This window comes from Mucilaginibacter sp. JRF, from assembly GCF_015223065.1.
Taxonomy (GTDB): domain Bacteria; phylum Bacteroidota; class Bacteroidia; order Sphingobacteriales; family Sphingobacteriaceae; genus Mucilaginibacter.
This window is the reverse complement of sequence record NZ_JADFBY010000014.1, coordinates 1-53,192: the sequence shown is the minus strand read 5'-3', so window position 1 is coordinate 53,192 and position 53,192 is coordinate 1. Positions and strand designations below refer to the sequence as shown.

At 44.2% G+C, this 53,192-nt stretch carries 37 protein-coding genes; 23 read left to right on the top strand and 14 right to left on the bottom strand.

Going from position 1 to position 53,192, the window contains the following annotated elements:
- Positions 1-416: 416 nt before the first annotated feature.
- From IM792_RS20795 to IM792_RS20780, 4 genes are all read right to left on the bottom strand, one after another.
- Positions 417-1,970, bottom strand: a complete 1,554-nt coding sequence (locus IM792_RS20795) for a hypothetical protein (protein ID WP_194103849.1) — start codon at positions 1,968-1,970, stop codon at positions 417-419.
- Positions 1,967-3,811, bottom strand: a complete 1,845-nt coding sequence (locus tag IM792_RS20790; RefSeq protein ID WP_194103848.1) for a glycosyltransferase family 2 protein — start codon at positions 3,809-3,811, stop codon at positions 1,967-1,969. Before IM792_RS20790 ends, IM792_RS20795 begins: the two co-directional genes overlap by 4 nt.
- A gap of 62 nt (positions 3,812-3,873) precedes the next feature.
- Positions 3,874-5,955, bottom strand: coding sequence for a cellulose biosynthesis cyclic di-GMP-binding regulatory protein BcsB (locus IM792_RS20785; RefSeq protein ID WP_194103847.1), 2,082 nt, complete (start codon positions 5,953-5,955; stop codon positions 3,874-3,876).
- Positions 5,956-5,975: 20 nt separating this feature from the next.
- Complete coding sequence (locus IM792_RS20780; protein ID WP_194103846.1) at positions 5,976-7,322, bottom strand: HAMP domain-containing sensor histidine kinase; 1,347 nt, start codon at positions 7,320-7,322, stop codon at positions 5,976-5,978.
- Positions 7,323-7,902: 580 nt separating this feature from the next.
- On the opposite strand from IM792_RS20780, the gene IM792_RS20775 reads away from it, so the two are divergent.
- Entirely contained in the window at positions 7,903-8,883 is a 981-nt protein-coding gene (locus tag IM792_RS20775; protein ID WP_194103845.1) for an acyl-ACP desaturase, read from the top strand.
- Here IM792_RS20775 and IM792_RS20770 read toward each other — a convergent pair whose 3' ends face one another.
- The gene (locus IM792_RS20770) at positions 8,884-9,201 is read right to left on the bottom strand and encodes a hypothetical protein (RefSeq protein WP_194103844.1); all 318 of its coding nucleotides are present in this window, start codon (positions 9,199-9,201) and stop codon (positions 8,884-8,886) included. It abuts the gene before it with no gap.
- Positions 9,202-9,284: 83 nt separating this feature from the next.
- Here IM792_RS20770 and IM792_RS20765 point away from each other — a divergent pair, with 83 nt between their 5' ends.
- Together IM792_RS20765 and IM792_RS20760 are read left to right on the top strand one after the other, a co-directional pair.
- On the top strand, positions 9,285-10,304 hold the full coding sequence (locus IM792_RS20765) for an aldo/keto reductase (protein WP_194103843.1): 1,020 nt from the start codon (positions 9,285-9,287) through the stop codon (positions 10,302-10,304).
- Between the two features lie 301 nt (positions 10,305-10,605).
- The gene (locus tag IM792_RS20760; protein ID WP_194103842.1) at positions 10,606-11,061 is read left to right on the top strand and encodes a 3-oxoacyl-ACP synthase; all 456 of its coding nucleotides are present in this window, start codon (positions 10,606-10,608) and stop codon (positions 11,059-11,061) included.
- On the opposite strand, the gene IM792_RS20755 is transcribed toward IM792_RS20760, so the two are convergent.
- Both IM792_RS20755 and IM792_RS20750 read right to left on the bottom strand, forming a co-directional pair.
- Positions 11,055-12,992 carry a tetratricopeptide repeat-containing sensor histidine kinase gene (locus IM792_RS20755; protein WP_194103841.1) on the bottom strand — a complete coding sequence of 646 codons (1,938 nt, stop codon included), beginning with the start codon at positions 12,990-12,992 and terminating at the stop codon, positions 11,055-11,057. The genes IM792_RS20760 and IM792_RS20755 overlap by 7 nt on opposite strands.
- 135 nt (positions 12,993-13,127) lie before the next feature.
- The gene (locus tag IM792_RS20750; protein ID WP_194103840.1) at positions 13,128-13,760 is read right to left on the bottom strand and encodes a hypothetical protein; all 633 of its coding nucleotides are present in this window, start codon (positions 13,758-13,760) and stop codon (positions 13,128-13,130) included.
- Positions 13,761-14,136: 376 nt separating this feature from the next.
- On the opposite strand from IM792_RS20750, the gene IM792_RS20745 reads away from it, so the two are divergent.
- Complete coding sequence (locus IM792_RS20745; RefSeq protein WP_228085298.1) at positions 14,137-16,131, top strand: sialate O-acetylesterase; 1,995 nt, start codon at positions 14,137-14,139, stop codon at positions 16,129-16,131.
- 26 nt (positions 16,132-16,157) lie between these two features.
- On the opposite strand, the gene IM792_RS20740 is transcribed toward IM792_RS20745, so the two are convergent.
- From IM792_RS20740 to IM792_RS20730, 3 genes are read right to left on the bottom strand one after another with little or no spacing between them, the layout of a single operon-like run.
- Entirely contained in the window at positions 16,158-16,355 is a 198-nt protein-coding gene (locus IM792_RS20740) for a YqaE/Pmp3 family membrane protein (protein ID WP_194103839.1), read from the bottom strand.
- Between the two features lie 56 nt (positions 16,356-16,411).
- Positions 16,412-17,758, bottom strand: a complete 1,347-nt coding sequence (locus IM792_RS20735; protein WP_194103838.1) for a HAMP domain-containing sensor histidine kinase — start codon at positions 17,756-17,758, stop codon at positions 16,412-16,414.
- Complete coding sequence (locus IM792_RS20730; RefSeq protein WP_194103837.1) at positions 17,748-19,103, bottom strand: sigma-54 dependent transcriptional regulator; 1,356 nt, start codon at positions 19,101-19,103, stop codon at positions 17,748-17,750. Before IM792_RS20730 ends, IM792_RS20735 begins: the two co-directional genes overlap by 11 nt.
- 321 nt (positions 19,104-19,424) lie before the next feature.
- On the opposite strand from IM792_RS20730, the gene IM792_RS20725 reads away from it, so the two are divergent.
- The 16 genes from IM792_RS20725 to IM792_RS20650 all read left to right on the top strand — a co-directional run bounded on the left by IM792_RS20725 (position 19,425) and on the right by IM792_RS20650 (position 44,364).
- Positions 19,425-20,675, top strand: coding sequence for an efflux RND transporter periplasmic adaptor subunit (locus IM792_RS20725; protein WP_194103836.1), 1,251 nt, complete (start codon positions 19,425-19,427; stop codon positions 20,673-20,675).
- 66 nt (positions 20,676-20,741) lie between these two features.
- Positions 20,742-21,419, top strand: coding sequence for an ABC transporter ATP-binding protein (locus tag IM792_RS20720; RefSeq protein WP_194103835.1), 678 nt, complete (start codon positions 20,742-20,744; stop codon positions 21,417-21,419).
- Between the two features lie 46 nt (positions 21,420-21,465).
- Positions 21,466-23,820: an ABC transporter permease gene (locus IM792_RS20715; RefSeq protein ID WP_194103834.1), complete on the top strand. Its 2,355-nt coding sequence runs from the start codon at positions 21,466-21,468 to the stop codon at positions 23,818-23,820.
- 39 nt (positions 23,821-23,859) lie between these two features.
- Entirely contained in the window at positions 23,860-26,217 is a 2,358-nt protein-coding gene (locus tag IM792_RS20710) for an ABC transporter permease (protein WP_194103833.1), read from the top strand.
- A 12-nt stretch (positions 26,218-26,229) separates the two neighbouring features.
- A complete protein-coding gene (locus IM792_RS20705; protein ID WP_228085297.1) occupies positions 26,230-28,614 on the top strand; it encodes an ABC transporter permease in 2,385 nt (794 codons plus the stop codon).
- 31 nt (positions 28,615-28,645) lie between these two features.
- The gene (locus IM792_RS20700) at positions 28,646-31,036 is read left to right on the top strand and encodes an ABC transporter permease (protein WP_194103832.1); all 2,391 of its coding nucleotides are present in this window, start codon (positions 28,646-28,648) and stop codon (positions 31,034-31,036) included.
- Positions 31,037-31,069: 33 nt separating this feature from the next.
- Positions 31,070-33,478 (top strand): ABC transporter permease, encoded by a 2,409-nt coding sequence (locus IM792_RS20695; RefSeq protein WP_194103831.1) that lies wholly within the window; start codon positions 31,070-31,072, stop codon positions 33,476-33,478.
- A gap of 175 nt (positions 33,479-33,653) precedes the next feature.
- A complete protein-coding gene (locus tag IM792_RS20690; protein ID WP_194103830.1) occupies positions 33,654-36,071 on the top strand; it encodes an ABC transporter permease in 2,418 nt (805 codons plus the stop codon).
- A 12-nt stretch (positions 36,072-36,083) separates the two neighbouring features.
- The gene (locus tag IM792_RS20685; RefSeq protein WP_194103829.1) at positions 36,084-36,743 is read left to right on the top strand and encodes a hypothetical protein; all 660 of its coding nucleotides are present in this window, start codon (positions 36,084-36,086) and stop codon (positions 36,741-36,743) included.
- Positions 36,744-36,959: 216 nt separating this feature from the next.
- Positions 36,960-37,637, top strand: a complete 678-nt coding sequence (locus IM792_RS20680; protein ID WP_194103828.1) for an ABC transporter ATP-binding protein — start codon at positions 36,960-36,962, stop codon at positions 37,635-37,637.
- Positions 37,638-37,642: 5 nt separating this feature from the next.
- Positions 37,643-38,962: a TolC family protein gene (locus tag IM792_RS20675; RefSeq protein ID WP_194103827.1), complete on the top strand. Its 1,320-nt coding sequence runs from the start codon at positions 37,643-37,645 to the stop codon at positions 38,960-38,962.
- A gap of 227 nt (positions 38,963-39,189) precedes the next feature.
- Positions 39,190-39,870: a hypothetical protein gene (locus IM792_RS20670; RefSeq protein WP_194103826.1), complete on the top strand. Its 681-nt coding sequence runs from the start codon at positions 39,190-39,192 to the stop codon at positions 39,868-39,870.
- A 61-nt stretch (positions 39,871-39,931) separates the two neighbouring features.
- Positions 39,932-41,587: a DNA repair protein RecN gene (gene recN / locus IM792_RS20665; RefSeq protein WP_194103825.1), complete on the top strand. Its 1,656-nt coding sequence runs from the start codon at positions 39,932-39,934 to the stop codon at positions 41,585-41,587.
- Between the two features lie 201 nt (positions 41,588-41,788).
- Positions 41,789-42,601: an SDR family oxidoreductase gene (locus IM792_RS20660; protein WP_194103824.1), complete on the top strand. Its 813-nt coding sequence runs from the start codon at positions 41,789-41,791 to the stop codon at positions 42,599-42,601.
- Positions 42,602-42,759: 158 nt separating this feature from the next.
- Positions 42,760-43,551 (top strand): diadenylate cyclase CdaA, encoded by a 792-nt coding sequence (gene cdaA, locus IM792_RS20655; RefSeq protein WP_194103823.1) that lies wholly within the window; start codon positions 42,760-42,762, stop codon positions 43,549-43,551.
- A 12-nt stretch (positions 43,552-43,563) separates the two neighbouring features.
- Entirely contained in the window at positions 43,564-44,364 is an 801-nt protein-coding gene (locus IM792_RS20650; RefSeq protein WP_194103822.1) for a hypothetical protein, read from the top strand.
- Here IM792_RS20650 and IM792_RS20645 read toward each other — a convergent pair.
- Positions 44,354-44,707, bottom strand: coding sequence for a hypothetical protein (locus IM792_RS20645; protein WP_194103821.1), 354 nt, complete (start codon positions 44,705-44,707; stop codon positions 44,354-44,356). The two genes, IM792_RS20650 and IM792_RS20645, sit on opposite strands and share 11 nt — an antisense overlap.
- Before the next feature lie 85 nt (positions 44,708-44,792).
- Positions 44,793-47,273 (bottom strand): M1 family metallopeptidase, encoded by a 2,481-nt coding sequence (locus tag IM792_RS20640; RefSeq protein ID WP_194103820.1) that lies wholly within the window; start codon positions 47,271-47,273, stop codon positions 44,793-44,795.
- 221 nt (positions 47,274-47,494) lie between these two features.
- Here IM792_RS20640 and IM792_RS20635 point away from each other — a divergent pair, with 221 nt between their 5' ends.
- Both IM792_RS20635 and IM792_RS20630 read left to right on the top strand, forming a co-directional pair.
- Positions 47,495-48,871, top strand: coding sequence for a DUF1080 domain-containing protein (locus tag IM792_RS20635; protein WP_194103819.1), 1,377 nt, complete (start codon positions 47,495-47,497; stop codon positions 48,869-48,871).
- 75 nt (positions 48,872-48,946) lie between these two features.
- The gene (locus IM792_RS20630) at positions 48,947-50,809 is read left to right on the top strand and encodes an alkaline phosphatase (protein WP_194103818.1); all 1,863 of its coding nucleotides are present in this window, start codon (positions 48,947-48,949) and stop codon (positions 50,807-50,809) included.
- 79 nt (positions 50,810-50,888) lie between these two features.
- Here the strand turns inward: IM792_RS20630 and IM792_RS20625 are convergent, their stop codons facing one another.
- The gene (locus IM792_RS20625; protein ID WP_194103817.1) at positions 50,889-51,557 is read right to left on the bottom strand and encodes a hypothetical protein; all 669 of its coding nucleotides are present in this window, start codon (positions 51,555-51,557) and stop codon (positions 50,889-50,891) included.
- 307 nt (positions 51,558-51,864) lie between these two features.
- On the opposite strand from IM792_RS20625, the gene IM792_RS20620 reads away from it, so the two are divergent.
- Complete coding sequence (locus IM792_RS20620) at positions 51,865-52,422, top strand: hypothetical protein (RefSeq protein ID WP_194103816.1); 558 nt, start codon at positions 51,865-51,867, stop codon at positions 52,420-52,422.
- 1 nt (position 52,423) lies between these two features.
- On the opposite strand, the gene IM792_RS20615 is transcribed toward IM792_RS20620, so the two are convergent.
- Positions 52,424-53,104 (bottom strand): hypothetical protein, encoded by a 681-nt coding sequence (locus tag IM792_RS20615; protein WP_194103815.1) that lies wholly within the window; start codon positions 53,102-53,104, stop codon positions 52,424-52,426.
- Positions 53,105-53,192 lie beyond the last annotated feature (88 nt).

Genomic DNA, 53,192 nt, shown 5'->3' with positions numbered 1-53,192 from the left:
ATAAACATACATAAGAAAAGCTCCTTATAAACACTAATCACCAATCTCCGGTTACTGACCACTAACTACTAACCACTAATCATTAACTACTAATCACTGATTACTAAACTATCATTCCCTCCCTCGGGAGGGCAGGGAGGGGTTAACAAACTGGTTGTGTAATCCACCACATTAAGCGCTAATTTTCACTTCCCTTACTCCTATGCCCAATAATTTCAGGGATAGAAATAGTTAAACGACTCTTAACAAGATTGATCTTTCGGAAAGGGGCATCACTAATAATAGTATGTGGAGCAGAAGGGAATCTTTGTTTATTGTATATATCTGCAAACTAAATGCAGAACTAAAAACAATAAGCAGCAATGGGAATATTAAATTCATTTCCTAATTGCTCAATTCTATGAATGAATATGAAATTACTTGATCCTGTACAACTCCCAGTCAGGTGTTTCATATACCTTTTGTACCAACATACCCGAGTCATTACTGCGCATAAAGTTGAAGTAGGTATTATTAAGCTGTGTGTAGCCTTTGCTTCGATTGGATGGGCTTGCCACTAATATATAGCTTACATAACCGCGTGGGGCTTCAATGGCCGTTAAAAACTTATCCTGGTAAGGCATTACCAGTTTCTGAATATTATCTACAAAGGCCGCAATAGGGTAGGCCACGGCATCATCAGTCATCACCAGCGCATTATCGGGCAGGGCATTTATGTAATTGGCAATATCCTTACTTTCGTCGTAATCGTGGTTATCGATAGGCTTGCGCAGCATCGCCATAAATTTCTGCTCGTCGCTAATGGACGAACGGTTAAGGAAGTAATAACCGGTGAATATCTGTATGGCCATACCTACGCCCATAAGTATCCTTAATGTTTTCTTATTCCTGAATGATTCGAGCCTGAAAATGATGCACAGCAGCGCCAGTATTATAAATATGATATAGAACTCATGCGCTATGTATATATTGTCGTATTTCAGCCTTAAAAACTCTATAAAGGCAAATGGGGTAAGCAGTGTTAATGCCTGGTAGGTATTTTGCCTGTACATGTACAAAGCCAGCAATATCAGCGGGGCATACATGATCATCTTTAACGATAACAGCACAGCCGAATCGGGCATTTTATAAGTATTTATATTGGTAACCTCGTCAAAGTTTATTTTATCAACCAGCACGTTCCAGGTAGCGTAAGGGCTCTCAATAAAATAATTAAGATCGTTAGCGTGGGTTAAGTTCAGCAGCTTATAACAAACGATTGATGCTATAGGCAATATAAATATGATGATGTACAGTGCGAATGTTTTGCTGATCAGTTTACGCCTTAACGATGGATTGTTAAAGCTGATGAATAAGCGAAATATCGATTCCTTTTCGCTCAGGTTAAGGCTTTTCAGAGTGATTGATAATACCAGCGGGATGAAGAACAGGGTAAGCCATATAAATCGGTAATCGCAAAAAGTAAGCGTTACCAAACACATACTGGCAATAGATACGTGGTAGGTAGTGTTTGACCGGTAGAACTTCAAAATATTCAAGAAGAACAAATAGAAGAACGTTAACACCAGGTAGATACTCTTGCCCGCCGTAGCTGTATACAGTATGCCCGGGTGAAACAGGAATAATACCAATAGCAAGGCCAGGTAAAAATTATCCTTAACATCCTTTAAAAGCGTGGCAGTTATTATGTAGAAGAATATGGCTGTACCTATGGCCGATGCTATCACCGGTGCCAGCAAATAATTTAAAGATGTAAATAAAAAGGTGGCGTAAAAAGGAATAATAGGCGATGTTAAACCCATTACTTTAAGACGATTACCTAAACCCTCAAATACAATCTTCGATTTTTCGATGTAGAAAAGCGCCTCAGCATTATAGTAGCCCAGTTTATTGAAATATATACCCAGCACCAGGTAGTATATACCCAACAATACTGTTATCAATAAAAGGAAGGTTGATCTCTTTCTCATTTCACAACGTTAACCGGGCTGCTCATTTTACTTAAACCATGGTTGGTTTTTTCCCAATAAAAAGGGTTTACAATTAACTGGTACAAACCTTTGTATGCGGCAATGGAGTGCAGCATCCAGTATATAGGGTTGGCCACGGCAAAAAGTATAAGCTCGTAAAACCTGCGTTTAAATACGGCCATCATGTTCACGTAGATCATCAGGATGTTACCCACCATCAGGTTAAAGATGGACATGAACAGCACCCAATCCGGGAAAAGGGTACGGATGGTTGACAGGTCGAACAATATATAATTCAAAAATATGATGAGCAGCAGCGGGTATACCAAAAAGGTAATAGGCGTTGCACCGATGAAGAAGCTGAACCCTAAAAAGCCTTTCAAACCGATTTTGCGGTATAAAGCGATAGGATCGCGCATGTGTACCAGGTAGGTTTGCATATAGCCCTTTATCCAGCGCGAACGTTGGCGTATCCAATTAATGGGTTCGTTATTGGCTTCCTCGTAGGTGGTGGAATTCACTACCGCTATTTTGTAGCCTTTCGCATAAGCGCGTACGCCAAGGTCGGCATCTTCGGTTACGTTGAATGGGTCCCATGCGCCAAGCTCAATCAGGTTCTCCATTTTAAAGTGGTTGCTTGTACCACCTAATGGGATGGGGATATCAAGCGTATCAAGCCCCGGCAGCATGTAATCAAACCAGTACGAATACTCGAGGGTGAACATGCGTGTCAAAAAGTTCTCATTACGGTTAAAGTAATTGAGCGAGCATTGCACGCATATAAAGTGATCGGGCAGTTTGTTAAACAGGGCCACTACTTTTTTCAACTGATCGGTATCCGGAATATCCTCGGCATCATAAATAGTGAGGAATTTACCACGTGAAAAATGCAGACCATAATTACAGGCCTTCGGTTTGGTTTTAGGCATGTGGAAAGGCACCACAATAACCTCGAACGTAGCCGGAAAGTCGAGGTTACGTACCGCGTTCAGCGTTTGGTCGTCATCATCCTCAATAAGTAGTTTAATGTCCAGCTTTTCGCGTGGATAGTCAATACTTTGCAGGTTCCATATCAGCTTTTTTATCAGCCTATCCTCTTTGTAAACCGGTAGGTGTATGGTAAACACCGGCAGTTCGTCGGTAACTACATCCCGTACTTCCTGGTTGGTTACGGCCTGGTGCAGTTCAAACCTCGAACCCACAAGGGCCAGAAACAGTTTGAACGAAATAGCCATTAAAAAGAAGAAACTCAGTATTACATTAATGGTGATGGATGTGTTCTTGAAGTTGAGCACAAGCCCGATACAGATAATACCCACCAGCGAGAACAGGAATATCAGCTGTTTTGATGTAAAGGTAACCCTTGCAGAGTTGGCCGGGTCGCGGTGCATCAACTCAAACACGGCCGATTTTACATACTTTTCGCCAAGCAGGGTGTGGCTCATCCAGGTAATATCCAGATCGGATGCTATGATGATCTCGGGCTCCATGTCATACGTAAAACGTACAAAATCGATAAATAACTGATCGGATGGATCGGCCATCAGGGTGATCAGTTTACCGTCTTGCACACGCAATGGCAGTGCCACATGGTCATTAGCCAGTTTAAGTTCTATTTTGTTGAGTATCTCCCTGTCGTGCTCCTCATCACGCACTTTATTTAGCGGATAGCCGGCATTAATAAGCGAGCGCTCGTAGTTTTTGCGCGATATGTAGCCAAAGTTGAGGGCCACTTTTATGAAGGCCTGCCCCAATTGTGCCGAAAGCTTTTCAATGCTCTCGCGGTCGGCATGGGTAATAAAGCCGTCGGTAATTAATAGCTCAGCAACAGAGGTTATCATGTAGTATATGCAAAGTTTGCCCTATTGCAGCAGGGCTGCAACAGGGCGGTATGTGGAAAATGTTATTCGTTGAACAGATCCTGAGAGCTTTGTATTCTTGAGCGTACGTACAGGAACGATACCAGTATCAGTATCAAAATACCTAACAATATATACAGGTTGTAATTCTCCCAAAACTGGGCAAGGCCGCTCTTGGTATCAACATACTCCAGGTTATCGCTCGATTTATTGATGTTGAACAGGTATTTATTGGTGTTAACATCAGCTATACATACGTTGCTCGATAGGGTTGACAATTGCTCGGTTATTGAGCGCGATACTGCCAAAAATGCTTCGGCCGGGTGCTTGCCAGTGGCTGTTAATACCAGCGTAGCATTATTATTACGGCCATAGAATATCTGTGCCAAACCGTTTGATACACTGTCAGATAGTGAGTAAACCACCTTGTTATTATCTGTATTATATAAACGGAACTTTTGGTTGAACTTTATCGGCGCATCCGGAAACTCGTTCATCAACGGGTCTTCTTTTGATAGCAGGGCCACGATGTTGTAGTTCTTTAGATCAGCAGCCGGCATATCGCCTGAGTAAACAATCTCAGGGAAGTTGTTGGCGTTGATGTTGTTGTTCAGCTCATAGATGATCTCGCCCAGGGCAGCGGCAGCATGCTTGGCATAATCGCGGCTAACTACTAAACGGGTCGATCCGCTGTTGAACGCTTCAGGATATTGGTAGAAGCTCAGATCATTAGTAATAAACGGATTTTTTGATGCCAGGTATGATTTATCAACATCTATCTCGCAGAAGAAGTTGGTAAAGCTGTTTTGGCAGTTACCGCTGCTTGGATAAAACCTGAACTCGGCCTCCAATGTATTGTATTTATGGTGCTGATAACGGTTAATGGTTACCGAGGTATTCAACTTGCCCGATGCATCCAGCTTTTCGCTACTGATGAGCAAACCATTAAGGTAGATGTTGAAAAAGCCACGGTCGCCGGGGTTAAGGCTGCTATAAATACCCGAAAAATGTATCTCAACCTCTTTCGGCGTAAAGCTAAAATCGCTGTTTTTAAAGTTGTAAACAGTTTTTAGCGAACCAATACCCGACATAAATGTGCTTAAACCACCCACTTGTTTAAGCGATAGTTTTGAGCGGCTCTCGTCAATATTTTGGAAAAAGCTGTTTTGCGCGTTGTTTATTAGCAGGTAATCGCCATAAGTTGAGTTAAGCACGTTCATGTTGCCTAAAGCGGTAATCGCTTTCTCTAAACCACGGTCGTCACCACCCGAAACAAATAGTATCTCGTTAGGTACAACAGTTGTTGATACCGTTTTAACCGGAACCAGTTTGCCGCGTACATCAACCATAGTGGTCAGCGTATCGGTAAGGCTGGTTATTGATTTATGCAGATAAAACATACCCTGGCCACCTTGCGGGGTAACCTTAACCAGGCGGCGTTGTGCTTCGGGCAGGGCGTTGTAATCGCCTACCATTATATAGTTCTTTACGCTATCAGGCAGTTTACCGGCCTCGTAAACGTGTATCTCTTTGCTTTGAGTTTTTTTCAACCTGGCGTATGCCCATGCCACGGCTTTCAGATCATGCAGTGATGGGTTTGAAGGATATACAATAGCGCGTTTTGATTCAAAGCAGTTACTGATGTTTACGTTATTAAAAAAGTTTTTATTGCTTTTTACCAATGACAGGTACGAGTAGCCTTTAACCTTTATCCACATGGCCGGGTTATCCAGGTCGCGGCATTTATCGCCACTAATGGTAAGCACGGTTTTTACCTGTAACTTCAGGTACTTCTCGGGTGAAATATCATTTTTTGACAGGTTGATAACCACCTTTTGCAGTGAATCTTTATTTAGGCGCGAACTGATAACCGGCTGATCATTGATCAGGATGTTTATAAACGAGCTCTCCTTGATCAGGGCTTGCGATGGTTCAAAAAACAGCACCAGTTTGCTGCCGTTCATTTCAACCAGCGGGCTTATCCTCAAAAAATATGATGTAGCGCCGTTCATACCGTAAATGGCATTATCAGCATACCCCATTGATTTGAACGACACAACGCTTTGCGCTTTTGTGGCGGTTGACAGTACAAGAAAAAAGGCTAAGAAGGTAAATACTCTCTTCATTGGGTTGTATTGTATATTAATTAGTTAATAGCGTAAAATTCTACTCTGAAATAGTTGCCGTTATCATCGCTGCGGTAATAAATTTCACCGCCCATCTCCTGCGTCATCAGTTTGGCAATGGAAAGTCCCAGGCCAAGCCTGCTCTCCTGCACCGCGCCCACATCATTCAATGTTTTTAGCTTGTTGAACATCATATCCAACTCCTGCTGACCAATGGCAATGCCCTCGTCAATAATCTCCAACACAAATTTTTGGCGTTGCAGGCTGGTAACTATTTTAATGTTGTTATTGGTTTGCGAAAACTTAATAGCGTTTGATAGCAGGTTTTGAAACACCTGGCCGGTAAACACACGGTCGAGCCTAACGTTAAGCGGTAATTTCAGTATGTTATCTATCAGGTGTATATTTTTCATGTGGGCTGTTTCAAGCAAACCTTTAAATACGTACTGTATCTCCTGGTTGGCATCAAATATCTCCATGTTGAATTTTATCTCGGGCGATGATATCTCCTTAACATCCATTAGTTTGTTAAGCATGTACTGCATCTTCTCGGCCGATTCGGCAATGTAGCCTACAAACTCCTTTTGGTCATTGCTCAGACGGTAATCTTCCTCGCGCACCATGTTGTTACTCATCACAATGGAGCCGATAAGGTTTTTAAGGTCATGCCCGGCTATGTTGATAAAGCTGTTCTTTTGCTCGTCAAGCTTGCGCAGTTGCTCGTACTGCATATCAATAATGTTGTTCTTTTCATTGATATCCTGATACTGGCTCTTAAGCTGGTCGTTTGATTTTTTGATCAGTATTTGCGCCTGTACCTCGCGCGCAAGCACCTTGTAACGGGCATGAGGGATAATGGTTGATATGATCACGATAACGAAGAAGAACTGCCCGCCGTTATTCACCAGAAGATCAATAGTATACTCGCTGAAAGTATTGAAAAATATGGCCAAAAATAAAAAGGCGGCCAATGCCTGAATAATAGAGTTCAATGCCTCCCAAAATACCTGTAAATTAAAAAACAGGATGATAGCGGCGTATAGCAAAAAGTAAATATTCACCGCCTCAATGCTAACCAGGTTGCACAGCAATGCCGTAGTTACCGATAGTATGAACATAACCACATGCAACAGTATGCGGTAGTTATGCTTGCGTGTTTGAAAATAGTTGTACAGCATGTACACCACAAATACCGATGTAAGGCGCACAATTAAAAAACTAACCCATACATCGTTTGCGTATATAAAATCAACTATACTAAAAAGCGGGTAAAGAAATATAATGGCCCAAATAATAATATTGGTTTGATACCAGGCCTTTTTTATTACCTCTTTTGAGAATTCCTCTTTAGTGATCTTTAAAAACATTGTGCAGTAGTTGAATAATTAGGGCAAAGGTTTAGTATAAATTTTTTTAATTGTGATTTACAGGCCTTAAAGCCGGGAACTTACAGTTCCACAATCACAAAAAGTAATCCAATTGTAAGGTTATTGGCAGGGTGTTAGCGCGTTGTACGGCGATGGCTCTTGTTGCAATAATGCAGTTCATTTAACATAAAAGTGTTTACCAACTTGTGCTAAAAGTGTGTAACTGCTTAGCTTATAGTTACAAATGTGCTGTTTGATAATAGCTTGAGATATAAAAAACTAAATAAGCCGGTTTACGTTTAAATAACAGAGCCGGAAATATATTATTCATTGCGTTCAATATTTATTTGTTAACAGCATAATACCAGGTAACTTTATCGGGGTATCGAGGAGTGGCTTGTGTAATAAGTGGGGTATTTTTTCCATAATTTGCGGAAAATTTTACCTGAATGTTAACTGAACGGTGATTTATAAGCTAAAGTTAATTAAGGCTTTTTACTTAAAATGATCTTGGTCACTCGCCTCAAAAAGCTGTTATTACTAACTTAATTTAACTAACTTTGAGCCCTAATAAATAATTATGAGATATTTTGAAGAAAAAAGGAAGGAAGTAATGACGCATATCGAAAAATACATGCTCGATAAGATGCATGATTTTTTGAAGCCGATTGATACTATCTGGCAACCTGCGGACTTTTTGCCTGATTCTTCAAGAGATACTTTTTTTAGCGAGATTAAGGAATTGCAGGAAAGCGCCGAAGGCCTTTCGTACGATTTGATTGCCGTGCTTATTGGCGATACCATTACCGAGGAGGCACTTCCTACTTACGAGTCGTGGTTGACCATGGTTGAGGGCGTATCAAAAGACGAGGAAGGCGGCTGGATGAAGTGGACCCGCTACTGGACCGCCGAGGAGAACCGCCACGGTGATCTGCTTAACAAATACTTATACCTTTCAGGTCGTGTAAACATGCGCATGATGGAGGTATCAACCCAGTACCTTATTGCCGATGGCTTTGACATTGGCACCGGTGCCGACCCATACCGCAATTTTATTTACACCTCTTTCCAGGAGTTAGCTACCAACGTATCGCACCGCCGTGTGGCATCGCAAGCTAAAAAACATGGTGATACCTTGCTGTCAAAAATGTGCGGCGTTATCGCTTCGGATGAGGCACGCCATGCTAAAGCCTACAAATACTTTATCGAGAAGATATTTGAGGTAGACTCGAGCGAGGCTATGCTGGCCTTTGAGGATATGATGCGTAAAAAGATAGTTATGCCTGCGCACTTTTTACGTGAGGTAGGGCTTAAAATAGGCCAAACATTTGGTCACTTTACTGATGCCGCTCAACGTCTGGGTATTTATACCGCTGTTGATTATGTCGACATTTTGAAAGAGCTGATCGAGGACTGGCACATTGAAAGTGTTACCGACCTTAATGCCGAAGCTGAAAAAGCACGCGACTATATCATGAAACTGCCTGATCGTTTATTGCGCGTAGCCGAGCGTATGAAAAACCCTATGCTCGAGTATAAATTCAGCTGGATAAACGGTTAATTATATCTGCGGTGCGGTAGCGCCCAGGTGTTTAACAAACAGATCGTCCAAAACAGATTCAAGCGTAAGCACATTTACATCATCAACGTAATGTTCTGATTTTGCTACTTCCAGCGTAGTGCTGCCGGTAGTCGTAAGCCTGAACAAAAAGCCATCATACAGGTCGGGCTTTTGTATGGTGATGGTTTGCCCGTTGAGCAATAGGTCAAAATCAATATTCTCTTTTTTGTGTTCGCGGAATTGCCTGTTCAGGTTATCCTTTAAATATTCGTACAGCTCATCAACCAATATTGGTTTTGTGGTGTTAATAATTTTCATAACCTGCCTTTAAGGGTTAATTTTGATATTATTGATACAACCTTGTACTTGTTTATAATGTTTTACTTAAATCATCTGCTTTTATGAACTACAAATTATTAGGCCGTTCGGGCTTAAAGGTGTCTGAGCTTTGTTTGGGCACAATGGGTTTTGGTACCGAGGCCGGTTGGGGCGCCGATAAGGAAACCAGCTTTGCCATTATGGATACCTTTGCCAATGCCGGCGGCAACTTTATTGATACGGCCAATGTATACAAGCTGGGCACCAGCGAAAAAACTATAGGCGAATATGTGAGCAACCACGATCGTGATTACTTTGTACTGGCCACCAAATATACCTTGCTTGATAATAAAACCAACCCCAATGCATCGGGCAATAACCGCAAAAACATGATGCGCAGTGTTGAGGAAAGTTTGAAGCGCCTGCAAACCGATTTTATTGATGTGCTTTACCTGCACATTTGGGATAACATTACCCCGATAGACGAGGTGCTGCGTGGCCTGGATGACCTGATACGCCAGGGCAAGGTAAACTACGCCGCCATAAGCGATACCCCCGCATGGGTAGTAGCCAAAGGCAATACCCTTGCCGAACTGATGGGCTGGAGCCAGCTGATCGCCTTACAGGTAGAGTACAGCCTGCTGCAACGCACACCTGAGCGTGAATTGATACCCATGGCCAAACACTTCGGCATGACGGTTACACCCTGGGCGCCATTAGCCGGAGGCGCGTTAACAGGTAAATACCTGCGCGGCGAACAGGGACGTATAAAACCCGAAAGCAAACGCCTTGATGATAATAGTGTGATCATCACCAAAAAGGTTATTGAAATAGCCGACGAGTTAGGCGTATCGCCCGGTAATGTGGCTTTGGCGTGGACAAGGCAACAAGGCTTTTCGTCCATTCCTATTGTAGGCGCTACCAAGGTTAGCCAGTTAGAGGAAAACCTGAAGGTAACAGATGTGGTATTGACCGATGCGCATTTAAAGGCGCTTGATGGAGTGAGCGCGATACCATTAGGCTTCCCCGGCGATTTTTTTAATGAGGATGCCGTAAAAACAAACTCGTTCGGTGGGTTTTATGACAGGGTTGAGAAAAGATAGTTAACCGTTTTACCGTCAGTTTTACAGTTAAATAGTGTATCTGTAACACTGTTAAATTAGGTAACGTGTAGTTAATAAAATATCTATAAACTATATTTTTCAAAAATAAGCTGCTGAAATTCATCGTGTTAAACTGATTTTAATATGTTCGTATATTATTTCGCATTTAGGTGCGTTATAATGCTATGTAAGTTCAATTCTTACATATGTGATAAGGTTTAGGTTGAGAGTCCCCAGGCAGCGAGTGCAAGGGGGCTCTTATTTTTTTAGTATACTTGAAACCTATATTTTATCCCTTTGCATGACAGATCTGAAAGCCCAACTCCATACCCTTTGCCTCAACTACGTACAGCTAAAAATTGCCGAAGCCGGGCATGCCATTGCCGAAGCGCAGCAATCTGCCAATAATGAAACCAAAAGTAGCGCGGGCGATAAATACGAAACAGGCCGTGCCATGATGCAGCAGGAAACCGACCGCAATATGAGCCAGCTTAACGAGGCTAATAAATTAAAAGTAGTACTTAACCATTTAAGCACCGCACCTAATACAACAGGCTTTGCCGACCCGGGTAGTGTGGTGATAACCAATAACGGAATTTTTTATATATCCATAAGCGCGGGTATGCTTAATGCGGATGGGGTGCAATACATAGCCGTTTCAATAGCATCGCCAATTGGGGCTATGTTGAAGGGGAAAAAAGCGGGTGATAGTTTCGCGCTTAACGGCAAGCAATATCAAATTGAAAAAATTTATTGAGCAGGTGCATACTTAGGCAGATATACCGATACCTCGGTACCTGCCCCCGGTTCACTCTGTAACTTAAGGCGACCGTTGTTAACCTCGGTAAATTGCTTAATGAGTAACAGGCCGATACCCGCCCCTTGCTCGTGGTTAGTACCATAGCCGCTGATGCTTTTACCAACTACCTTAAATAGCTTACCCATTTTTTCGAGGCTGATGCCCACGCCGGTATCTCTGATGTGAATTACCTGGTTATCCTCATCCTCGCTATAAGTTATGGTTACCGAGCCGCCCGATGGGGTAAACTTAATGGCATTACCCACCAAATTTTGTATGATGATCTTGAGGTGATCGGCATCGGCAAAAACAGGTTTGGGGCCATCATACTTATGTAACAACTGCACGTTTTTATTACCGGCAAGGTAGCCCGATACATTGATGATCTCGTTAGCTATCTCAGTAGCGTCAAGCTCACGTGGTTGGGTAATGTTACCTTCCAGCTGACTGTTAGCCCACAGTAACAGGTTATTCACCATAGCCGATATCTGGCCTACCTGTTTATAAAAGTTATCCAGTATCTTGTCCCGTTCTTCAACGGTCAGTTCATCATCACGTATCAGGTCAATAGTTTGCATCATTGATGCGAATGGCCCCCTCAAATCATGACTGATCACCGAGAATAGCTGGTTCTTGGTATGATTTATGGCGTCGAGCTTTTCGTTCTGTCGGCTTATTTCCTCCTTTTGCCGGGCTATTGATTTATTGCGGCGTTCAAGCTTATTGTTCAGCGTAGTTTTTTGAACATTGCTGCGACTAATAATAAACGCGAATATGCTGATGCAAACAGCCATAACACCAATGGCCACCATCAGCAAATGGTTAAAGCGTGTTTTTTGGTGATGTATCTCGCTCTGTTTTTCCAGCTTTATATTCTCATCCCGCTGCTGGCGCAGATGCAGGTAGTTCAGCTTTTTCTCTTTGTTATCATTCAGCAGGCTATCATTATAAGTGCCCATTAAGGTGTTGTACTTATAGGCCTGTTCATAATCGCCTAAACTGGCGTAGGCTTTTGCCAGTATTTTTAAGGCGCGTACTTCATCCCAAAGGCTTAGCACCTCATGGGCCAGTTGTTGGCTTTTGGTAGCGTTTTGTCGTGCCGCGCTATAATTACCCAATTCATATTGTGCCTGTGCCAGTCCCGAATACGCAAAAGCGTTTTCCCATTTATCTTGATAAGTGCCTGTTAATACCTTATTATGATAGCTGATAGCGGTTTTGTAAGCCTTGCTATGATAATAGGTTTCGCCCATGCGATTATAGGTCATGGCAACCATTTGCTCATCGGCAGTAGCTATGGCCAGTGTTTTGGCCTGATTAAGATAATTAAATGCCTTAACCGTATCGCGCAGCTCATCATAACTCAACCCGATATCAAACAGCATGCGGGTCATCTTAAATTTATTATCGAGCTGTTTATATATTTTCAGGGCCTTTGAAAATTCGGTAATCGCATCCTTATATTCATCCTGACCTAAAAAGATCAATCCCCTTAACTGGTAGGCATCGCCAATTCCCCTTTTGTATTGTATGCGCGAGCTTACATTCATTAGGTTGGTAGCCGCCTCTAACGATAAAAAGTACGAGCCCTGCACATAATAAGCGCTCCCAATGCTCGACCACGCGTTGGCTTCGCCCATGGCATAGTTAGTATTGCGGGCAATTTTCAGAGCTTGTTTGCCCAGCAGCAGGGCGGTATCGGTATTATCAGTACGTTTAGCCAGCGATAGTTGCGTGAGCAAACTAATGTTGGCCGTATCCTGATAAAAATTTGAGTGTGTTTTGGCCTTGTTGTATAACTGTTGCAGGCTGTCGGTGTTTTGGGCGTAGCAGGCAGTGCATAACAGCAGTGATATTAAAAAATATGTAAGGTAGTTTCTTAGGGTCATGTAATACGCCTGCCAACATCGACCCCCAAATGTTGTAATAATGGCCGATAATATCAAATAAACGCTGTTTTTTAACAAAAAAGGCCGTTTCCATACGGAAACGGCCCTTACCCTAAAAAAGAATATGTACTTTTTTTACTTCCTGAACACCACCTTGGCGGTTATGGTATGGTAGCGCGTAGTATCGGTGTCCGGTTCGTAACGGGTAGCGAATTTTATGGTTTGTGTTTTACCTTGCAGCACGGCTTGTTGTGCCTGCGCCTGCTCGGCAGAATCGAAATTTTTATAGTAATTAAAGTTGCGTTCAAATTTTACGTTAACTACGGTTGTACCTGCAATGGTGGTATCGGTAACTGTTTTTACAAACTGGTTAAGGTTGTTGGTGCGCCAGTTATGTACTGTAGTGCCCCATTGGGTTTCGGTAGTATAATCAAGTCCGTTGAAAATGCTGCCGGTATAATCTTCATTAAAAACTATACTCCACGAGTTTTCAAAACGGTCTTTATCCATTAGTAAATGTACACGCTCGTTAAGTGCCAGGTTAAGTGTGCTGCCATCAACGCTGGTGGTAACAACTTGTGTTGGCGTTTCAAAAATAACCGGCGTAACGGTTATCATATTCAATAGTTTCAGATCTTCCTGAGTGGTTGGTCTGGTGATATTTCCGGTGGCTGGTTTGGTAGCGGCTGAATCAGGCAATACATCATTAAGCTTTCCACAGCTTGATAGGGCGGTAATGATCAAAGCACTAAGTAATATTCTTTTCATACTGTGAGTAATTCAATAATGAGTCCAATGACCCAAAAGTGTGAAATAGGCGTTTTGTGCGAAAAGTGTAATAAACCTGTTGCATTATAGCGCAGATATAAAATATCAGGTCGATTTTCGTGAGAAAATAAAAACTTAGGGAATAGTGATAACTGAAAAGAAAAGTATTTTGAGGTTGACGAAATGTTTAACTCCCGCAGGTTTTAAGAAATGTGAAACTTTAAAACGTGTATTACGTATGGTTGTAACTGCCTGAAAAATAGTGTGTAATGTTTTCTTCGCTGATTTCCCAAATTGTAGATTTAATTGCCCGTTGCCATAAAATTGATTTAGCAATAAATAACTATATTTAACCATCCAACTATACAATCTTTATATGACAAGGACAATTCATGCTGTGAAAGGGACACTATTAGCGGCGTTTTTATCAATTACTGGGACAGTTTGTGAGGCCAAGGTAACACTACCCGGATGCTTTACCGATAAAATGGTATTGCAGCAAAAAACCAATGTAAACCTGTGGGGCATGGCCTCGGCAGATAAAAATGTAGTGATCACTACATCGTGGAACAAAAAGAGCTACACCATTAAGGCTGATGCCGCAGGCAACTGGAAAACCAAGGTAGCCACACCAACCTATGGCGGCCCGTACACCATTACTTTTAATGATGGCGAGCAGACCGAATTAAAGGATGTGCTGATTGGTGAGGTGTGGGTATGCTCAGGGCAATCAAACATGGAGATGACGCCTACAGCTATGTATGGCGATATCGTAAATTTTCCGCAGGAAAAAGCAGCAGCGAATTTTCCGCAGATCAGGATGCTGAAAATTGAGAATGCTACCAATATTAAACAGCAAACCGAATTTACCACCCGTGGCGACTGGCAGATATGTACTCCCGAAACATTCCCTAAGTTTTCGGCAGTGGCTTACTTTTTTGCCCGTAACCTGTACGAGAGCAAACACATCCCGATAGGGATAATCAATACCACCTGGGGCGGCACCATTGCCGAGGCCTGGACAAGCGGGGATGCACTTAAGCAGATGCCAGCCTTTGCGCCAAAGGTTGAGGCTATGGAAAGCAGCCCGACAGAAAAGGAACTTCTGGCCCGTTACGAGAACGAGTTACACCAATGGATAGGTTTGATCGACAAGAAAGATCCATCATACGCCAACGGTAAACTGCCATGGATAGAGAGCGGTTACAGTGATGCCGCATGGAAAACTATTAAGGTACCCGGTTTTTGGGAAAAGAACGGTATGCCCGATTTTGATGGCATAGTAGGTTTCCGTAAGGTGATCAATGTGCCTGCCGCCTGGGCGGGTAAGGATCTGGTTATAAACCTGGGCGCATTGGACGATATGGACGTAACCTGGTTCAATGGCGTTGAGGTTGGCCATAACGAGATATACTTTGCCAATCGTGAATATACCATACCGGGCAAACTGGTAAAAGCAGGCGAGAACGTTATTGCCGTGCGTGTTTTTGATACCGGCGGTAATGGCGGTTTTGATGAAAAGCCGGTAAACATAGCCCCGGTTGGCAAACCCGGCGAGGCCATCAACCTGGCAGGTGACTGGAAGTATAACATCATCAACAAAATGACGGATATGCCACCCATGCCTTACCGCCCGGATGGCCCTAACCGCCCAACGGTATTATACAATGCTATGGTAAACCCTATTATTAACTATACCATTAAAGGCGCTATTTGGTATCAGGGCGAAAGCAATGCCGACAGGGCTTATCAATATCGCACGCTATTCCCGCTGATGATCAATAACTGGCGAAACAAATGGGGGCAGGGTAATTTCCCGTTCTATTTTGTGCAACTGGCGGCTTACATGCCAAAGGATAAAGCTCCGGTTGAATCGGCCTGGGCAGAGTTGCGCGAAGCGCAGTTGCTAACCTTGAAACAGCCCAACACCGGTATGGCCGTAACTATTGATATTGGCGATGGCGGCAACATTCACCCTGCCAATAAGCAGGATGTTGGCCGCAGGCTGGCCTTAATAGCCCGCGCTAAAACTTATGGCGAAAAGGTAAATTACTCAGGCCCGGTATACACCTCGGCCAAAGCCAATGGTAACGCTATGGAGTTAACCTTTAGCAACGCAGCCGGACTAAAAGCTAAAGGCGATAAGCCTACAGGCTTTGCCATTGCCGGTGCCGATAAAAAATTCTATTGGGCCGATGCCAAAATTGAGGGCAATAAAGTGATTGTAAGCAGCGCCGAAGTAACCGCGCCGGTAGCGGTGCGCTATGGTTGGGGCAATAACCCCGATTGTAATTTATACAATGCTGATGATCTGCCTGCCTCACCATTCCGTACGGATGACTGGCAGGGTATAACCTTTGGTAAGGAATAAAAATGATAAAGTACAGCAGGTATATATTACCTGCTGTACCTCATTACCCTAACCAATTGGCGGTGCCTTTTGGCGGCATAATAATCGTTAGTTACCAGTATGGCGTGTATAACGCCGGGTATCCAAAAAAATAAGGTAAGTAGTATACTAAGTATAAAAGCGCCTAAACGGCCGGTGGTAAACACGGCAAGCGGCGGAAATATGATGCAAAGAAAGTAACGCATGGTGTTTAATTATTTATAGTTATATGACGGCCGTGCCGGCACATTGTTACACCATATTAATTGAATTGCAGCAAAAACGCCGACCCTGTACCCTCAACCGATTGCACCTTAATGCTACCCTTATGCAGCAGCATAATTTGCTTGCAAAGGCTTAGCCCTATACCGCTGCCTGTTTTACGGGTGCTGAAGAATGGAATGAATATCTTATCCAGCAATTCGGGTGGCATGCCGATGCCATTGTCGGCTATTTTAAGTATTATCTTGTTGTTGGCGGTAGTTTCGGCAGATAGGGTGATTACCGGCTCCTTTTGATCTTTTACCGCCTCGATGGCGTTTACCAGCAGGTTGATCAATACCTGCTCTATCAGGTTAATATCAACCTCAATAGCTACCGATGGATCGCGCAGAATAACATCTAGCTCGATATTCTTTTTCTCTAAGGATGGCAGCATCAGGTTGTTCAGGTTCTCGAACAGATCGCACACCAATACTTTCTCCAAATCGAGCTTGGTTATCTTATTCAGGTTACGATAGCTCTCGGTAAACTTAAGTAAACCCTCACTGCGTTTTTTAATGGTATCGATACCCAACTCCAGGTCCTCCAATTGACTGCTCATCGGGCTTTCGGCAATTTCCGGGCTTTTAAGGCGGTTTTTCAACGTGTCAGCCAATGATGATATTGGCGCTACCGAGTTCATGATCTCGTGCGTCATTACGCTCAACAGCTTTTGCCACGCCTTTGATTCTGTTTCATCAAGCGCCTCGCTCACGTTTTGGAAAGCGATCAGCTTATACATCTTACCTTCGCTACGCAGCAAACTGGCCGTAACCAAAATTTTAACCAGTTGCTGGTTGCGGCTAATGGTGGCAATGTTGCTATCGCCGGGTTTTAGTTTGATGATATCGCGGTAAAGCGCTTCCTCCCGTTTCTCTAAGGAGTGTATTGATTTTAAGTAGGGGATACCCAGCAGCTTTTTAAAAGCCTCGTTTATCCAGCCGGTTTCGCCGGTTTCCTCATCGTAGGATAGGATGCCCGTATCAACCAGTTCCAATATTTTTTGCAGATAGTAATATTGCGTTTCGCGTTCGCGGCTGATGAGCTTAAAGGTAGTGTTGATATCATTAAATCCCTTACGCAAAGGCTTCAACTCCTCCGGCGCGCGGCGCACATCAAAATGCCTCGAAAAATCGCGGTAATGTATCGATTCAACAAACTGGCTAACCTCCTGCTGTGCCTTTTGCTGAAAGCGTATCAGGCTCAGCACACAGTAAATTACCGCCGGTACGCTGATGATGAGGTAATGATAACTGCCCTTTACCAATACAAAGGCTGTTGCCGTAACGGTAATAAACAGGTATATCACCCGCAATACCAGCCGCCATTCGTACCGGTTAAATATCATACTTGCTCAGTCTGCGGTACAGGGCTGTACGGGTTAAACCTAACTCCTTGGCGGCGCGGGTTATGTTGCCGCTATGCTTTTCTATCACACGCAGTATGGCATTCTTCTCCATCGCGCTCAGCGGAATGTTATCATCGCCCTCGATGTTTTGCTGAATAGGTGTTTCCAATGATGAGAACAATAGGTCATCAGCATGCAGTACATCGGTATCGGCCATAATAACCGCCCGTTCAATAGAATACTGCAACTCGCGCACATTGCCCGGAAAGTTGTACGATTTTAGCTTTTGCAAAGCCGCCGCCTCAAAATCCATAGTAGGTTTAAGGTACTTGGAGGCATACATTTTGGCAAAGTGACGGGCCAGCACCACAATATCATTATTACGTTTGCGCAGCGGCGGCATGGTTATCTCTACCGTGTTAATGCGGTATATCAAATCCTTACGGAAACGGTTTTCGTTAGCCAGCTCCTGCAAGGGCATGTTGGTAGCGCATATCAGTCTGATGTCGATATCAATAGGCTTGTTGGTACCCAGCCTTGTTACCTGCCGGTTTTGCAGTACGGTTAACAGCTTGGCCTGTTGTTGCAGGGTAATGTTGCCTATCTCATCCAAAAACAAGGTGCCGCCATGCGCATCCTCAAACCTGCCGGGGCGATCCTCGCGGGCATCGGTATAGGCACCTTTTTTATGGCCGAACAATTCACTCTCGAACAATGAGTCAGTAAGCGCGCCCACATCTACCTTAACAAAAGGTTTGTTAGCCCGTAACGATCGCTCGTGAATAGCCTTCGCCATCAAATCCTTACCCGTTCCGTTCTCGCCTAAAATCAATATGTTGGCATCAGTAGGGGCTATCTTATTTACCTTGTGGAATATATCCTGCATCATTTCCGAATCGCCCAAAATATCGGTCGATCCGGCTTTGCTTTTTACAGGCTTGCCGGTTTTATCACCCTCTTTCTTCTCCAGCAGATCGGTTATGGTGCTAATCAGTTTTTCGTTATGCCAGGGTTTAACAATAAAATCGTTAGCGCCCTCTTTTAATGATCGCACAGCCAGGTCAATATCGCCATAAGCGGTTATCATAATAACGCATACATTAGGCTTCCACTCCTTAACCTTGCGCAGCCAGTAAATACCCTCGTTACCGGTGTTAATGGCGCTGTTAAAGTTCATGTCTAACAAAACAAGGTCAACCTGGTTGCGCTGTAGCAGCCAGTTCAGGTTTTCGGGGTTTTTCTCGGTAATTATCTCCTGCACCTCGGTCTTTAGCAGTAGCTTTACCGCGGTCAAAACATCCGGGTCGTCGTCAACGATAAGGATGGTCGCCTTTTTTAATATCATCTGTGCCAATGCTGAATAAGATGTTAAGGTAAATAAAATATCAATCGCTTAAAACGCCTTTAACCAAAAAGCATTGTTTTCGTACTGTTTTTAAGCTAAATTATCAGCTTAAAGCGGGCAACAAATCAACCATAAATTCAACTTATTGATAAACAGAATATTGCTGTTTTAGGCCTCAATGTACACTGTATCAATACCGTACACTTGCTGTAACATTAGCGTACGCACATTTATAGGTATTTGTATTTAAGTTGCTGTTTTTCAGTAAATTAATTTGTGGCATGTGTTTTTGTTAGGTAGTGTAAATTCATTTATATCGCAGTGGACAGAAAAATCGAGAAAAAGAAGTGGAATGCTAAACGTATAACTACCATAGCCGGTGTAGCAGGTATAGTGCTGCTGGTTACCGGTAGCATCTATTTTACATCGGGCAAAAGCAAGCTTAATGTTGATACCGAGCGTATCACCATCAGCGAGATAAAGAAAGGCCCGTTCCAGGAGTTTATACCGGTTAACGGCGTGGTAATGCCTAAAACCACCATATACCTCGACGCGGTTGAGGGCGGCCGTGTTGAAAAACTGTTTGTTGAGGACGGTACCACCATGAAAGCCGGGCAGCCGATATTGAAACTAACCAATACCGATCTGGAGCTGAGTTTGGCCAATGAGGAAACATCCGTATTTAACGTATTGACCCAAATGCAGATATCGCGCGATAACGCGCAGCAAAACACCATTGGCAAATTAAACCAAATGGCCGAGGTGGATAATGCCTTGAAAGAAGCCGAGCGTATCTATAAACTAAATAAACATTTATACGATCAAAAGGCTATCGGTTTACAAGAGTTCAAAAAATCAGAGAATGAGTATCAGTACGCGGTTAACCGTAAAAAACTGACCACCAAAATTCTGAATCAGGATAGCAGCTCAACCAAGCAACAGCTCACACAAATGGGCGAATCATACGATCACATGAAAAGCACCCTGGCGCTGATGCGTAAAAAGGTAGGCGACCTGATAGTGCGTGCCCCGGTTGATGGGCAGTTAACCTCAATGGATGCCGAAATTGGCCAGACCAAGAATAAGGGGCAACGTTTAGGGCAAATCGACGTCTTATCAGGGTTTAAGGTTAGGGTTGATGTGGATGAGCACTATATATCGCGCGTGTACAATGGCCTGATGGGCGAGTTCACCCTGGATAAAACATATAAGCTGCGTATTAAAAAAGTATTTACGCAGGTTACTAATGGCCGTTTTCAGGTTGATATGGAGTTTTTGGGAGCCATACCCAAAGAGATGCGCCGCGGGCAAACCTTACAGATACGCCTGGCGCTGAGCGATGAAACACAGGCCCTGCTTGTACCTAAAGGCGGCTTTTACCAGCAAACCGGCGGTAACTGGATATTTAAGCTGAGTGAGGATGGCAAAACAGCCTACCGTGCCGATGTACAGCTTGGTCGCCAAAACCCTGATTATTACGAGGTGCTGCAAGGCCTTAAGCCGGGCGATAAGGTGGTAACATCAAGCTACGATACTTACGGCGATATGCAGGAGCTGGTGCTGAAGAACTAACAAAGAATTTAATTAACTGAACAATCACAATTAATATATAACCACCGGGTGGTTAAGGAGGAAAAAATGATAAAGATAACTGATCTCGAAAAGTTTTATCGCACTGAGGAAGTTGAAACCGTTGCGCTTAACAGGCTATCGCTCGAAGTAAAAAAAGGCGAGTTTGTGGCCATCATGGGTCCATCGGGCTGCGGCAAATCAACCTTGCTGAATATTATAGGCATGTTGGATGACCCGGATGGTGGCAGCTACGTGTTTAACGGTACCGAGATAGCCCATTACAGCGAGCGTAAGCGTGCCGATCTGCGTAAGCATAACATTGGTTTCGTGTTCCAGAGCTTTAATCTTATTGATGAGCTTACCGTTTTCGAGAACGTGGAATTGCCTTTAATTTATACCGGCGTAGCCGCCGCCGACCGTGTAAAACGTGTGGAGGAAGTGCTGGATAAAATGCAGATCATGCACCGCCGTAACCACTACCCGCAACAGTTATCGGGCGGTCAGCAACAGCGTGTGGCCATTGCCCGTGCCGTTGTAAATAAACCTAAACTCATACTGGCGGATGAGCCTACCGGTAACCTCGACTCGAGCAACGGTAACGAGGTAATGGAACTGTTAACCGATTTGAACGAACAAGGTACCACCATAGTAATGGTAACCCACTCTGAGCATGATGCCCGCTACAGCCACCGTATTATTCGCTTGCTGGATGGCCATACCGTTGTAGAGAATATCATGATATAAAACATACCAACATCACTCAAACATTCACCTTTAAATCACAATAAACATGTTTAAAAACTACCTTAAAATAGCCTGGCGAAACCTTGTGCGTAATAAGGGTTTTGCATTTACCAACCTGTTAGGCCTAACCATAGGTATAACGTGTGCCATGTTTATTTTTTTATGGGTGAAGGATGAGTTATCGTTCGATAAATTTAATAAGGGTTATGACAGGATATACCAGACCGTAGCCACCCGTAATTTCACCAACAATGTTTTTACGGATGAGAATATGGTGTTCCCGCTGGCTACGGAGCTGCAAACCGGTTACCCCAATATTGAGCACGCCGCGGTAACTACCCAAACGCAAAGCAACCTGTTCGACCTGAAAAACACCAAGCTAAAGCGCGATGTACTGTATGTTAACGAGGCTTTTCTGGATGTTTTTACCTGGAAGTTTGTAAAAGGGAATGCAAAGCAGGCGCTTAAATATCCATCATCCATTGTAATAACCGAATCATTCGCCACGGCGTTTTTTGGCGATGCCGACCCGCTGAACAAGGTGTTGAAAATGAACAGCGATCAGTCGGTAAAGGTGTCAGCCGTAATTGCCGATCCTCCCGGTAATTCAACCGTACGTTTTGACGCGCTGATACCCATCAATTATTCGTCGCCCGAGGCTAAGCGCGACATGACCGAGTGGGTAAATTCATCGTGGCGGGTATATGTTCAGGTAAAATCCGGCACAACCGAGGCCGAGGTAGGGCGCATTGTTACCAGTGTGATGAAAAAACATAACCCTAACGAAAAGGTAAGCACTTACTTTGCCTATCCCATGAGCAAGTGGCACCTCTATCACGATTTTAAGGATGGTAAAAACGTAGGCGGTATGATAGAGTATGTGCGCCTGTTCTCGATAGTAGCATTGGTGATACTGCTCATTGCCTGCGTAAACTTCATGAACCTGAGCACCGCCCGCAGCGAGAAGCGTGCTAAAGAGGTAGGCATCCGCAAAACATTAGGCTCTGATAGAAAGCAACTGGTGCTGCAATTCTTTGCTGAGTCGCTCATACTGGCCGTCATTGCCTTTATACTATCAGTAATATTAGTGGTAGTGTTGATGCCTATGTTCAACCAACTGGTTGATAAAAAACTGGTACTGAACTTTGGCGAACCGAAGCTTTGGCTGGGCGCGCTTGGCATAATACTGTTTACCGGTTTAACAGCAGGCAGCTATCCGGCTTTGTATCTGTCGTCGTTTAACCCGGTTAAGGTTTTAAAGGGTAGCATACTGGTTGGCAGGGGTGCTGTAATTCCACGCAGGGTGCTGGTGGTAGGGCAGTTCGTGATGTCGATACTGCTGATATCATCAACCATCATCATCTATCAGCAAATACAACATGTTAAAAGCCGCGATACGGGTTACAATGCCAATAACCTGATTATGCTGCCTGCTACAGGCTCAGCTAATCGTAATTACGATGTGATCAAAAATGAACTGATGCAAACAGGTCTTATCAGGGCAGTTAACCGTACGTTTTCACCAATTACAAATATTTGGTGGCTATCCGGTGGTCCGGATTATGCAGGCAAACCCGCAGGCGAGCAGATCATTTTTTCGGGCATGTATACTGATGTTAACTTCAGTAAAACATTAGGAGTAAAGATTCTGCAGGGGCGTGATTTTGTCGGCACTCCGGCCGATACATCAAATATGCTGCTTAACAAAGCGGCGGTTGAGGCTATGGGGATGAAAAACCCTGTTGGCATGAAAATGAACTACGGTGCAAGTGTATACACTGTTATTGGCGTTACCGACAATATTGTGATGACCTCGCCATACGAAGCGGTAAGGCCAATGATGACCTATTATGGCAATAACCTCAACATTATAAACATCAGGCTTAATGATGGTGTGCAGCCGCAAAAGGCGCTGGCATCTATAAAAGCCGTGTACAATAAATATAGTCCCGACGATTTGTTCGAGTATGATTTTGCCGATCAGCAATACGGCGAGAAGTTTTATACCGAGGAGTTGATTGGGCGTGTTACCAATATATTCGCCGGCCTGGCCATATTTATCTGCTGTTTGGGTTTGGCCGGCCTGGCATCGTTCACTATCGAAAAACGTTTCCGCGAGATAGGCATACGCAAGGTGCTGGGCGCATCGGTAAAGCAGGTTATCATGCTTATATCAACCGAATTTTTAAAGCTGGTAGCGCTGGCCTTTGTAATAGCCGTACCGGTAACCTGGTACCTGATGCACAACTGGCTGCAAAAATACGCCTACCATGTTGATATGAGCATTTGGGTATTTGGCTTTGTGGGGGCGTGTATTATGCTGCTCACGCTGGGTGTGGTATCATTAAACACCTTTAAGGCCGCCACAAGCAACCCGGTAAAAAGCCTGCGCAGCGAATAACCAAACTTTAATTGACCGAACATCACAAACATAAACCTCATGTTTAAAAACTATCTGAAAATTGCCTGGAGAAACTTATTGAAAAATAAGGGTTTTACATTCATCAACATAGCGGGGTTAACCATTGGTATGGCCAGCGCGGCGCTCATTTTATTATGGGTGCAAAACGAAGTAAGCTACGATCAGTTTCACGAGAAAAAGGACCGCCTGTACACCATGTACAACAAGGCGGTTTTTGATGGTAATTTATGGTGCTGGAATACCACGCCAAAAATTATGGCCAAAACCCTCAAGGCCGATTATCCACAGGTAGAAGATGCCACACATACCAACGAGTGTACTTTTTTATTCACCGTTGGCGATAAAAAGATGATGGAGCGCGGTTACTTCACCGATCAGAGCTTTATAAATATGTTCAGCTTTCCGCTGGTTAATGGTGAGCGTAAAAGCGCGCTGGTTGATAATTCATCTATCGTTTTAACAGAGAAATTAGCTAAAAAACTATTCGGCAGCAATGAGGCCGCAATGGGTAAAACGGTTAAAATTGACAGTAATGCCAACTTTACGGTTACCGCCGTTATGCAGGATCTGCCGAATAATACCCGCTTCAGGTTTGGTTACCTGCTGCCGTGGACGTACATGAAAAAGGTGGGTTGGGATGATGAATACTGGGGTAATAACTCGGTGCAAACCTATGCCTTGTTAAAGCCCGGTGTATCATTAGCTACAGCTAACGCCCGTATAAAAAACATCACCAAATCACACTCCGACCAAAAAGATACCGAGGTGTTTTTGCATCCTGCGGAAAAATGGCGCTTGTATTCAAAATTTGAAAACGGTGTAAATACCGGCGGGCGCATCAGTACCGTACGGTTATTTGCCATTATAGCCGGTTTAATATTACTGATAGCCTGTATCAACTTCATGAACCTGAGCACCGCCCGCAGCGAAAAGCGCGCTAAAGAGGTTGGCATCCGCAAAGTAGCAGGTGCCCCGCGCGAACTGCTCATAGGTCAGTTTTTAGCCGAATCGATATTGATCGCTTTATTCGCGGGTTTACTGGCATTGGTCATTGTTCAGCTAAGTTTAAGCGGCTTTAGTCAGCTAACAGGTAAGGCGTTGTTTTTGCCATACTCCAGCATTGATTTCTGGATATTGTTCATAGGCTTTATTTTACTTACCGGTATTATAGCGGGTAGTTATCCTGCCTTCTATCTATCATCATTTAAACCTATTAAAGTATTAAAAGGTACGTTTAAGGCAGCTAATGCCTTGGTTGCACCTCGTAAGGTTTTAGTGGTAATTCAATTCACCATAGCGATAGCGCTTATTATCTGTACCATCATTATTAAAAGCCAGTTGCAACACGGCCAAAGCCGCGATACGGGTTATAAGCGCGATAATCTGGTTTACAGCTATATCTCGGGCGATATGGGTAAACATTATAACGCCATTCGTAATGATATGTTGGCCAGCGGTGCCGTTAGTGGTATAACCAAAACCAGCGCGCCAATTACCGAGGGCTGGAGTGATAGCTGGGGGTATAGCTGGGCGGGAAAAGACCCGAATGAAAAGCTCGACTTTAATGTATTTAACGTTGATGGCGATTTTACCAAAACGATAGGATTGAAAATTGTTGATGGCCGTGATATTGACATCGTTAAGTATCCAACCGATTCATTGGCGATGCTACTTAATGAAGCCGCCGTTAAAATAATGAAGTTTAAAAACCCGGTAGGGCAAATAGTAAATAACGGTAACACCAAGTGGCATATAGTAGGTGTGGTTAAAGATTTTATACTGCAATCACCATACGAACCGGTACGACCAATGATTATACAAGGGCCAAGCTCATGGTTTAACATTGTTCATTATAAACTAAATCCGGTGCGCAGCACAGCCGCCAACTTAAAATCGATTGAACAGATATTTAAAAAGTACAATCCCGATTACCCTTTCGAGTACACTTTTGTGGATGAAGATTACGCCAAAAAATTTGCCGAGGAACAACGCATAGGCACACTGGCAACTTTGTTTGCCGGGTTAACGGTATTTATATCGTGCCTGGGCTTGTTTGGTTTGGCTACCTATATGGCTCAAAACCGAATTAAAGAGATTGGTGTGCGCAAAGTGTTGGGCGCTTCGGTAGCCCGTATTACCCGCCTGTTGTCTATCGACTTTTTAAAGCTGGTTATCATATCATTTATAGTAGCCGCGCCATTAGCCTGGTGGGGCATGACGGAGTGGTTAAAGGGCTATACCTACCGTATCGATATCAGCATATGGGTATTTATAGGTGCCGGGGTTATCTCTATCCTCATCGCGCTGGCAACCATCAGCTACCAGGCCATAAAGGCCGCAATTGCCAACCCGGTAAAAAGTTTACGTAGCGAGTGATCATCTAAATAAATGGAGGTATCAGTGTTAAAGAATTTTTTAAAAGTTGCCTGGCGCAACCTGTACAAAAACAAATCGTTCTCGGTAATACATATACTGGGGCTAACCATTGGCATCACCGTGTGCATGATGATATTTCTGTACATCACTAATGAGTTTAGTGTTGATAGCTTTCATCAAAAAGGTAAGAATATTTATCGGGTAATGCGCGGCTATGATGCTACTAAGGCACGGGTGGCATACCTGTCTGGTCCGTACGCCCCGGCCTTGCTTAATGATTACCCGAAAGAGGTGAAAAGAGCCGTGCGGGTAATGCCTACGCAGGGATTAGTAACATTAGGTACCAACTCATTTAACGAGAAGCATGTTTATGCCGTTGATCCCGATTTTTTTGAATTGTTCAGTTTCCCGCTGATCAAGGGAAATATGGCATCGGTATTAAAAGACCCCAACAGCGTTGTATTAACCGAAACCACAGCCAAAAAATATTTCGGCAATACCGATGCCATAGGCAAGGTGCTCGAAATGGATAAAAGCCTGCAACTTAAGGTTACCGGCATAGTGAAGGATGTGCCCGCAAACTCGCACCTGAGTTTTGATATGGTGATGCCCATTACCAATTACACTACCGAGGAGTGGTTTAAAAACTGGCGCAACAACAACGAGTTTGTATATGTAGAGCTTAACGAGAATATTAACAAAGCACAGCTCGAAAAGCAGTTTCCACAGTTCATGGATAAATACATGGGCAAGGAGCTGGAGAAGATGCACGCCCATTTCGATCTGGCTTTAACGCCGCTAAAGGATGTTTACTTTCAGGAAGCTTCAACTTTTGATAGCGTTAAGCATGGCGATAAAAAGGTGGTTTATATCTTTCTGTCTATCGCTGTGCTGATACTGGTAATTGCCTGCATCAATTTCATGAACCTGGCTACACTGAGGGCGGTTGAGCGATCAAAAGAAGTAGGACTGCGTAAGGTGTTAGGCGCTATGCGTAACAGTTTAATAGGCCAGTTCATCGGCGAATCGGTATTGTTAACGTTGATCTCATGCGCGTTCGCCATCGGCTTATTATTGCTGGTGATGCCGTGGTATAATAGTTTATTGGGCTATTCATTAACCGTATCGTGGAATACTCCTGCTATCTACCTGTTTCTGATCGGGGTGATAGTATTCGTCGGTATTTTGGCGGGTAGTTATCCGGCATTCTTCCTGTCGTCATTCTCGCCAATACAGGCGCTTAAGGGTAAGTTACAATTAGGCAAGAGCGGCGCGTTTTTCAGGCAGGCGTTGGTTGTGGTGCAATTCAGCATCTCGGTATTTCTGATCATCAGTACCATTGTTATTAAAAAGCAAATGAGCTTTGTAAAAAGCAAGGATTTGGGTTACAGCAAGGAGCAAACCGTGATTGTACCCATTGATAATAACGATATTTATACTAACCGGCTTACCTTTAAAAACGAACTGCTGGCCAATAGTAATGTAGAGGCGGTATCGCTAATGTCGGGCGAGCCGGGTGGGTTTTATGACAGGCATAGCTTTGATGTGGAAGGCCAGCACAATACCTACAACGCACGTACCGAGTTTGCCGATTTTGAGTATGTAAAAACCCTCGGATTAAAGATACTTGCCGGTCGAGATTTTTCGCCAACCTTCGCTACTGATACTACAAACGCAGTATTGATCAACGAAACCGCTGCCCGCCAGTTGGGCTTTACCCCGGCACAGGCGGTTGATAAGTGGATAATCAATAACATGCGCGATAGCCTGCGCAGGCGCATTATAGGAGTGGTAAAGGATTATAACTTCCTCTCGCTTAAAGAGAATATGGATGCGCTGATTATATCTCCTGCGGAGGATCGTCGCGTAGCCGTAATAAAAATGAAGCCCGGTAATGTTACCGCCGGACTGAACATCATTAAACAGGCCTACGCCAAAGCTGCCCCGGCCTACCCAATGGAATACACTTTTTTGGATCAGAAGTTTGATACCACCTACAAGGCCGATCTGCGGCAGCAAACCATATTGAGCGTGTTTTCGGGCCTGGCCATATTTATTGCCTGTTTGGGCTTGTTCGGCCTGGCATCATTCACCGCGGCAAAACGCACCAAGGAGATAGGCGTGCGCAAGGTGCTGGGTTCATCGGTACAAAATATTTTAATGCTGCTATCGGGCGATATGCTTAAGCCGGTATTGATAGCTACCGTGATAGCTATACCATTGGGTTATTACAGTGCCGACAAATGGCTGCAAAACTTTGCTTACCGCACGCCGGTGCAATGGTGGGTATTTATGCTGGCGGCTTTAATAACATTCGGCATTGCCTTGTTTACGGTAAGCTTTCAATCGGTTAAGGCGGCATTGGCCAACCCGGTTAAAAGCCTTCGCAACGAGTAATTTTTCATCTACACAACTGACCAATATTTTTATGATACGTAACTATTTTAAAACGGCATGGCGCAACATACGGGGTAATAAATTTTATACCGGCATAAACGTTATCGGGCTGGCGCTGGCGCTGGTTATCAGTTTGTTTATTTTGCTTTGGGTGCAGGATGAATTAAGCTTTAACCGCTTTAACACACAGGCTAAAAATATTTATAAGGTAGGTGTTATTGGTGGCACAGGGCCAACCAAGCAGGTGTTTTCGGTAGTGATAGCGCCTGTGGCTACCTATGCCAAGGCCGAATTACCCGAGGTGAAGGATGCAGTGCGTATAATGTCAATAGGTGGTAATACGCCTTTTAAATACAAGGGGAAAGTTTTTACAGAGGATAAGGTAGCCTTTACCGATCCATCGTACTTTGCCATATTCGGCTTTAACCTCATCAGCGGTGATAAGCGCGACCCCTTTCCGTCCGATCAATCGGTGGTGATCAGCAGGGCGGTTGCTGAACGCTATTTTGGTAGTGAAGATCCGCTGGGCAAGGTTGTTATTTTAGGCCATGATGAGCCTATGAAGGTAACCGGCGTTATTGATAATGCCCCGGCCAACTCAACTGTAAAGTATGATCTGCTGCTGCCCATGTCGCGCTTTAACAGGCTGGCCTATACCGAGGGTAATGTGAATTACGATGGTAAAACCCGCCTCGCATCAATGGATGCCGACTGGAGCAACTTCAGCTTTGAAACCTACCTGCATTTAAAGGATGGCGTTAACCTCAATCAGGTGGCCAAAAAGCTACAGGCCATACACGAGCGTAATAAACCCGAGGATAAGCCCGTACCTTATGTAACACAATCGCTTTTACTTACCCATCTTTACAAAATAGGCGAAAGCGGCGGCGCTATCGAAACGGTAAAAACATTCAGTATAGTGGCGGTCATGATATTGATCATAGCCTGCATTAACTATATAAACCTGTCAACCGCGCGTTCCATGCTGCGTGCCCGCGAGGTAAGCATGCGCAAAATAATAGGGGCGGGCAAGGCGCAGCTGTTTATACAATTTGTGGTTGAAACAGCGCTTGTATTCGCTATTGCTACCATAATTGCCATTGGTGCCATGTATGTGCTGTTGCCATTTTATAACGATTTTTCGGGCAAGGTGTTAACGCTTAGCCTTAGTAATTACCAAATATGGCTGTGCATTGCGGCTACCCTGTTATTCACTTTAGCGGCAACTAGTATTTATCCGGCGTTGCTGCTATCATCGTTCGAGCCGTTAAAGGCGCTTAAAGGAAAGATAGCCGGTAGCCTCGGTAATGTGGCTTTCCGCAGGGTGCTGGTGGTGGTGCAGTTCTCGGTATCGGTAGTGCTTATTGTGGGCACGCTGATCATCGGCAGGCAATTGAATTTTATCCGCAACAAAAACCTGGGGTACGATAAGGAGAACGTTTTTTCGTTCAGCATGCGTACCGATATGCAGAAACATTATGATGCCGTAAAGGCCGAACTGTTGAAGCAGCCCGGCGTAATATCAGTAACCCGGCTTGGTGCCAACATCATCAACAACCAGGGGTGGACGGGCGATAACGATTGGGAAGGCAAAGCCTCCACATCAAACCTGTTGTTTCGGCCGGTTCAGGTTGATGAAACTTCGATGGCTTTCTTTAAATTCCCGATACTGGAGGGCAAGATGTTCACCGGCGCGGTGGCCGATTCGGCACACTTTATAGTTAACGAAACCGCCGTAAAGGAAATGGGATTAAAAAACCCGATAGGCAAACGCATGCGCCTGTGGAAAACAAACGGTACCATTACGGGTGTGGTAAAGGATTTCCACATTACATCAATGCATAATAAAATTGAGCCGGTGGTATTTACTTATAGTCCGTCAAACTGCTGGCGGGTCTATGTAAAAACAACAGGCATACAAGCCCATAAAGCCGTTGAGGCCGCCACCCAACAATGGAAACAATATAACGGACAAATACCATTTAACTATAGTTTTTTGGATGAAGCGTTCAATAACCTTTATGATAAGGAGCAGCGCACATCGGCATTGTTTAACCTGTTCTCGGCAGTAGCCATAGTGCTGTCGTGCCTGGGCTTGCTGGGTTTGGCAACCTACACCGCGCAAGTTAAAACCCGCGAGATAGGTATACGCAAAGTATTGGGTGCAAGTGTTACCGGCGTAGTGCAACTGTTAACCCGCGAATTTATGTTGCTGGTGGGTATATCATTAGCTATAGCCATACCCATTGCCTGGTACGCCATGAACCAATGGCTGGCCGATTTTGCTTACCGCGTAACTATTGGCTGGCAGGTATTCGCGCTGGCAGGCGTATTTGCCATGCTGATCGCATTTATAACGGTAAGCTTTCAATCGGTACGGGCGGCGCTGGCCAACCCTATAAAAAGTCTGCGCAGCGAATAACCTGATTTAAACTATTAACAACCAGCATATATCATGATCAAAAACTACTTTAAAACAGCATGGCGAAGCTTATGGAAGCATCGTGTGGTAAGCTTTATAAACATTGGTGGCCTGGCCGTAGGTATGGCAGCCGCCGTGCTGATTTTTATGTGGGTACAAAACGAGTTTAATTTTGATGGTTACCATCCAAATGCCGACAATATCTACCGTATTAAAAATCATCTTTCAATTGATAAACGTACCACCTGGATATGGGAGAATTCATCATACCGCATGGGCGAAGAAACCTCACGCCAGATACCCGAAGTTGAAAAGGTAACCCGCATCAGGCCTCTGAACTACGCGCCCACCTATTTTAAAATAAAGGGCGAATTTTTCCCGGAGAAGGATGTAGCGCTGATAGACAGCAGCTGGTTTGATGTTTTTGATTATGAATTTGTAAGCGGTGGTCCGGAAGCGTTCAATAGTGAACCCTTTAGCCTGATACTTACTGAAAGTAAGGCCAAAAAATACTTCGGTAATAAAGAGGCCGTGGGGCAAATTATTCATATTGATACGCTTGATTACAAGGTGCAGGGTGTTATAAAGGATATCCCGGCCAACTCCAGCTTTACCTTTGATGTGCTGGCGCCGATAGCCTCAAGGCGTGCCAACCCCAAGGAGAAGGAAAACGAGATGCAATGGGGTAATTTCTACTACATCACTTTTTTAAAGCTTAATCCGCATAGCAATACTAAAAAAGTAGCCAAAAAAATTGAAACCATTACGGCAAAAGCCCGCGAAACAAACAACCTGGCTATATCACTTACCCCATTAAAAGATCTGCATTTTGAGAGCGGTTTGCAAAACACCGCGTTAAGGCAGGGCAATAAAAGGGCTATTACGGTATTTGGGGCGCTGGGCGTTTTTCTGCTGGTTATTGCCTGTATCAATTACGTAAACATTACTACCGCCCGTGCAAGCTTGCGCGCCAAGGAGGTAAGCATCAAAAAAATTGTAGGCGCTGGGCGTGGCACATTGTTCATGCAATTCGTGGCCGAATCAATGGTGATCAGTTTATTCGCGTTGATATTTACTGTGATTATCATAAGCGCGAGCTTGCCCTGGTTCAACAACTTTACCGGCCGTAACTTTACGCTCGATCCGGGCAACATATCCTTGTTGGTGGTGGTGTTGGGTACATTGTTTTTCGCGGTGGTGTTAAATAGTATTTACCCGGCATTGCTGCTGTCGTCATTCAAGCCGCTCAACACCTTCAGGGGTATTAGCGTACTTAAACTGAATGACGCTACCCTGCGCAAGGCATTGGTGGTGGTACAGTTCAGTTTCTCTATTTTACTGATAGTAGGTGTGATCACCATCTACAGGCAAATGAGCTTTATCCGCAGCCAAAATCCCGGTTATAATCGTTCGCAGGTATTGTCGTTCGGTTTGCCTTTCAGACGATTTTTCAGGACGATAACCGATGAGCAGCGTGCCAGTACTACACAAAGCATCAAAAACGACCTGAAAGCGCTGAATATGGTAACCAATGTATCGCTTATGGCTATGAGTTCGATACAAAATAACGACGGGCAATCATCAGGTGGCCTGGATTGGGATGGCCGCGAAAAGGATTTTGACCCCGCTATGGCTTATTTTCAGGTTGATGCCGATTACATGAAGATCGTAAACATGAAGTTAAAGGAAGGTCGTTGGTTTGATGAAGGCCGAAAGTTTGATAGAAAGAATGCTATATTGAATGAAGCCGCAGTAAAGGAACTTAACCTGCATAAACCCTACATCGGGCAGCGTTTAGTTTCACGGGGAGATACCGGGCAGGTTATTGGCGTGGTAAAAGATTTTAACTTTAAGAGCTTGCACGAAAAGATAGGCCCGGCCATTATTAAGTTAGATGATTATTATAGTACCGATTACCTGATACAGGTAGCACCCGGCAAGCAGGCCGAAGCCATTAAAGGCATCCAGAAAATATGGGATAAGTACTGCCCCGGCGACCCGTTCAACTATACCTTTCTTGATCAGGAGTTTGATAATATGTATAAGGAAGATGCCAAGGTATCGGGCCTGATGTCGGTATTCGCTATAGTGGCGGTAATTATATCGTGCCTGGGTTTATTTGGTTTGGCGGCCTTTACTGCCGAGCAGCGCGGTAAGGAGATTGGCATACGCAAAGTGCTGGGCGCTTCGGTATCGGGCATAGTAACTCTGCTTTCAAAGGATTTTATTTACCTGGTGCTGATATCGTTGGTGCTGGCCTCGCCGCTGGCCTGGTGGCTCATGAACAAGTGGCTGCAAAACTTTGCCTACCGTGCCGAACTGCAATGGTGGATGTTTGCCATGGCCGGTATTATCGCCATTGTAATAGCATTTTTTACCATCAGCTTTCAGGCCATTAAGGCCGCGGTGGTAAACCCGGTTAAGCGTTTGCGCAGCGAGTAAAAAAAGCACTGTATCGTAAGCGTACACCTGCTGTTACGCATGCGTACATTGTATTAATGGGTTTTGTGTTTAATTGTTTGAAAATCAATAATTTGATTTGTTGGTATGCTGTTGGCCTGTGGCTAATGGTATACTATTTTAAATTCAACCCGGTAAATATTAACGACCATACATCATGTTAAAAAATTACTTAAAAACCGCTTGGCGTAACCTGTGGAAAGGCAGGGTTTTCAACGCCATGAATATTATTGGGCTGTCGGTAGCGGTGGCTTGCTGTATCATGCTGTTCCTTACGGTGTATTACGAGTTCTCGTATGATAAGTATCACACCAATATCGATAAAATTTACCAGTTCTACTTTACTAAGAACGGCGCCGAAAAGGTAGAAAAAGCAACCTCTATGCCCGCACCGCTTACCCCCGCTGTAAAAGCCGAGTATCAGGATATAAAATATATTACCCGTATGGGCAATGGCGGCACTGTTGTGCGCTATGGCAATACCCAGGTCGAAAAAAGCATCCATTTTGTTGATCCCGACTTTTTAAAGATGTTTACCTTCCCGGTGGTTAAGGGTAATAACACCGCGCCGCTAAAGGAGCTGAATGATTTGGTGATAACCGAATACGCGGCTACGGCCATATTCGGCAAGACCGATCCGATCGGCAAAAGCATCGAACTGAATTACTCCGGCGAGCCAAAGGCTTTTGTAGTAAGCGCCGTGGTAAAAGATTTTCCGGGCAACTCAAGCATCGGCTTTGATATATTGTTGCGTTACGAAAATACGCCCGAGTACCAGGAGCACATGAAGCATTGGGACTGGCACGATCATACCGTATTTGTGCAGTTGAATGATAATGTTAAGCCCGCCGGTTTTGAGTCGCGTTTGCAAAACTTCGTCAAAAAAACATTCAAATCAACCATTGCCGATATGAAGCGCGATGGCGCCAAGCCTGATGCGCAGGGTAATGTGTACACCCTTAACCTTACAGCCTTCGCCAAAAATCACTTTAATACCGATATGGATGGCTTAGAGGGCAACACGGTGAATAAAAGCTATGTAATATCATTACTCATCATCGGGGCTTTCATCCTGATCATTGCTTGTATCAACTTTGTGAACCTGTCGGTAGCGCGTGCCTTTACCCGTGCCCGCGAGGTAGGCGTGCGCAAAACGCTTGGTGCCGGTACATGGCAGTTGCTAACCCAGTTTTGGGTTGAAACGGTATTGGTTTGCCTTTTCGCCCTGGTGATGGGTATCGTTATAGCCAACTTCGCGCTGCCAGGCTTTAAGGCCACCTTCCGCAGCCAGGTATCAATGGATATGTTGCTGCAACCGGTTCAGTTAGTAGTTATTATCGGTTTATTTATACTGATAACCGTGGTAGCGGGTTTATACCCGGCATTACTGATGATGCGCTACAAAACCGTATTGGTGTTAAAGGGTACGGTAAACACAACCAAGCCGGGCAAGGTGCGCAACGTGCTGCTGGTAACACAGTTCGCGCTATCAACATTATTGATAGTTTGTACGCTGATAACCTGGCAGCAAATAGATTTTATAAAGAAGAAACCTTTAGGCTACAGTAAGGATGAAGTAGTAAGCATCCCGATAGGGAAAACAGTAAGTGGTGCCCGGGCACTCGAATTGTTCCGCAACCAGTTGAACGGGCAGCCGGGTGTGGTATCGGTAACCGGCGCGTTTGATAATATGGGTAACGGTAAGGATGGCTCAATGCGCACATCGGTTACAGGCTTCACCTACAAAGGGCATAATATTAGTACCAATGTGCAGGGTGTATCGTACGATTATGTTAAAACCCTGGGCATCCAGATGGTTGACGGTCGCGATTTTTCGCCGGAGTTTGCCAGTGACAGCAGTGCCATTGTGATCAACGAAAAAATGGCCGCGCAGCTTGGCGGTAAAAATGTGGTAGGCACTTATCTCCCTATCGACGAAAATAAACCGTCGCTGATAATCGGGGTAATGAAAAATTTTCACTTCCGATCGTTACGTACCGAGATTGAGCCGCTTACCCTGGTAATGAGTGGTTACGATATAAACTACGTATTTGTAAAGGTGCGTCCGCAAAACCTGTCGCAAACCTTTGCCATGATAGAGAGTAAATGGCACCAAACCTTCCCTAATGCTGATTTTGCCGGATCGTGGATAAACGAGAATACCGAGCGCCAGTACAGGGCCGAACAACGCCTGTCGACCATATTTATCAGCGGGGCTATCATCGCCATCATTATATCGTGTATCGGGCTGCTGGCCATATCATTCATGATCATGGTGCAGCGCACCAAGGAGATAGGTATACGCAAGGTGCTGGGCGCCAACATAGCCGGGTTAGTTATGCTGCTATCGCGCGATTTTTTGAAGCTGGTATTATTAGCCGCGGTTATTGCCTTCCCGGTAGCGTGGTGGCTCATGAGCCAGTGGCTGCAAAGCTTTGTATATCGTATCGAGATACAGTGGTGGATATTCGCCCTGGCGGCATTCATAGCGGTGGCCATAGCTTTTATAACCATCAGCTTTCAATCTATCAAGGCGGCGCTGGCTAACCCGGTCAGGAGTTTACGAAGTGAGTAGTTTTTAATTAAATTGCTTGCAAAAAGTAATTTGAAAACTTTTAGGGTATTAAACAAAAAAGAGCTTGATTATTTGCAGCGAGAGCTACAACGAAATAAAAAGCAATTTATCTCGTATGTCAAGTTTATTTCCGGGTGGATATTATTGAGCTTGATCATAGGAGTAATTGCATTCTTGAATATAGATAATAAGCTTAGAGTTTATCTGTATGCAGCAATAGGGATATATATTGCGATTGGTTTAAGGGTATTTTTTCAACAAACACGGCAATTAAATAAAGCGACCAAAAGGTTTGAGTTTGTGGAGCAACAAAACCAGATAACATCAATTGTAGTTCGTTCAACATCTTACATTCAATTGTCAGAAACGGAAGATGAAGGTGTTTTCTATCTGTTTCAGCTTGATGCCGATAATATATTATCATTTGGAGGGCAGGAGTTTTATCCAAGTAAGAATTTTCCGAGCAGCGATTTTGAAATAGCCATAGCTTATGGCCCCATCGGCGAAATAGTTACGGCAAGAAAGTATGTTTCCGGGGAGAAATTACAACCTATGTTATTATTAAAGGGAGAAGAAAAATGGAACCTTTTGTCAAAAGCATCTTATCCTGACCCTGAAAAGTTTACGATAATACCCGGACGACTTGAAAATTATAAAGCACTTATAGTTTAGTTTTTAGTTTAATATATATGCAGATGCCCCGCCAACGCGGGGCATTTTGCTTTTGCATACTGCCCGTACAAAAAACTGTATCATAACCGTACGCTCCATGTTACGTAAGCGAACATGAATTAAGGTATGTTTTGTTGTAAGTTGCTGATATGTAGTTGTTTATTGTTTTGGTATGTTATTCATATATTAATGGCATAATCACAATTAAAAAACACGATGCTATCATTACAACATATTTCAAAATACTACCAAACCGGAGGTAACAAAACCTTTGTACTGAATGATCTTAGCCTGGATATTGATCAGGGCGAGTTCGTATCTATCATGGGGCCATCAGGCTCGGGTAAATCAACCCTGTTAAACATCATCGGTATGCTTGACGAACCTACCGACGGCTATCATTATTTTATGGATGAGCCCGTGCATCAGTTAAAGGAAAAGCAACGCTCGGCATTGTATAAGCAATACATCGGCTTTGTATTTCAGGCTTACCACCTGATAGATGAGCTTACTGTTTACGAGAACATTGAAACCCCGCTTATCTACCAAAACATAAAAGGTGCCGAGCGCAAAGCTTTGGTGGCTGATATGCTCGACAGGTTTAACATTGTGGGTAAAAAGGATCTGTTCCCGGCGCAACTATCAGGCGGGCAGCAGCAACTGGTAGGTATTGCCCGCGCGTTGATAGGCAAGCCCAAACTGCTTTTGGCCGATGAGCCTACCGGCAACCTCAACTCAAAGCAGGGTGAGGACATTATGGAGCTGTTCAAAAAAATTAACAAGGAAGATGGTGTGACCATTATACAGGTTACCCATTCCGAAAAAAATGCCGAGTACGGCTCGCGCATCATTAACCTGCTTGATGGGCGCATAGAATCAACTACAACACTTTGATATACATGCGATACTTTTTATTTTATATAACCACAGCCCTTGTTTTATTAGCTGGCACGGCGCAGGCGCAAACCGATACGGTTTATAACCTGCAAAAATGCCTCGACATTGCTGTGCAAACCAACCTTGATGTTAAGCGCAGCGAACTGGAAATGGAGCGCCAGCATATTTACTGGAAACAGGCACGGCTTGATTTGCTGCCTACCATTAACGGTAGCGTTGACCACTCCTTAAACAGTGGCCGTAGCCAAAATGCCGACCTTACCTACGTTAACAGGCAAATAACTAATGCCAGCTATAGCCTTAATGGTAACCTTACCTTATTTAATGGTTTGGCCATGTTTAACAACATGCGGCAAACCGCATTAGCCTACCAGGCCGGGCAAATGGATTTTCAACAAGCTAAGAATGATATCAGCCTGAATGTGATAACTACTTACCTGTTAATGATGAATAATGAAGACCAGGTAACGCAAGCCGAAACGCAGGTACAGGTATCAAAACAACAAGCCGACAGGTTGGATATTTTGAACAAGGATGGCAACGTAACGCCTACCGAATATTATAATTTGAAGGGTCAGTTGGCGGCTGATCAGCTTTCGCTTATCACGGCGAAAAATAATTTGATCTCATCCCGTCTTGATCTTTTTCAGTTGATGAATATCCCGTACAAAAAAACCATCAGGTTTGAGCGGTTAAGCGCCGACCAAATGCCTGCTCAATATAAGGATACAGAGGATGAGGTATACAACACCGCGCTTAATGATCTGGCGCAGGTAAAAGCTGCCGAGCTGCGTGTAAAGGGCGCCGAAAAAAGTGTTAAGGTTGCCCAGGGTAATATATTCCCGGTGTTGAGTTTATACTCGGGTGTATTTACACAATACTCCAGCGGGTCTGACGGTAGCTACAGCACTCAGTTTCGTAATAACTACAATACTTCGTTCGGCTTAAATCTTTCTATTCCGTTTTTAAACGGTTTCCGTAAGCGTAACCAGGTGGCATTAGCCAAAATAAACCTGCGCGAGGCACAGTATGTTGATCAAACTACCAAAGTGCAGTTAAAGCAAAATGTTGAGCAGGCTTACACCAACATGGCTAATGCTTTTGAGCGCTACCGCATACAAACCGATCAGGTAACGGCTTATGCCGAAGCCTTCCGTACTACCGAGGTTAAATTTAACGCAGGTGCCGTTACCTCTGTAGAGTTCGTTATCGCCAAAGGCAACCTCGACCGCTCGCGTACCAACCTCATCGTAGCCCGGTACGATTATTTTATCCGCACCAAAATATTAGATTATTATCAAAACAGGTTATCATTCAACTAAACAGCTAACCCTAATCATGATTATTTTTTTAAGCTTCTGCACCCAAATGTGTAGAAGCTTTTTTTTTAAAATAATATTCCCGCTGGTTTTAAATGGCGTTTTAAGTATAAAAAAGTACTTGCTAAAGTTGTAGTGCTATAACCTTTTGTAAAAAAATCAGTTTAAAGGTGTGCGTGGCAATGTTGTTGTTTTCAATGCTTTGCTTATATTTATAGCTGTTGAGGGATATGAAAAAATTACTACTCCTAATTAGTTTTTTGGGCCTGATGGTGTCTGCTTGTAAAAAAGACCCGGCCAATTTCGCGGGTTTTGAAAATGTGATCAATTCAACCGAGAGTTATCAGCCGCTTATTAAGGGCAGCTACTGGGTATATGTGGAATATAGCGGTTCATCGCAAGATACGGTTACCAAAACCATTAACGGTAAAACAGCCGTAATAAACGGAATGACTTATTACGAGGCCGATGTAGTATCGCAATTTTACGGCAAATCAAAAGAATATTACTACTCCGACGGGCATAGCTATTATACCCGCAAGCAGGATTACCTGTTAGGCTCCGAACAATATAATTTTTATTACCTTGTTGATACGGCTAAGAACAATGCCGGGTGGACAGGCCGTATAACCAGCAATGGTACCATTGAGGGCGACGATGCCTCACAATACGGTTTCATGAAAAACCGCGATACCACACGCCAGGTTGCGGGTAAAAGCTATCCTAAAGTGGTAAGCACCGGGGTTTCAGTATCTAAATATGAAAACGGAAGCTATAACCTGCTGTATACCTACAACAATTACATGGTTAAGGGCATAGGCACCATACAGGTTGATGTGCAAAAAGGCGATAGCCTGGTAAGTACATCGAGCCTGATCAGATACCACATTCCGGAAGTGCCCGAAAAGTAAATCAAACAACCTTACGGCCGATTTTGTAATTTAGTATCCGCAAAAAACGGATACCTGCATTATGCTTAAAAAGCTAACCATACATAATTACGCGCTGATTGATAACCTCGAGATCAGCTTTGATAAGGGCCTCAACATACTCACCGGCGAAACCGGCGCGGGTAAATCCATTATTTTGGGTGGCTTATCGCTCATTTTAGGGCAGCGTGCCGAAAGCCGTTATTTTTTCAATCAGCAAAAAAAGTGCGTTATCGAGGGCTTGTTCCAGGTAGATAATTTAGGCATCAAGGAGTTTTTGGCCGATAATGATCTGGATTATGAGGCCGAAACCGTACTTCGCCGCGAAATCTCTGCCGATGGTAAATCGCGCGCCTTTGTTAATGATACGCCTGTAAACCTGGCCACGCTTAAGCAACTGGGCGAAAAGCTGATAGATATACACTCGCAGCACGCCACGCTCGAAATTAACGATCCTGAGTTTCAATTGCTGGTGGTTGATGCCGTTGCCGGTAACGCCGCGCAATTGGAAGCCTATCAAGCTAAATTTAAACAATACCGTGCCGAAAATACCCGCTTAAAGCAACTTATAGCCGATAGCGAAAAAGCCAAAGCCGACCTTGATTATTACCAGTTTCAGTTTGATGAGCTGGAAAAGGCCGGGCTTGCCGCCGACGAGCAGGAGCAACTGGAGCAGGAACTTTACACTCTTAACAATGCCGAGGAGATAAAGCGTAACCTGCTTGGCGCTAATTATTTGTTGCAGGATGGCGAGGCCGCAGTACTGGCGCAACTTAAGGAAGCCGGACAGCAATTGTCAGCCCTTGAAAAATTCAATCCTGAAATAGAGGATTTGCACAACAGGCTGAACAGTACCGTTATCGAACTAAAGGATATTGCCGCCGAAATTGAGAATTTGGAGCAACGCACCTTTACCAATGAGGCTCGTGCCGCGGAGGTGAACGAGCGTTTGAGCGTGATATATAATCTGCAAAAAAAGCACCGTGTAAATACGAATGCCGAGCTGCTGCAATTGCAGGATGAACTGTCGGGCAAGATACAGCAGGCCATATCAAGCGATGACGCTATCGAGAAGCTGCAAAAGGAAATAGCCGCCATAAAAAAGGAACTGGAAAAACAATCCGCCGAGTTATCCGCCAAACGTGCCAAGGCTATTCCATCTATCCAAAAACAAGTGATAGATACCCTGGCCGAAATGGGTATGGGCAATTCTGTATTACAAATAGAGCTGACCACAACTGCCGATTTTACCAAAACCGGTACTGACAATGTGCGCTTTCTGTTCTCGGCCAACAAAGGCCACACACCGGGCGAAATGAGCAAGGTAGCATCAGGCGGTGAGCTTTCGCGGGTGATGCTGAGCATTAAATCGCTGGTGGCGCAGTATACCGCATTGCCAAGTATTATTTTTGATGAGATAGATACCGGTGTATCGGGCGAGGTGGCTAACAAGGTAGGCCAGATCATGGAGCGTTTAGCGGCAAACCTGCAAGTGATCACTATAACGCACCTGCCGCAAATTGCCAGCAAGGGGCAGCGCCACTTTTTTGTGTATAAAGATCAGCAGGGCGATATTACCTACAGCCGTATAAAGGAACTTGCCGAGCAGGAACGAGTACTCGAAATAGCCAAAATGCTAAGCGGCGACAAACCCGGCGAAAGCGCCCTGCAAAATGCCCGCGAGTTGCTTTCTTTGTGAGTTTTTATGAGTTTGCAGTGGGCAGTTTGCTTTTAGTTAGCAGTTAGCAGTTGTTTGGTTAAAGAGCCAACCGCGAACTACCCACTGCAAACCGTCCACCGCCAACTGCCCACTGGCAACCGCAAACTGATAACTGCAAACTGCCCACCGTCAACTGAAAAAATAATTATAACTTTACCCCGATTATAAAAAACTCATATAATGGCTTATAATTTATTAAAAGGTAAAAAAGGGATAATATTTGGTGCCCTTAACGAGCAATCAATAGCCTGGAAGGTAGCGCAACGCGCCGTACAGGAAGGTGCCGAAATAGTATTGAGCAATGCCCCTATAGCCTTGCGCATGGGCGAATTGAACAAATTGGCCGAAGAATGCAACGCCCCGGTTATTGCTGCCGACGTTACCAGCAACCAGGATATTGAAAACCTGCTTACCAAAACTCAGGAGCATTTTAATGGCGGTGTCGATTTTATTCTGCACTCTATTGGCATGAGCGTTAACGTACGCAAAAGCATCCCGTATCCTGAAAATAACTACGATTACACCTTTAAAGGTTTTGATATATCGGCCCTGAGCTTGCACCGCATACTACAGGAAGCCATGAAAAAGGATGTAATTAACGAGTGGGGATCAGTAGTGGCATTGAGCTACATTGCTGCCCAGCGTTACTTTCCGGGTTATAATGATATGGCCGATAACAAAGCCGTGTTAGAAAGCATTGCCCGTAACTTTGGTTACGAGTACGGCATGAAAAAGAATGTACGCGTAAACACCATCTCGCAATCACCAACCCGCACAACTGCCGGTTCGGGCGTTAAGGGTTTTGATGGCTTTATTGAATTTGCCGAGAAAATGAGTCCGCTGGGTAATGCCAATGCCGATCAGTGTGCTGATTACGTGGTAACCCTGTTCTCTGACCTTACCCGCATGGTAACCATGCAAAACCTGTTTCACGATGGTGGTTTTTCCTACACCGGCGTTACCCAGGCTGTTATTGATCAAATGGCCAAATAACAACAGGCCAACCGATAATATTTCTGAAAAAGGAGGCATCAACCGATGCCTCCTTTTTCGTTTTACAGGGCGCGGGCCATTTATTTTAAATTACTTAACTTCAACATAAAAGCCGCCATATTTGTAATCATAATATTTCCAACTACCTTAGTATATATATGCACTCATTTGATTTTAGTTTTGTAAAGGTTACCGTGTTTGATGTGTTGGATGTATTGCTGGTGGCCTTTATTATATACCAGTTATACAATTTGATACGCGGCACCATAGCCGCCAATATATTCATCGGTTTAGCGCTGGTATGTGCCTTGTACTTTGTGGTTCGCGCGTTGAACATGCAGCTGCTTACCGGCATTTTAGGCAACTTCATGAATGTGGGTATCATTGCCATAGTGGTGGTATTTCAGCAGGAGATAAGGCGGTTTTTGCTGCTGGTGGGTAAAAATGCCTCGTTACAAAGAAACCGCGCCTGGTGGCAATATTTTTTTGGTAAGAGCACGGTTGAGAAGAACAACTACATACGCATCAAACCCATAATTGATGCCTGCAAAACCATGAAGCAATCTCGCACGGGCGCGCTGATCGTTATCGTGAAGATATATGATGAGCAGTTTTACCAAAACAGCTGCGAAATGATGGATGCCCGTATATCAAAACGTTTGTTGGAGAGTATATTTCAAAAGCATAGTCCGCTGCATGACGGGGCGGTTATTATATCTGAGAACAAAATAAAATCGGCCAGCTGTATTTTGCCGCTGACAGAGAAAAGCGATCTGCCCGCGCAATTTGGTTTGCGCCACCGTGCAGGTATCGGCGTAACCGAAGCTAACGAGGCTACCGCCATCATCGTATCCGAAGAAACGGGCGAAATATCATACGCCAAACAAGGCCGTGTAAAAATGAACATCAGCTTTGCCGAGTTGGAGAAATTATTGAATAAGGATTTTTAAAAAAAACATAACATGAAGGGCTTTTGGATCTTATCGGTGTTTCTTCTGCTGGTCCAATTCAGTGCATCGGCCCAATGCGCTATTGATAAAAGTACTATCACCAATAACTCATGGCGTACAACTGTGCACCATGCCCGGTACATTGGCAATGCCCCAAGCTATGTGTTCGCGTTCGGCGGCGATACCGCCACTAACTGGAACGTTTTTCGTAAACCCATCGATATTAAACAAATGCCACAAAAGGCATCGATTTATAAGAAAAAGGTAGAGGATTCGATAATTCAATATTCGGGTAAAGCCTTTTTTAACGATCTGAAATTTATAAGTGCAGAGGTTGTTTATCCCGAAAAGATTGACCATTTCAGGCAGCACGGGCGTAACGATATCTTGCAGATGTACACCGCCACATATCTATACACTTACAGAATGGCGGTAGATAGCCTGGCTTATGTGGATTTTGAAATGCCTGTAAATGCCAATGGTAATTTGATGGATGTGATGTTCATCCCCAATAAGAGCACCTACAAACGCATTATTAAAAAGGTAGATTATTGCAAGTTGTTAAAAACAGCGGGTAAAGTGGCAAAAGATATTTTACCTGTAAGCGAGATCTCTTTTGAGTATGATGCGAAACTTAAAACCTTCAACTGGATTATTACCAACAAGCCCAACATCGTACACACGCAAAGCGGAAAATATCCCATGCGTAAAGTAACCATCAACGCGGCTGATTTAACCAAGGCCGAACCCGGTTTTTCAACCTACGAGGTAATTGCAGATGTTGTAAAGCTAAGTTCTGAAGTTAAGGATTAACCTTTGCTCTTCTCGCCGTATCAGGATTGATGATCTGTACCCTTTTTATCGGCATATTATAACCCGCTGTTGAGCTGCCTTTGCCCGCAACCGGTGTTTTGCTGTTAAAGCCCTGCGGTTTTGATACAGGCATGCGGCTTTGAATAATTATATCGGATGGTTTAACTTCAACTCTCAAAATCCCATCCCGGTATTTTTTCGCATTTAGGCTATCTACATGAAATAGTCTGTCGTTTCTTTGCTGGTCGAATGTTTTTACCTGTGGCATTATTAAAGCGGTATTTTGCGCTTTTACATAACCAAATACTGCGGAGAACAGAATGATAAAGGCGATTTTTTTCATGGTAATAAGTCGGTTTGTAAATAAAAAAGGGCTGCCTGTATAATACAGACAACCCTTTAGACTTATTGTTGCAAAAAAGGTTTAATTACTTTGCATCATTTACCGCTTTAATGGCGTCATCAGCAGCTTTTACTGATGCGTCATCCTTCAGTTCGGTGCGTTTTGTTTTGATGTTGGTGATGGTGGTAACAATGTAAGGCGCTATACCGTACTTTTTGTATTTCACACCCAAGTCCTTCAACACCTCAATACCTTGTTGTGTATAAGCAGGGTTTTTAATACGACCGGCCATATCGGCAAATTTTTGTGCCGAGTTGAACTGGGCTTGCGGGCCGGAAGCTTTGAATTTCTCGTAAACGTAAGGCCATTCAGCATCGCCACCGGCGGTTGAGTATGCGGTGATGATAGCAGTTGTTAAAGCGCCTTTGCTGTCTTTCTCCAAACTTTTAGCTTTGGTTAATGCTTCGGCAGGCTCAAGCTGGGCCAGGGCGTTTAATGATGCACCTTGTACCGCGTACGATTGGCTTTGCAAACCATCCTGGAATATCTTGATCATGCCTGATGCTTTCAGTTTACCCAACACGTTGATGGCTGCCGCGCGAACGTTGTTGTTTTTATCATTACGGGCAATATCCATCAGTATAGGTTGAGCGGCGTTGCGCACCTCATCGCTGGCCATATTGGCTGATGTAATGGCTTTGATACGCAGGCCATAGTATTTATCCTTCAACGCGGCTATGATTATCTTTTGCGCGTTCTTGTCGCCTTGTGCAGGCGCGGCAGCTTCAATAGCCTCCAAGCGGTCAAGGAATAAAGGCGCGTTAGCATATTGGAAAGCGAACTCCTCTAACGATTTTTTATCTGTCTTTTTAGCCGGTAATACTTTATCGCCGTCCACATTCACCAGGTCAGGTTTTGAGGCAACCTTAAAGGTTAAGGTATCGGCCTTGTTGCGTAACCATACTTTGTGGCGCTCTTTTTTACCACCCGCGTAAATATCAACCGCTATAGGTAAAATAAAGGCATCGCCGGTTTGGGTTTGGTTTACGTAAACGGTTTGTGTTTTGGTGGCATCATCCCATTTATAGGCAATATCAAGCACCGGGTGACCAGCATTGAAGTACCACTCGTTAAAAAACCAGTTAAGGTCGCGGCCGCTGGCTTCTTCAAGGGCTAAACGCAGTTGGTGAGCTTCGCCATTTTTAAAGGCATTGGTTTTAAGATAAATGCTAAGGCCTTTGTAAAAAGCATCCTCACCTAAATAGTTACGCAGGTAGTTCAATATGGTGCCACCTTTTTGGTAGGTAACTACGTCGAACACGTCCTCTTTATCATGGTAATGAAAGCGTACCAGGTTTTTGGTTTTGGCATCGCCGCTGCGCAGGTAGCTTTGCAGGTTCTCATAAATATGCGCGCCGCCTTCGTCCTTACCGTATTTGTATTCGGCCCACATGGTTTCGCTAAAGTCAGCGAACGATTCGTTAACGGTAAGGTTGCTCCAGCTTTCGGCAGTAACATAATCGCCAAACCACTGGTGGAATAATTCGTGTACAATAGTGCTACGGCCGGCATCATACTCGGCATCCAGCAACTCGCGCGGGGTAGCCTGTACATATTCGCCATGCAGGGTAGCGCTGGTGTTCTCCATCGCGCCGCTTACGTAATCACGTACCACTATCTGCGCGTATTTGTTCCAGGGGTAATCAACACCCAGTTTGTTTGAGAAAAATTCTATCGCCTCCGGTGTAAAGCCGAATATCTCTTTAGCGTACGGGGCATATTTAGGCTCCAGGTAGTAGCTAACCTCTTTGTTACGCCATTTATCTTTATATATCTTAAAATCACCAACGGCCATCATAAACAGGTATGGCGAGTGTGGCAATTCCATTTTCCAGGTATCGGTACGGGTACCGTCGGCATTGGTTTTTTGCGCGGCTAAACGACCGTTCGATAGGGTAACGTACTTAGCCGGTACCGTCATGCTGATCTCCTGGGTAGTTTTTTGGTTCGGCTTATCAATGGTAGGGAACCATGCTGATGATGCTTCGGTTTCGCCTTGCGTCCATATTTGTGTCGGCTTGTCCTTCTCGGTACCGTCGGGGTTAATAAAGTATAAACCTTTAGCATCGCTGATGGCCGCGCTACCTTCGGCTTTCAGTTCATCGGGCTTGGCGGTATAATCAAGGTATACCACGTAGGTTTCGTTGTTACGATAAAACTTATCCAACTTAATAGCTAAGCTCAGGCTATCATAAGTAAATTTAAGCGGCACGTTCTTGCCGTTCTTAACAACCGAAATGTTTTTGATATCCATCCCCTTAGAATCCAGGCGCAGGCTGTCGGTAGCGTAAAAGTGAGGCTTCAGGGTGATCCACTCCTTGCCGTATAGGTAACGTTTTTTGTAATCAAAACGCACGTCGAGTTTGGTGTGCACCAAATCGTTCACCTTGGCTACAGTTTCGCGGTAGATCTTGAATTGAGGGTCATCGGCCGGTTTTTGCTGAGCCATGGCCGGTACAATGCAGGTGGCCATTAGGAGTGCCTCTGCAATCAGCATTTTTTTCATGTTAATGAGGTTGTTAAAACGCAAATTTAAAATATTAATAAAGCCCTGCAACCGGTAATTGGGTTAACACGAACATTAATTATCGAAGCTAAGATGCCACGAATAGCCAAAATGTTACACAGGTAATGGGCTGTTTGGCTATATTTACTTTTAAGTTTACTTAGCCAGTTATAAACAAAGCACTTAGTGCGGCAAACTTAAATTTTCTATCAACCTGTTATATGAAAACAACCCGCAAAGTATTATCACTCGTTATTGCCGGTACCCTATTGGCCGGAGCAGCATCAGCACAAACAAAAAAAGGATATGTAAGCCTGTTTGATGGCAAAACCCTCAACGGCTGGAAACGCCTTGCCGGTACCGCCGACTATAAGGTGGTTGACGGCGCCATACAAGGCACAACCGTAACCGGCAGCGGCAATACCTTTTTAGTTACCGAAAAAGAGTACGGCGATTTTGTTTTAGAGCTGGATGCCAAGCTGGAGAGCGATATCAGCAACTCGGGTGTGCAAACCCGCAGCCACTTTGATGCCGCGGCGAATAACGGTAAGGGCAGGGTGTACGGTCGCCAATGCGAGTTCGATCCATCGCCGCGTGCATGGGCGGGTGGTATTTATGACGAGGGCAGGCGCGACTGGCTTTACCCGATGGACTTGAACGCCAAAGCTAAAGGCACTTTTAAAACAGGCGAGTACAATCATATTAAAATAGAGTGTATTGGCAACCAAATGAAAACCTGGATAAATGGTGTGCCGATGGCTTACGTAGTTGATACGGTAGATGCCAAAGGTTTTATAGGCCTGCAAGTGCACGCGGTAAGCAAGCCGGAGGAAGCCGACAAAAAAATATGGTTCAAAAACATCCAGATAAAAACTACAGGCCTAAAGCCTGAGCCATTTAATAAGGATATATATGTAGTTAACCTTACACCAAATACCCTGGTAGCTGCTGAGAAGCAAAACGGCTGGCAACTGTTGTTTGATGGTAAAACCAATAAAGGCTGGCACAGCGCCCGTGGTACGGCATTCCCGGCCAAAGGGTGGAATATCAGCAATGGATTGATCAGCGTGGAGCCATCAAACGGTGCCGAGTCAACCAATGGCGGCGATATTGTGAGCGACGGGCAGTACAAGGCTTTCGATCTGTCGTTTGAGTTCAGGCTGACCGAGGGTGCTAACAGTGGCGTTAAATACTTTGTTACGCTGGATGAAAAAACGCAGGGCTCGGCCATTGGTCTGGAGTTTCAGGTGCTTGATGACGAACGTCACCCCGATGCCAAACTGGGCAGGGACGGTAACCGCACGCTGGGTTCATTATACGATTTGATCACGGCTAAAAAACAACCACGTTATATACACGCCATAGGCAAATGGAACATTGGCAGGGTAGTGGTATACCCTAATAACCATGTGGAGCATTACCTTAACGGGGTAAAGGTTTTAGAGTACGATCGTGGCTCAAAGGAGTTTAAAGACCTGGTGGCGTTAAGTAAATACAAGGTATGGCCAAACTTTGGCGAAGCACCGCAGGGCCACATCCTGTTGCAGGATCATGGTAACTCGGTAAGCTTCCGCAATATCAAGTTACGCAACCTGTAAATATATTAAGGTGATTGTTAGTTCATCAAAAGCTAACAATCACTTTACTTAGGCAATTTAGCTTTGCGCCTTATTATGAAGTACTCTACTCTAAAACGTTCGGCAGGCCTCATAACCCCGTTGTTGTTTGCCGCCGCGACATCATTAGCGCAAAACGCTGCCATAAACAAGGCTCACAGCCATAACGATTATAAGCAAAACATCCCCTTTCAGCAAGCCTACTATGCGCAGGCAGGCTCTATCGAGGCTGATGTTTTTTATCTGAACAATAAATTATACGTAGCGCATGAGCGTAAGGAGATCGAAGAAGGCCGTACCCTTGCCGAGTTGTACGTGAAGCCACTTGCCGCTTTGTTTCGCAAAAATGGTGGTCGCCCGTATGCTGATTCAACACTGAACCTGCAACTGGTGGTTGATATTAAGGAGGATAAAGCGCATGTTATTCCCGCGCTGATAAAGGAGTTGGAGCCTTATAAGGATGTATTTCAATCCAACAACAAACACACCGTAAAAATAGTACTGAGCGGTGATATGCCCGCCCCGGCAGAGTTTGATAAATACCCGGCCTATATTTATTTCGATGGTCGCCCGAACATCAATTATACCGATGCGCAGCTAAAGCATGTGGCCATGATAAGCGACGAGCTGGGCAGCTATACCGAATGGAACGGCAAAGGTGTACTTACCCGCCCCGATTCATTAAAGCTAAGCGGTATGATAAACGCCGCGCACAGCAAAGGCAAGCCCTTTCGCTTTTGGGCAACGCAGGATAGCCCCAACACCTGGATACAACTGCAAAAGCTGGGTGCCGATTGGATAAATACCGATCACCCGCAGCAACTGCACGATTTTTTGGCTAATCGCCATAAACTGGAATTCATCAACCCCAAACCACACCCTATATATACACCAACCTATAAGGTTGATGGTATACGCAAGCCGGTAAAGAACATCATTCTGCTTATTGGCGATGGCATGGGTTTGGCGCAGATACAATCGGGCTTAACGGCTAACCATGGTCAGTTAAATTTGCTGCAATGCCGCTACAGTGGTTTTTCGCAAACAAGGGCGGCTAATTCTGATAATACCGATTCGGCCGCGGGAGCTACTGCCATGGCAACCGGCCATAAAACTAACAACCGTTACATAAGTATGAACCCGACAGGGCAGGCCTTAACCCGCATACCCGATACGCTGGCCGCTAAAAAAATAAAGAGCGGCATCATTAGCTGTGCTGATATTACCGATGCTACCCCGGCTGCATTTTATGCCCATAACATTGAGCGTACAAACTCAACCGCTATAGCTGCCGATTTGCTTACAAGTAATGTTGATGTATTGATAGGTTCTAACCAAAAAAGCTTTTTCAATAACCCGGATGCATCGCTGATGCAAAAGCTGAAAGCTAAAGGTTATAATGTTGATACCACGCTTACTGCTTTGCAAAAGCAACAACAGGGCAAACAGGTAGTATTATTGGCCGATGCCGAAACCCGCCCGGTAATTAAGGGTAGAGGTGATATGCTGAGCCGGTCGTTAAAGGAAACTATACGCTTACTATCAACCAATAAAAATGGGTTTTTTATTATGGCCGAGGGCGCACAGATAGATCATGGTGGCCATGCTAATGATCTGCCTTTCCTGGTGACCGAAATGCTCGACTTTGACCGCACCGTAGGCGAAGCTTTAAAGTTTGCCGATCAAAATGGCGAAACATTGGTTATAGTAACTGCCGACCATGAAACCGGCGGCCTGAGTTTACTGGATGCCTCAACTGCTGAGGGGCGTGTGTTAGGTAACTTTAGTACTAATGACCATACCAGCATCAATGTGCCGGTATTTGCTTACGGGCCTAACTCCAACGAGTTTTTGGGCACTTATCAAAACATCGAAATATTTAATAAGATAGTTAAGCTGTTGCTTAATCCCGGTAAATAGGCCGGTTAAAAATTTAATAGAAAACGGAGGCTTCTGCAATAGATGCCTCCGTTTTTATTTCACAGGTAGATGGGTTAATTTATTTTATGTTGTGGCTCATTAGCTCAGTTTTGGCCACTTGCTTGTTGTTTACAGAACCGTAAGTGGCTATCATGCCCACGCCTTTGGCAATATAAAAGTCCATTTGCGATATAGAAACCCATTCGTTACCAACCTTAAAGCCGGTTTCAACTACGGTGTGTATAACGTTGCTGTAGTTTTTGCCCAAAACGTTTTTTGATATACCTTTCTCCTTAATAGTTGTTTTAAGTCGTGCCTCAATGTCGCCATCCTCATCTTCAATGGTGAACAGGCTTTCCCAGCTATCGTTAACCGCTTTTGAATCGTTGAGGTAAGCGAATTCAAGCTCCATGCCGGCAACTTCATCATTCATAATGGTACTGTAAACATTGTTGTTCAGGCCAAGGTAAGTTTCCTCGGTTTCACCGCCATTAACTGATTTGCTTATGTAGAACTTTTTGTTGTTGATGGTTTTGGTTTCGGCGGTCATAGTATTTATGCTGGTATCAACCAACGGTTCGCCTTCGCCAAGGTTAACCTCAGTGCGGTATTTCCATTCAGAACCTGCTGAAAATGGTTGGTAGGTGTCTTTACCACTGCCACCGCCGGGGTTGTTATTATCGTCTTTTTTGCACGAACCGAAGAATAGGGCGCTAATGGCCAGAAGTGTATAGATTGCTTTTTTCATTGTGATTAAAATTTAAATTGCCCCAAGGGCTGTTTTTATTTGATAAATGTTTGGTTGACCGTATGTTGCAGGGTACCGCTGCCACCGTTTCGGCCGGTTTGAAGACATTGACGGAGTTTTATATCAGAATGTTACAACTGTGTAACAAAAAAAATATATAGTTTTTTGCTTAGTGTAAAGTGCTCTCGAGTTGTGCGTTACGCGTATGGTACTATATATGGGCGGGCTGTTTTTGGCCGATTTTTGACGGTGCTTAGTGTATTGAATTTGTCTGAAAAAAAATATTATTTTTATCTGAATAAATAATATGATGAGGCTCTACCTGCTGATACCTTTCCTGTTTTTACAGACCCACCGCCCGCAACTGCAATTGGCTCATGATCTGAAAAAAGATAAGGAGATCATTATGCAGGAGCATGGAGGATATAACAGGCATATTGATTTTAAAAAGTTTGAGCCTTATGCACGGCTTGATCTTTCCAATTTCAAGTTTGAGGAATATTCGATAGGAAATAATGTTATAAAAAAGTGGACGCGTTCAGGGCAAAACCAATTGATCCTATACCAGATCCTGACTAAAACTTATGTAGACAGGGTTATCCATCAAAAAGCCATACCTGTAGATGAGGATGTCCGGAAAAATCAAAAAGAGAAATACGAAACCGTAAAAATTAAGAAACAGGTTGATTTTCGCTCGTATTTTATAGTGCAGCCCAGCGGCAAACAGCTCATATATATAACCCAAACAAATGACGGTTTATATAAGTACTACGTTGATGGAAAAGCTTATCTGCCCTTATATAAAGCTATCGGTGTCGGTATAAAATACCCCGATGTTGATGAGCTAAAAAAGCTGCTTAAGTAAGTTATAAACCCGGCGTGTAACTGGCCAGTTCCATACGATCTATCTCAACATCAAAAGCGTAGGCTGAAGCCAGAATGATGCCTGTGCCGCGGGCCAGATAAAATTCGTTTCCGGAGTATGATACCCAGTCGTTGCCAAGTTTTATTTCAATTTTAACACGGGTGTGGGCAACGTCGGTATATTCTTTATTGCGCACGGTTTTGGTAACGCCTATCTCTAATAGCTCTACATTAAAGCGGGCGTTAACTATCTGCCCCTGGCTCAGGTAGCTAAATGGTTGTATATAGAGTTCACCAACTTCATAATTATCGTTATAAATTGGCTGCATGGTATCTGCATTGTATAAAGCGTTGTCGGCTCTTTGCGCATATAAGCCATTGTTGTAACCCAGATAGCCTGTTGCGCTTATGGTAGGGCGAGTGGTGGTAATTTCATAAAACAGATCGCCGTCAATCTCTTTGGTTTTGCCGGTTGTTATCATTACCCGGGTATCCTCAACGGCAAGGGCACCAACACCTGATCGGCCGATGTATACCCATTTAGCTCCTGCACGAAAGGGGTGAAACGGAGCGTCGGTTGCGCCGCCAACATTAATGGGAGTGTTCGGAAAATCATCAACACCCTTTTTGCAGGCCGAGAAAATTAGAGTTATAGCAATAAGGATGAGGAAAGCTTTTTTCATGTAATACGCGCTAAAGTGTCGCTAACATACAAAAAAGCCATTAATTAAAATTACACGTTTTCCTCACGATATGCAACACCATCCCCCT

Coding starts and splice junctions, on each gene's coding strand:
- IM792_RS20795 (WP_194103849.1), bottom strand. CDS start 1,970: ATGAGAAAGAGATCAACCTTCCTTTTATTGATAACAGTATTGTTGGGT.
- IM792_RS20790 (WP_194103848.1), bottom strand. CDS start 3,811: ATGATAACCTCTGTTGCTGAGCTATTAATTACCGACGGCTTTATTACC.
- IM792_RS20785 (WP_194103847.1), bottom strand. CDS start 5,955: ATGAAGAGAGTATTTACCTTCTTAGCCTTTTTTCTTGTACTGTCAACC.
- IM792_RS20780 (WP_194103846.1), bottom strand. CDS start 7,322: ATGTTTTTAAAGATCACTAAAGAGGAATTCTCAAAAGAGGTAATAAAA.
- IM792_RS20775 (WP_194103845.1), top strand. CDS start 7,903: ATGAGATATTTTGAAGAAAAAAGGAAGGAAGTAATGACGCATATCGAA.
- IM792_RS20770 (WP_194103844.1), bottom strand. CDS start 9,201: ATGAAAATTATTAACACCACAAAACCAATATTGGTTGATGAGCTGTAC.
- IM792_RS20765 (WP_194103843.1), top strand. CDS start 9,285: ATGAACTACAAATTATTAGGCCGTTCGGGCTTAAAGGTGTCTGAGCTT.
- IM792_RS20760 (WP_194103842.1), top strand. CDS start 10,606: ATGACAGATCTGAAAGCCCAACTCCATACCCTTTGCCTCAACTACGTA.
- IM792_RS20755 (WP_194103841.1), bottom strand. CDS start 12,992: ATGACCCTAAGAAACTACCTTACATATTTTTTAATATCACTGCTGTTA.
- IM792_RS20750 (WP_194103840.1), bottom strand. CDS start 13,760: ATGAAAAGAATATTACTTAGTGCTTTGATCATTACCGCCCTATCAAGC.
- IM792_RS20745 (WP_228085298.1), top strand. CDS start 14,137: ATGACAAGGACAATTCATGCTGTGAAAGGGACACTATTAGCGGCGTTT.
- IM792_RS20740 (WP_194103839.1), bottom strand. CDS start 16,355: ATGCGTTACTTTCTTTGCATCATATTTCCGCCGCTTGCCGTGTTTACC.
- IM792_RS20735 (WP_194103838.1), bottom strand. CDS start 17,758: ATGATATTTAACCGGTACGAATGGCGGCTGGTATTGCGGGTGATATAC.
- IM792_RS20730 (WP_194103837.1), bottom strand. CDS start 19,103: ATGATATTAAAAAAGGCGACCATCCTTATCGTTGACGACGACCCGGAT.
- IM792_RS20720 (WP_194103835.1), top strand. CDS start 20,742: ATGATAAAGATAACTGATCTCGAAAAGTTTTATCGCACTGAGGAAGTT.
- IM792_RS20715 (WP_194103834.1), top strand. CDS start 21,466: ATGTTTAAAAACTACCTTAAAATAGCCTGGCGAAACCTTGTGCGTAAT.
- IM792_RS20710 (WP_194103833.1), top strand. CDS start 23,860: ATGTTTAAAAACTATCTGAAAATTGCCTGGAGAAACTTATTGAAAAAT.
- IM792_RS20705 (WP_228085297.1), top strand. CDS start 26,230: ATGGAGGTATCAGTGTTAAAGAATTTTTTAAAAGTTGCCTGGCGCAAC.
- IM792_RS20700 (WP_194103832.1), top strand. CDS start 28,646: ATGATACGTAACTATTTTAAAACGGCATGGCGCAACATACGGGGTAAT.
- IM792_RS20695 (WP_194103831.1), top strand. CDS start 31,070: ATGATCAAAAACTACTTTAAAACAGCATGGCGAAGCTTATGGAAGCAT.
- IM792_RS20690 (WP_194103830.1), top strand. CDS start 33,654: ATGTTAAAAAATTACTTAAAAACCGCTTGGCGTAACCTGTGGAAAGGC.
- IM792_RS20680 (WP_194103828.1), top strand. CDS start 36,960: ATGCTATCATTACAACATATTTCAAAATACTACCAAACCGGAGGTAAC.
- IM792_RS20675 (WP_194103827.1), top strand. CDS start 37,643: ATGCGATACTTTTTATTTTATATAACCACAGCCCTTGTTTTATTAGCT.
- IM792_RS20670 (WP_194103826.1), top strand. CDS start 39,190: ATGAAAAAATTACTACTCCTAATTAGTTTTTTGGGCCTGATGGTGTCT.
- recN (WP_194103825.1), top strand. CDS start 39,932: ATGCTTAAAAAGCTAACCATACATAATTACGCGCTGATTGATAACCTC.
- IM792_RS20660 (WP_194103824.1), top strand. CDS start 41,789: ATGGCTTATAATTTATTAAAAGGTAAAAAAGGGATAATATTTGGTGCC.
- cdaA (WP_194103823.1), top strand. CDS start 42,760: ATGCACTCATTTGATTTTAGTTTTGTAAAGGTTACCGTGTTTGATGTG.
- IM792_RS20650 (WP_194103822.1), top strand. CDS start 43,564: ATGAAGGGCTTTTGGATCTTATCGGTGTTTCTTCTGCTGGTCCAATTC.
- IM792_RS20645 (WP_194103821.1), bottom strand. CDS start 44,707: ATGAAAAAAATCGCCTTTATCATTCTGTTCTCCGCAGTATTTGGTTAT.
- IM792_RS20640 (WP_194103820.1), bottom strand. CDS start 47,273: ATGAAAAAAATGCTGATTGCAGAGGCACTCCTAATGGCCACCTGCATT.
- IM792_RS20635 (WP_194103819.1), top strand. CDS start 47,495: ATGAAAACAACCCGCAAAGTATTATCACTCGTTATTGCCGGTACCCTA.
- IM792_RS20630 (WP_194103818.1), top strand. CDS start 48,947: ATGAAGTACTCTACTCTAAAACGTTCGGCAGGCCTCATAACCCCGTTG.
- IM792_RS20625 (WP_194103817.1), bottom strand. CDS start 51,557: ATGAAAAAAGCAATCTATACACTTCTGGCCATTAGCGCCCTATTCTTC.
- IM792_RS20620 (WP_194103816.1), top strand. CDS start 51,865: ATGATGAGGCTCTACCTGCTGATACCTTTCCTGTTTTTACAGACCCAC.
- IM792_RS20615 (WP_194103815.1), bottom strand. CDS start 53,104: ATGAAAAAAGCTTTCCTCATCCTTATTGCTATAACTCTAATTTTCTCG.